57 protein-coding genes (2 of these 57 running past the window's edge) are annotated in these 55,374 nt (G+C 64.5%); 31 read left to right on the forward strand and 26 right to left on the reverse strand.

Annotated features, from left to right (window positions below; translation table 11 throughout):
- Positions 1-1,125: the 3' portion of a glucan ABC transporter ATP-binding protein/ permease gene (locus OGR47_RS16655; protein WP_165056183.1), read on the forward strand. The gene continues 693 nt to the left of window position 1, outside the view; the window shows 1,125 of its 1,818 coding nt (coding positions 694-1,818); the start codon falls outside the window, past its left edge; its stop codon occupies positions 1,123-1,125.
- Between the two features lie 224 nt (positions 1,126-1,349).
- Here the strand turns inward: OGR47_RS16655 and OGR47_RS16660 are convergent, their stop codons facing one another.
- The 3 genes from OGR47_RS16660 to rpsF all read right to left on the reverse strand — a co-directional run bounded on the left by OGR47_RS16660 (position 1,350) and on the right by rpsF (position 4,356).
- Positions 1,350-3,359, reverse strand: coding sequence for a methanol/ethanol family PQQ-dependent dehydrogenase (locus OGR47_RS16660; RefSeq protein WP_216697929.1), 2,010 nt, complete (start codon positions 3,357-3,359; stop codon positions 1,350-1,352).
- A gap of 332 nt (positions 3,360-3,691) precedes the next feature.
- On the reverse strand, positions 3,692-3,928 hold the full coding sequence (gene rpsR / locus OGR47_RS16665; RefSeq protein WP_016917696.1) for a 30S ribosomal protein S18: 237 nt from the start codon (positions 3,926-3,928) through the stop codon (positions 3,692-3,694).
- Positions 3,925-4,356 (reverse strand): 30S ribosomal protein S6, encoded by a 432-nt coding sequence (rpsF, locus tag OGR47_RS16670; RefSeq protein ID WP_165052371.1) that lies wholly within the window; start codon positions 4,354-4,356, stop codon positions 3,925-3,927. Before rpsF ends, rpsR begins: the two co-directional genes overlap by 4 nt.
- 413 nt (positions 4,357-4,769) lie before the next feature.
- Between rpsF and OGR47_RS16675 the strand changes: the two genes are divergently transcribed.
- From OGR47_RS16675 to panB, 3 genes are all read left to right on the forward strand, one after another.
- Positions 4,770-5,588: a hypothetical protein gene (locus OGR47_RS16675; RefSeq protein WP_165052369.1), complete on the forward strand. Its 819-nt coding sequence runs from the start codon at positions 4,770-4,772 to the stop codon at positions 5,586-5,588.
- A gap of 72 nt (positions 5,589-5,660) precedes the next feature.
- Positions 5,661-5,798, forward strand: a complete 138-nt coding sequence (locus OGR47_RS16680) for a hypothetical protein (protein ID WP_165052367.1) — start codon at positions 5,661-5,663, stop codon at positions 5,796-5,798.
- 75 nt (positions 5,799-5,873) lie between these two features.
- Positions 5,874-6,695: a 3-methyl-2-oxobutanoate hydroxymethyltransferase gene (panB, locus tag OGR47_RS16685; RefSeq protein WP_165052364.1), complete on the forward strand. Its 822-nt coding sequence runs from the start codon at positions 5,874-5,876 to the stop codon at positions 6,693-6,695.
- A gap of 12 nt (positions 6,696-6,707) precedes the next feature.
- Here panB and OGR47_RS16690 read toward each other — a convergent pair whose 3' ends face one another.
- A complete protein-coding gene (locus OGR47_RS16690) occupies positions 6,708-8,063 on the reverse strand; it encodes a UDP-N-acetylglucosamine-peptide N-acetylglucosaminyltransferase (RefSeq protein WP_246729696.1) in 1,356 nt (451 codons plus the stop codon).
- Positions 8,064-8,253: 190 nt separating this feature from the next.
- Between OGR47_RS16690 and hemH the strand changes: the two genes are divergently transcribed.
- From hemH to bioB, 5 genes are all read left to right on the forward strand, one after another.
- Positions 8,254-9,255 carry a ferrochelatase gene (hemH, locus tag OGR47_RS16695; protein WP_165052362.1) on the forward strand — a complete coding sequence of 334 codons (1,002 nt, stop codon included), beginning with the start codon at positions 8,254-8,256 and terminating at the stop codon, positions 9,253-9,255.
- 41 nt (positions 9,256-9,296) lie between these two features.
- The gene (locus tag OGR47_RS16700; RefSeq protein ID WP_165052359.1) at positions 9,297-9,617 is read left to right on the forward strand and encodes a hypothetical protein; all 321 of its coding nucleotides are present in this window, start codon (positions 9,297-9,299) and stop codon (positions 9,615-9,617) included.
- Between the two features lie 78 nt (positions 9,618-9,695).
- The gene (locus tag OGR47_RS16705) at positions 9,696-10,595 is read left to right on the forward strand and encodes a retropepsin-like aspartic protease (RefSeq protein WP_165052357.1); all 900 of its coding nucleotides are present in this window, start codon (positions 9,696-9,698) and stop codon (positions 10,593-10,595) included.
- Positions 10,596-10,932: 337 nt separating this feature from the next.
- On the forward strand, positions 10,933-11,424 hold the full coding sequence (locus tag OGR47_RS16710) for a PTS sugar transporter subunit IIA (RefSeq protein ID WP_165052355.1): 492 nt from the start codon (positions 10,933-10,935) through the stop codon (positions 11,422-11,424).
- The gene (bioB, locus tag OGR47_RS16715) at positions 11,421-12,386 is read left to right on the forward strand and encodes a biotin synthase BioB (protein WP_165052352.1); all 966 of its coding nucleotides are present in this window, start codon (positions 11,421-11,423) and stop codon (positions 12,384-12,386) included. The genes OGR47_RS16710 and bioB overlap by 4 nt, the downstream gene beginning before the upstream one ends.
- Here bioB and OGR47_RS16720 read toward each other — a convergent pair.
- Positions 12,364-12,765, reverse strand: a complete 402-nt coding sequence (locus tag OGR47_RS16720) for a hypothetical protein (RefSeq protein ID WP_165052350.1) — start codon at positions 12,763-12,765, stop codon at positions 12,364-12,366. The genes bioB and OGR47_RS16720 overlap by 23 nt on opposite strands.
- A gap of 140 nt (positions 12,766-12,905) precedes the next feature.
- Between OGR47_RS16720 and OGR47_RS16725 the strand changes: the two genes are divergently transcribed.
- Positions 12,906-13,748: a shikimate dehydrogenase gene (locus tag OGR47_RS16725; protein WP_165052348.1), complete on the forward strand. Its 843-nt coding sequence runs from the start codon at positions 12,906-12,908 to the stop codon at positions 13,746-13,748.
- Positions 13,749-13,848: 100 nt separating this feature from the next.
- Here the strand turns inward: OGR47_RS16725 and OGR47_RS16730 are convergent, their stop codons facing one another.
- Together OGR47_RS16730 and OGR47_RS16735 are read right to left on the reverse strand one after the other, a co-directional pair.
- Positions 13,849-14,337, reverse strand: coding sequence for a phasin family protein (locus tag OGR47_RS16730; RefSeq protein WP_165052346.1), 489 nt, complete (start codon positions 14,335-14,337; stop codon positions 13,849-13,851).
- Positions 14,338-14,370: 33 nt separating this feature from the next.
- Positions 14,371-14,730: a phasin gene (locus tag OGR47_RS16735; protein ID WP_165052344.1), complete on the reverse strand. Its 360-nt coding sequence runs from the start codon at positions 14,728-14,730 to the stop codon at positions 14,371-14,373.
- Between the two features lie 332 nt (positions 14,731-15,062).
- Between OGR47_RS16735 and OGR47_RS16740 the strand changes: the two genes are divergently transcribed.
- From OGR47_RS16740 to OGR47_RS16755, 4 genes are all read left to right on the forward strand, one after another.
- Positions 15,063-17,780, forward strand: a complete 2,718-nt coding sequence (locus OGR47_RS16740) for a sensor histidine kinase (protein WP_165052341.1) — start codon at positions 15,063-15,065, stop codon at positions 17,778-17,780.
- A gap of 93 nt (positions 17,781-17,873) precedes the next feature.
- Complete coding sequence (locus OGR47_RS16745) at positions 17,874-18,212, forward strand: hypothetical protein (RefSeq protein WP_165052339.1); 339 nt, start codon at positions 17,874-17,876, stop codon at positions 18,210-18,212.
- A gap of 190 nt (positions 18,213-18,402) precedes the next feature.
- On the forward strand, positions 18,403-18,726 hold the full coding sequence (locus OGR47_RS16750) for a cupredoxin domain-containing protein (RefSeq protein ID WP_165052337.1): 324 nt from the start codon (positions 18,403-18,405) through the stop codon (positions 18,724-18,726).
- Complete coding sequence (locus OGR47_RS16755) at positions 18,726-19,556, forward strand: FTR1 family iron permease (RefSeq protein WP_165052335.1); 831 nt, start codon at positions 18,726-18,728, stop codon at positions 19,554-19,556. The genes OGR47_RS16750 and OGR47_RS16755 overlap by 1 nt, the downstream gene beginning before the upstream one ends.
- Before the next feature lie 250 nt (positions 19,557-19,806).
- Here the strand turns inward: OGR47_RS16755 and OGR47_RS16760 are convergent, their stop codons facing one another.
- The 3 genes from OGR47_RS16760 to OGR47_RS16770 all read right to left on the reverse strand — a co-directional run bounded on the left by OGR47_RS16760 (position 19,807) and on the right by OGR47_RS16770 (position 22,668).
- Complete coding sequence (locus tag OGR47_RS16760; RefSeq protein WP_165052333.1) at positions 19,807-20,232, reverse strand: Hsp20 family protein; 426 nt, start codon at positions 20,230-20,232, stop codon at positions 19,807-19,809.
- 169 nt (positions 20,233-20,401) lie between these two features.
- Positions 20,402-20,806 carry a hypothetical protein gene (locus OGR47_RS16765; RefSeq protein ID WP_165052330.1) on the reverse strand — a complete coding sequence of 135 codons (405 nt, stop codon included), beginning with the start codon at positions 20,804-20,806 and terminating at the stop codon, positions 20,402-20,404.
- Positions 20,803-22,668 carry a methylmalonyl-CoA mutase subunit beta gene (locus OGR47_RS16770; RefSeq protein WP_165052328.1) on the reverse strand — a complete coding sequence of 622 codons (1,866 nt, stop codon included), beginning with the start codon at positions 22,666-22,668 and terminating at the stop codon, positions 20,803-20,805. Before OGR47_RS16770 ends, OGR47_RS16765 begins: the two co-directional genes overlap by 4 nt.
- A 254-nt stretch (positions 22,669-22,922) precedes the next feature.
- Here OGR47_RS16770 and OGR47_RS16775 point away from each other — a divergent pair, with 254 nt between their 5' ends.
- The 10 genes from OGR47_RS16775 to OGR47_RS16820 all read left to right on the forward strand — a co-directional run bounded on the left by OGR47_RS16775 (position 22,923) and on the right by OGR47_RS16820 (position 30,784).
- Positions 22,923-23,198, forward strand: coding sequence for an acyl carrier protein (locus OGR47_RS16775; protein ID WP_165052326.1), 276 nt, complete (start codon positions 22,923-22,925; stop codon positions 23,196-23,198).
- Positions 23,199-24,437 (forward strand): beta-ketoacyl-[acyl-carrier-protein] synthase family protein, encoded by a 1,239-nt coding sequence (locus tag OGR47_RS16780; RefSeq protein WP_165052323.1) that lies wholly within the window; start codon positions 23,199-23,201, stop codon positions 24,435-24,437.
- A complete protein-coding gene (locus OGR47_RS16785; RefSeq protein WP_165052320.1) occupies positions 24,427-24,822 on the forward strand; it encodes a hypothetical protein in 396 nt (131 codons plus the stop codon). The genes OGR47_RS16780 and OGR47_RS16785 overlap by 11 nt, the downstream gene beginning before the upstream one ends.
- Positions 24,819-25,232, forward strand: coding sequence for a MaoC family dehydratase (locus OGR47_RS16790; RefSeq protein ID WP_165052317.1), 414 nt, complete (start codon positions 24,819-24,821; stop codon positions 25,230-25,232). The genes OGR47_RS16785 and OGR47_RS16790 overlap by 4 nt, the downstream gene beginning before the upstream one ends.
- A gap of 139 nt (positions 25,233-25,371) precedes the next feature.
- Positions 25,372-26,166: an SDR family NAD(P)-dependent oxidoreductase gene (locus tag OGR47_RS16795; RefSeq protein ID WP_165052314.1), complete on the forward strand. Its 795-nt coding sequence runs from the start codon at positions 25,372-25,374 to the stop codon at positions 26,164-26,166.
- Positions 26,163-27,314, forward strand: coding sequence for a glycosyltransferase (locus tag OGR47_RS16800; protein ID WP_165052312.1), 1,152 nt, complete (start codon positions 26,163-26,165; stop codon positions 27,312-27,314). Before OGR47_RS16795 ends, OGR47_RS16800 begins: the two co-directional genes overlap by 4 nt.
- A 4-nt stretch (positions 27,315-27,318) precedes the next feature.
- Positions 27,319-28,623, forward strand: a complete 1,305-nt coding sequence (locus OGR47_RS16805) for a glycosyltransferase family 2 protein (RefSeq protein ID WP_165052310.1) — start codon at positions 27,319-27,321, stop codon at positions 28,621-28,623.
- Positions 28,624-28,708: 85 nt separating this feature from the next.
- Complete coding sequence (locus OGR47_RS16810; protein WP_165052308.1) at positions 28,709-29,152, forward strand: hypothetical protein; 444 nt, start codon at positions 28,709-28,711, stop codon at positions 29,150-29,152.
- A 144-nt stretch (positions 29,153-29,296) separates the two neighbouring features.
- Entirely contained in the window at positions 29,297-29,764 is a 468-nt protein-coding gene (locus OGR47_RS16815; protein ID WP_165052306.1) for a DUF2852 domain-containing protein, read from the forward strand.
- A gap of 135 nt (positions 29,765-29,899) precedes the next feature.
- Entirely contained in the window at positions 29,900-30,784 is an 885-nt protein-coding gene (locus OGR47_RS16820; protein ID WP_165052303.1) for an extensin family protein, read from the forward strand.
- 3 nt (positions 30,785-30,787) lie between these two features.
- Here the strand turns inward: OGR47_RS16820 and OGR47_RS16825 are convergent, their stop codons facing one another.
- Genes OGR47_RS16825 through OGR47_RS16835 form a run of 3 tightly spaced genes read right to left on the reverse strand, consistent with a single transcriptional unit; the run spans position 30,788 to position 32,960 of the window.
- Positions 30,788-31,189, reverse strand: a complete 402-nt coding sequence (locus OGR47_RS16825; RefSeq protein WP_165052301.1) for a DUF6460 domain-containing protein — start codon at positions 31,187-31,189, stop codon at positions 30,788-30,790.
- A 19-nt stretch (positions 31,190-31,208) separates the two neighbouring features.
- Entirely contained in the window at positions 31,209-31,652 is a 444-nt protein-coding gene (locus OGR47_RS16830) for a hypothetical protein (RefSeq protein ID WP_165052299.1), read from the reverse strand.
- A 45-nt stretch (positions 31,653-31,697) separates the two neighbouring features.
- Positions 31,698-32,960 (reverse strand): NAD(P)/FAD-dependent oxidoreductase, encoded by a 1,263-nt coding sequence (locus tag OGR47_RS16835; RefSeq protein ID WP_165052297.1) that lies wholly within the window; start codon positions 32,958-32,960, stop codon positions 31,698-31,700.
- Between the two features lie 311 nt (positions 32,961-33,271).
- On the opposite strand from OGR47_RS16835, the gene recA reads away from it, so the two are divergent.
- From recA to OGR47_RS16850, 3 genes are all read left to right on the forward strand, one after another.
- Entirely contained in the window at positions 33,272-34,339 is a 1,068-nt protein-coding gene (gene recA / locus OGR47_RS16840) for a recombinase RecA (protein WP_165052294.1), read from the forward strand.
- 219 nt (positions 34,340-34,558) lie between these two features.
- Positions 34,559-37,228 (forward strand): alanine--tRNA ligase, encoded by a 2,670-nt coding sequence (gene alaS / locus OGR47_RS16845; protein ID WP_165052292.1) that lies wholly within the window; start codon positions 34,559-34,561, stop codon positions 37,226-37,228.
- Positions 37,225-38,484, forward strand: coding sequence for a cyclic nucleotide-gated ion channel (locus OGR47_RS16850; RefSeq protein ID WP_165052289.1), 1,260 nt, complete (start codon positions 37,225-37,227; stop codon positions 38,482-38,484). The genes alaS and OGR47_RS16850 overlap by 4 nt, the downstream gene beginning before the upstream one ends.
- On the opposite strand, the gene OGR47_RS16855 is transcribed toward OGR47_RS16850, so the two are convergent.
- From OGR47_RS16855 to OGR47_RS16875, 5 genes are all read right to left on the reverse strand, one after another.
- Positions 38,474-38,875 (reverse strand): F0F1 ATP synthase subunit epsilon, encoded by a 402-nt coding sequence (locus tag OGR47_RS16855; protein ID WP_165052287.1) that lies wholly within the window; start codon positions 38,873-38,875, stop codon positions 38,474-38,476. The two genes, OGR47_RS16850 and OGR47_RS16855, sit on opposite strands and share 11 nt — an antisense overlap.
- 116 nt (positions 38,876-38,991) lie before the next feature.
- On the reverse strand, positions 38,992-40,428 hold the full coding sequence (gene atpD, locus OGR47_RS16860; RefSeq protein ID WP_165052285.1) for a F0F1 ATP synthase subunit beta: 1,437 nt from the start codon (positions 40,426-40,428) through the stop codon (positions 38,992-38,994).
- 25 nt (positions 40,429-40,453) lie between these two features.
- Positions 40,454-41,335, reverse strand: coding sequence for a F0F1 ATP synthase subunit gamma (locus tag OGR47_RS16865; RefSeq protein ID WP_165052283.1), 882 nt, complete (start codon positions 41,333-41,335; stop codon positions 40,454-40,456).
- A 66-nt stretch (positions 41,336-41,401) separates the two neighbouring features.
- Positions 41,402-42,931 carry a F0F1 ATP synthase subunit alpha gene (gene atpA / locus OGR47_RS16870; protein WP_165052280.1) on the reverse strand — a complete coding sequence of 510 codons (1,530 nt, stop codon included), beginning with the start codon at positions 42,929-42,931 and terminating at the stop codon, positions 41,402-41,404.
- Positions 42,931-43,494 carry a F0F1 ATP synthase subunit delta gene (locus OGR47_RS16875; RefSeq protein WP_165052278.1) on the reverse strand — a complete coding sequence of 188 codons (564 nt, stop codon included), beginning with the start codon at positions 43,492-43,494 and terminating at the stop codon, positions 42,931-42,933. Before OGR47_RS16875 ends, atpA begins: the two co-directional genes overlap by 1 nt.
- Before the next feature lie 526 nt (positions 43,495-44,020).
- Here OGR47_RS16875 and OGR47_RS16880 point away from each other — a divergent pair.
- On the forward strand, positions 44,021-44,905 hold the full coding sequence (locus OGR47_RS16880; protein ID WP_165052403.1) for an S-methyl-5'-thioadenosine phosphorylase: 885 nt from the start codon (positions 44,021-44,023) through the stop codon (positions 44,903-44,905).
- Here OGR47_RS16880 and OGR47_RS16885 read toward each other — a convergent pair.
- The gene (locus OGR47_RS16885; RefSeq protein WP_206527445.1) at positions 44,899-45,324 is read right to left on the reverse strand and encodes a hypothetical protein; all 426 of its coding nucleotides are present in this window, start codon (positions 45,322-45,324) and stop codon (positions 44,899-44,901) included. The two genes, OGR47_RS16880 and OGR47_RS16885, sit on opposite strands and share 7 nt — an antisense overlap.
- Positions 45,325-45,431: 107 nt before the next feature.
- Here OGR47_RS16885 and OGR47_RS16890 point away from each other — a divergent pair, with 107 nt between their 5' ends.
- Together OGR47_RS16890 and OGR47_RS16895 are read left to right on the forward strand one after the other, a co-directional pair.
- Positions 45,432-45,959 (forward strand): adenine phosphoribosyltransferase, encoded by a 528-nt coding sequence (locus tag OGR47_RS16890; RefSeq protein ID WP_165052276.1) that lies wholly within the window; start codon positions 45,432-45,434, stop codon positions 45,957-45,959.
- Positions 45,960-46,009: 50 nt separating this feature from the next.
- Positions 46,010-47,533 (forward strand): L,D-transpeptidase family protein, encoded by a 1,524-nt coding sequence (locus OGR47_RS16895; protein ID WP_165052275.1) that lies wholly within the window; start codon positions 46,010-46,012, stop codon positions 47,531-47,533.
- Between the two features lie 178 nt (positions 47,534-47,711).
- Here the strand turns inward: OGR47_RS16895 and OGR47_RS16900 are convergent, their stop codons facing one another.
- The 4 genes from OGR47_RS16900 to OGR47_RS16915 form a co-directional block, all read right to left on the reverse strand.
- Positions 47,712-48,122: a hypothetical protein gene (locus OGR47_RS16900; protein ID WP_165052274.1), complete on the reverse strand. Its 411-nt coding sequence runs from the start codon at positions 48,120-48,122 to the stop codon at positions 47,712-47,714.
- Positions 48,123-48,395: 273 nt separating this feature from the next.
- Positions 48,396-48,710 (reverse strand): hypothetical protein, encoded by a 315-nt coding sequence (locus OGR47_RS16905; RefSeq protein WP_165052272.1) that lies wholly within the window; start codon positions 48,708-48,710, stop codon positions 48,396-48,398.
- A gap of 69 nt (positions 48,711-48,779) precedes the next feature.
- Positions 48,780-50,375, reverse strand: coding sequence for a flavin monoamine oxidase family protein (locus OGR47_RS16910; RefSeq protein ID WP_165052270.1), 1,596 nt, complete (start codon positions 50,373-50,375; stop codon positions 48,780-48,782).
- A gap of 537 nt (positions 50,376-50,912) precedes the next feature.
- Positions 50,913-51,539, reverse strand: a complete 627-nt coding sequence (locus OGR47_RS16915; RefSeq protein WP_165052268.1) for an FMN-dependent NADH-azoreductase — start codon at positions 51,537-51,539, stop codon at positions 50,913-50,915.
- A 208-nt stretch (positions 51,540-51,747) separates the two neighbouring features.
- Between OGR47_RS16915 and OGR47_RS16920 the strand changes: the two genes are divergently transcribed.
- Positions 51,748-52,140, forward strand: coding sequence for a winged helix-turn-helix transcriptional regulator (locus tag OGR47_RS16920; protein WP_371824433.1), 393 nt, complete (start codon positions 51,748-51,750; stop codon positions 52,138-52,140).
- Between the two features lie 164 nt (positions 52,141-52,304).
- Here the strand turns inward: OGR47_RS16920 and OGR47_RS16925 are convergent, their stop codons facing one another.
- The 3 genes in view from OGR47_RS16925 to glyA are tightly spaced (at most 6 nt apart) and all read right to left on the reverse strand, a layout consistent with a single transcriptional unit that may run on beyond the window.
- On the reverse strand, positions 52,305-53,795 hold the full coding sequence (locus OGR47_RS16925) for an AAA family ATPase (RefSeq protein ID WP_165052264.1): 1,491 nt from the start codon (positions 53,793-53,795) through the stop codon (positions 52,305-52,307).
- Entirely contained in the window at positions 53,792-54,973 is a 1,182-nt protein-coding gene (locus OGR47_RS16930; protein WP_165052262.1) for a GNAT family N-acetyltransferase, read from the reverse strand. The genes OGR47_RS16925 and OGR47_RS16930 overlap by 4 nt, the downstream gene beginning before the upstream one ends.
- A 6-nt stretch (positions 54,974-54,979) precedes the next feature.
- A protein-coding gene (glyA, locus tag OGR47_RS16935; protein WP_165052260.1) for a serine hydroxymethyltransferase crosses the window boundary here: on the reverse strand, positions 54,980-55,374 show its 3' end. 865 nt of this gene lie beyond the right edge of the window; only the last 395 of its 1,260 coding nucleotides appear in the window; its start codon lies beyond the right edge, outside the window — the gene reads right to left on this strand; it ends in the stop codon at positions 54,980-54,982.

The following is a 55,374-nucleotide window of genomic DNA, read 5'->3' on the forward strand; positions in this document are numbered from 1 at the left end:
CGCATCGTCGACGACCTCCTGGCCGCACAGATGCCGGTGCTCTCCTGGTGGGCGCTCATCGCGGCGGCGAGCCGGGCCTCGGCGACTCTCACGATCCTCTCGATCTTCCTGCTCGGCACATGGCTTCATCTGCGTGGCATGGCGACGATCGGCGAGATCGTAACCTTTACGAATTTCGCAACCATGCTGATCGGACGGCTCGAGCAGGTCGTCGGCTTCGTCAACATCCTCCTTCAGCAATCGGCCAAGATCGGCGAATTTTTCGAGGTCCTGGATACGCAGCCCTCGGTCGCTGATCGGCCGGGCGCGCGCGACGCCGGGCGGCTCTCGGGCGCCGTCGCTTTCGAGAAGGTGACCTTCTCCTATGATGGCCGCCGCAAGGCGGTGAAGAACGTCACCTTTTCCGTCAAGCCCGGACAGACGATTGCGCTCGTGGGCTCGACGGGGTCGGGCAAGTCGACGACGCTCGGACTCCTGCATCGCGTCTTCGATCCCGAAGAGGGCGCGGTGAAGATCGACGGCGTCGACATCAAGGAGTTCACGCTGCTCTCGCTGCGGCGCAACATCGGCGTGGTCTTTCAGGAGCCGATGCTGTTCGCCCGAACAATCGAGGAAAATCTGCGCATCGGCGATCCCGACGCAACCAACGCCGAGATTGCGCGGGCGTTGGAGTTGGCGCAGGCGTCGGAGTTTGTCTCTCGCCAGAGCGACGGGCGCGACACCCGCATCGGCGAACGCGGCCGCACGCTTTCTGGCGGCGAGCGCCAGCGCCTCTCGATTGCCCGCGCGCTGTTGAAGAACCCGCCGATCCTCGTCTTCGACGAGGCGACAGCGGCGCTCGACGCCACGACCGAGCGTCAGATTCAGAAGGCGCTGGAGGCCGCGACCAGAGGGCGCACAACCTTCGTCATCGCCCATCGCCTCGCCACCGTGCGCAACGCCGACCACATTCTGGTTTTCGACCAGGGCGAGATTGTCGAGAGCGGCTCCTTCGAGACGCTCGTGGCCAAGGGCGGCCGTTTCGAGGCGCTGGCGGCGGCGCAGTTCATGACCGAGCCGACGCAGCCGGCGTCGGGGTTGGAAGGGCTGCACGAGCCGACGGCGCCGCAGGTCCGGGCAGGCTAGCGCTCGCCAACGCCCCCGTCATTGCGAGGAGCGGAGCGACGAAGCAATCCAGAGCCGCCACTGCTGCCTCTGGATTGCTTCGCTTCGCTCGCAATGACGGCCGTGGGGGCGTGCCCGCGACCATTTGCCCAGCCGATGCGCCGCTTGATCCATAGCTCGCAAAAAAAGCGCCCGGCGAGATTTCGCCGGGCGCCAGTCTTCGAGTGCTAGACCTTACACTCTGCTTAGTTGGGCAGGGCGAAGACGGTCAGGACGCCGCCGAGGGCGGTATAATTGGCGAGCGAGGCGTAGTTGCCCACCGCGCCGAGACCTTCGTTCGACTTCGACAGACCGGCCGCGAGGCCGATGCCAGCCCAGCCGCCGACGCCCGACAGAACCGCCACATACTGCTTGCCGGCCGATTCATAGGTCATCACATTGCCGATGATGCCCGACGGGGTCTTATACTTGTAGAGCTCCTTGCCGGTCTTCGTGTCGACCGCCTTCAGATAGCCCTCCAGCGTGCCGTAGAAGGTCACGCCGCCGTCCGTCGACACAGCGCCCGACCAGGCCGAGAACTGCTCCTTGTTCGACCAGACGATCTTACCCGTCCGCGCGTCCCAGGCGATGAAGTTGCCGGTGTGGTTCGTGCCGTCGCCCAGCACCTTGCCCGCCGGGAACATTTCCAGCGTCGCGCCGACATAGGGCTGGCCCGCCGTGTAGGACACGCGGAACGGCTCATAGTCCATGCAGACGTGGTTCGTCGGAACCATGAACAGGCCCGTCGCCGGATCGAAAGAAGCCGGCTGTTCGTCCTTCGAGCCGAGAGCGGCCGGGCAGACGTTCTGGGTGTTCGTGTCCTCGCCATTGTGCTGCGTCGAATATTTGTCGACGACCAGCGGACGGCCATAGGTCTTGGACGACTTGTCCATGTCGACCTTCGTCGCCCAGTTCACCGCCGGATCATACTTCTCGGCGACGAGCAGGTCGCCGTTGGTGCGATCGAGCGTATAGGCGAAGCCGTTACGGTCGAAGTGGACGAGCGTCTTGACCTTCTTGCCGCCGATGTCCTGGTCGGCCAGGATCATCTCGTTGATGCCGTCATAGTCCCACTCGTCGTGGGGGGTCATCTGGTAGAGCCACTTCGTCTTGCCGGTGTCGAGGTCGCGCGCCCAGATGGTCATCGACCAGCGGTTGTCGCCCGGACGCTGGTTCGGGTTCCAGGTCGAGGGGTTGCCGGAGCCGTAGTAGACGAGGTTCAGCTCGGGGTCGTAGCTATACCAGCCCCAGGTGGTGCCGCCGCCCGTCTGCCATTGATCGCCCTGCCAGGTGCTGATGCCGGAGTCCTTCTCGACCGGCTGGCCGAGATGGGTGGTCTTGCCCGGCTCGATCAGCGTATCGGCGTCGGGACCCATGGAGTAGCCGCGCCACACCTGCTTGCCGGTCTTGATGTCGTAAGCGGTGATATGGCCGCGCACGCCGAACTCGCCGCCGGCGATGCCGACGAACACCTTGTCCTTGAAGACATGCGGCGCGGCGGTCGAGGTCTGGCCCTTCGACGGATCGCCGTTCTTCACCGACCAGACGACCTTGCCGGTCTTGGCGTCGAGCGCGACGAGCGTGGTGTCGGCCTGAGCGAGGAAAATCTTGCCGTCGCCGTAAGCGACGCCGCGGTTGACCGTGTCGCAGCACATGACCGGAACGACCGACGGATCCTGCTTGGGCTCATATTTCCAGAGGATCTGGTGAGCCGGATCCTTGGCGTCGAGCGCATAGACGATATTGGGGAACGGCGTATGCAGATACATCACGTCGGTCGTGATGGTCTTGCCGGAGCTGTCGGTGACCGACACATTGTTGAGGACGATCGGCGCGCCTTCGTGGCCGCGCAGAACGCCCGTCGAAAACTGCCAGGCCGGCTGGAGCTTGCCGACGTTTTCGCCCGTGATCTGCTTGAGGCCCGAATGGCGGAGATTGGCGTAGTCGCCGGTCGGAGAGACCCACTGCTTGGGGTCCTTGGACAGCTTCAGCAACTCGTCATTCGCCAGCGCTGCGCTCGGCGTAGCGGCGGCTTCGGCTTTCACAGCCGCGGGAGCCTCGGCCTTCGGAGCGGCGGGCGCTTCCGCTTGCGGCGCGGCTTTCGTGCCGTATTTCCCCGTCTCCTCGGGCGTCAGCTTCCAGGTTTGGGCATGCAGCTGCCCCGATGTAAGTAGCGCAATAATGCCTACAGAAGCTGTTCTCAGCAGCTTATGCATTCGCTTTCCTCCCGAGGAATCGTTTTTACGGCCGTAGAATAGGACCGCCGCACTCTTAGTGTATTTCGACAAAGACGACCAGAGCAGAGAAGCGCCCGGCAGGCAGGCAGGGCGCCCGAAAAAAATGGCCTCTGAGGCGGGATCCTCAAAGGCCAGAGATATTCTCATGCATTAAGCACATTCTCGATCCCACACGGACTCGCTTGCGTCAAGGGACGCTCGATCCTTTCGTGCGCTACCCACAAGGAGCGCGGCGTTCGGGAGGACGCCCGGCGCATAAAAAAACCGCGCCCTCTCGGGCGCGGCTCGCTATTCGACCAAAAGCCGAAATCTCAGCGGATCACGTAAGGCAGCAGGCCCAGGAAGCGGGCGCGCTTGATGGCCTGGGCCAGTTCGCGCTGCTTCTTGGCGGAGACCGCCGTGATGCGCGACGGCACGATCTTGCCGCGCTCGGAGATGTAACGTGACAGCAGGCGCGTGTCCTTATAGTCGATCTTCGGCGCGTTGGCGCCGGAGAAGGGGCAGGACTTGCGGCGGCGGAAGAAGGGACGACGGGGCGCGGTGCTCATTCGGTCTCTCCTTCAACTCGGCCTTCCTCACGGCGCGGACGGCGCTCGCCACGATCGCCACGCGGGGCGCCGCCGGGGCCGCGGCGCTCGCCGCGGTCGTCGTCGTCACGCTTGCGCAGCTGCGCGGACGGGCCTTCCTCGAGGGTCTCGACGCGCAGCGTCAGGACGCGAAGGATGTCTTCGTTGATGCTCTGCTGGCGCTCCAGCTCGGCGATGGCTGCCGGCGGGGCGTCGATGTTCATGAGCGTGAAATGCGCCTTGCGGTTCTTCTTGATCCGATAAGCGAGCGACTTGACGCCCCAATATTCGGTCTTGCCGACCGTGCCGCCAAGCGACGTGACGACATTTTTGAACTGCCCGGTCAGAGCCTCCACCTGCTGGGGAGAAATATCCTGACGGGCGAGATAGACATGCTCGTAAAGAGCCATGTGTTTCGCCTTTCCGTTGCCGCGAGCCGCTCCGGCGCCAAGCCCTTCGAGCGCTTCTTGGGGGCGTCGCCCCTGGGAAAGGCTCGAGAGGAAGTGAGTTCGAAGGCGGAGACACGGGAAGACGGAGAGAACCCCTCGCCCCTTTTTCCGCGCATATTCCTTGTCTTGAAAGCCGCTTCGCAGTTTTCAGGAATATGCGCTTCCAGCATATTCTCTTTCCGAAAACCGCTTGGCGCTTTTCGGGAATATGCGCCAGGGCGCTTCCGTTCAGCCCCCGGCCGGGAACGTCGCGATCCGCGCCTTATACGCAGGTTTCGCCAAGATGCAAGAGCGCCTGCGACGAAGGCGCCCGTTGACGACCAAACGCCTGGGTTGCACCTTTATCTTCCCACGCCCTCACAGGGAGAGGGAACATGCGCAACAGGCTGAATAAGAGCATTTTCAGCGTATTTTTCTTTTTGGCGCTCATCGCCCTTTCGGGCTCCGCTCGCGCCCAGACCTATGGCAGCGGCCTCATCCCCGCGAGTTCCGTGACCTTCGTCAATCGCAGCGCCAATCCACGCTATGTCGCATTCACGGTTCAGTCCGGAAATCCCGGGCCGGCCGTCTGGTCGTCGGGCTGCGAGCGCTTCAACGACCAAGTCTATCTGGCGCCCGGCCAGCTCTGCACGGCCTCCGTGCCGAGCAGCGCAGGCCCCTCGCGTTTTTGCGCGCGGGAAAATCCCTTGCCGCCCGGCAAGGCGCCCAACTGCTTTGCCGCGCAGGCCGAAAATCTGACAATCATCGGCACGAATTTCACGAGCGGCGGGGGCTGCAACCGGGCCGGCGACCCGCATGTGGTCGATGTCGTGCAGAAAAGCTGCGTCTGGTACGAGATCGATATCGTCCCGGAAAGCTGCACCAATTGCGCTTGGTACGGCGATAATTGCAAAAACAGCGGCGGCGTCTCCTATAACGCGCCCGTGCAGCTCTCCTGCTCAGGGGCGCCGACATTCACCTGCCGCGGTCCGGTGGGCCCTCTCGGCGTCTACGGCGCGAAATATCCGCAGAATTGCGGCACGCCCTTCAACCAGCCGAGCTGCATCGGCGGCCTCAACGGCGCCTGCCTGCAAGCCTATTTCTTCCCGATGTCGACCTCAGGCGCCTGCAAATATCCCACCGACAAACCTCAGCCGAACGCCCAATGCCCGGAAGGCCAGACGCTTTTCGTGACGTTCCTCGACGGTCTGTGACCCCTGCCCCATCCTTGTCGGCGCCGGCGCGCGAGGCTATGGTCCGCGCGCAACGACAGGGGAGCGAGCGGCATGACAGGCAAAACGGCGTTGGTTTTGGCTCTCTTCGGCCTCTCGCTCGCGCTTTCGGCCTGCGACAAATGCGGCGGCTTTCAGGAAATCCGCGTGCCGAGCCTCCCCCACGCCTGCCGAGACGCCGCCGCGCGCTAAGACCGCATAAACCCAAAAGCGCAGGGCGTTTGGGGTGAGCTTAAGCGCAAGAGATGCGCCAGCCGGAGGCCATGCTTGTCGAAAGCCGATCTCTTTCTCGAAAAGAAACGCCGCGGCGAAAAGCTCGTCGTCGTCACCGCCTATGACGCGCCGACGGCGCGCATCGAGGCGGAAGCGGGCGTCGACATTATCCTCGTCGGCGACAGCGTGGGCGTGAACATCCTCGGCTATGCGCATGAGCGCGAGGTCACGCTCGCGGATATGGCGCATCACATTGCCGCGGTGCGGCGCGGCGCGCCTCAAATCTATGTCATCGGCGATCTGCCTTACGCCACCTATGACACGCCAGAAATGGCGCTCGCGAGCGCGCGCGTGCTGCACGATGCTGGCGCCGATTGCGTGAAATTCGAAGGCGCGCAGCCTGATGTCGTCGCGGCGCTGACGGCGGCGGGTTTCGACGTCTGCGGGCATCTCGGCCTCGAATCCCAGCATCAGGAGATCAAGCGCCGGCAGGGCAAGACCGCCGAGGCCGCTGTCAAGCTCTATGACGATGCGCGCGCCGGCGACGCGGCTGGACAGAAATTCTTGGTGCTGGAGCTGGTGCCGAGCGAGCTTGCGGGAAGCATCACGCGCTCTGTCACCGCCGCGACGATCGGCATCGGCGCAGGGCCGGAGACGGATGGGCAGGTGCTCGTCGTCAATGACCTCGCGGGCGTGACCACGCGTGATTTCAAGCACAATCGCCGCTATGGCGAGGTCGGCGCTGCGCTGCGCGCGGCCGTCGCCGCCTATGCGCGGGATGTGCGCTCGGGCGACTTTCCTGGTTCCGAGCACGCCTTCCAGATGCCCGCCGATGAACGCGTGGCCTTCGAAAAACGGCTACGGGAGCGTTGCTGAAAGCTGGGCCATCTAGGCGATGTCGATGATCCCCGGGGCCACGCCGGATATCTTTCGTCTCCACATTTCTGAGTAAAGCGCCTCGATGCCGCGCGTATAAGAGCCGACGTCGAAGAGCGCCGTTGTGAGACGGTTTTCCGCCAGCTTCGACTTCAACCGGGCAAGGAGCGGCGGGTCGTTGGCGAGGGTTCGCGCAATTTCGACGTAGTCCTCGAAATCAGACGCGATCAGCTCGTGCAGCCCGACGGCGCTGAGAATGCTGCCCGCGACGCGCGAGGCGAAAGTTTCGCCGGGGCATGTGACGACCGGCGCCCCTGACCAAAGAGCGTCGCTCGCCGTCGTATGGGCGCCGAAAGGACTCGTGTCCAGGACAAGGTCGGCGAGCTGCAGGCGGGCCAGATGGTCGCTTTGGCTAAGATGCTCGGCAAAAATCAAGCGCGCCGCGTCAATCCCCCTTTGGCGCATCTCGTTACGCAGATTCCCTTCGGCGGCCTCCGCCCGCAGCAGCCACAGCACGCTGCCCGGCGCATCGTCGAGGAGCCGCGCCCAGAGATCGAAGATGAAGGGCGTCAGCTTATAGGCCTGGTTGAAGCAGCAGAAAACAAAACCCTGCTCGGGGAGCCCGGCGGCGGCCCGCGTCGGCGCGAGCCCGAGTGGCGCGCGCCCGCGCGGCTGGTAGCATTGCGGCATATAGGCGAAGGCTTCGGCGTAATCGGCCGACGCCGCCAACGGCGTCACAAAACGGTCCGTGATGATGTAATCACAGACGCCCTCTCCCATCGTTCCCGGATAGCCAAGATAATTCACTTGCACGGGAGCGGGCCGGAGCATGGTCACACCGGTGCGCGCGCCGCTCGTGAAGCCCTTGAGGTCGACCAGCATGTCGACGCCGTCTGCGTGAATACTTCGCGCGGCGTCGGCGTCGCTCGCCGCCGAAATATCCCGGAAGCCGTCGAAGGCCGCCGTCAGACGCCGCCGCATGCTCCCGCCATCCGCGCGACCGTAGCTGTAGCCGCGAATATCGAAGCGCGCCCGATCGTGGGCCTCGAGCGTCTCGATCAAAAGATGCGCGGTGGCGTGGTCGTGAAAATCGCTGGAAAGATAGCCGATCGTGATTTTTTCGCGGCCCCCCAAATCGAAACGCAGATCCAGACGGCCGCGCTCGATAGCGGCCGCCACCCGTCTTTCCGCGGTCCAACGCTCGGAACAGGCGCGCTGCTCGCGAGCGGTGACGCCCGGCTCCGAGAGAAGAAGAAAGGGAGGGACAAGGCCGTCATCAGGGGCAGCCATCATTGCGCGCATTTTCGGCGCAGCGCCGGCAAAGTCCCCCCATTCGCACATGGCGCGGGCGCGGTGGATGGACCTCATGGCGCCCTTTCGCGGGGAGGAAGCCGAGAACGTCGGGAATGCGACGCAGGGCCCTTACTCCCAGCGAAACTCATGCCGCTATGCGCGCGCGCTGGCGAAGGCGCGGGATTTTCCGCCCCGGCAAAATTCTATATCTAGGCCTTGGTGGCCCTCGCGCCGGTAACGGCGTCCCTCGAATAGCAGGCGAAACATGACCTCTTTGGAGACGCCCGTCGGCCTCCTCATCGTCAATCTCGGCACGCCGGACGCGCCCGACGTCGCCTCCGTGCGGCGCTATCTCGCGCAATTTCTCTCCGATCCCCGCGTGGTCGAACTGCCGCGCTTTTTGTGGCTACCCATCCTGTACGGGATCGTGCTCAACACGCGGCCGAAGAAATCCGCCCACGCCTATGAGACGATCTGGAATCATGACATCGGCGAAGGCCCGCTGAAAACGATCACCCGCCTCCAGGCGGAAAAGCTTGCGGCACTTGGGCTCTCCGGCAAGGCGCCTGTCATCGTGGATTACGCCTTGCGCTACGGCGCGCCGTCGATCGCCACGCAGATCAACGCGCTGATGGCCAAAGGCTGCGCGCGCATCGTTCTTTTGCCGCTCTATCCGCAATACGCCGCCTCGACCAACGCTTCGGTCGCCGACGCCGCCTTCGCCGCCTTGAAGCGCCTGCGCCGCCAGCCGGCGCTGCGCATCGGCGCGCCCTATTACGACGACCCCGCCTATATCGAGGCGCTTGCAGCGCGCATCACGCGCGACCTCTCCGCGCTCGATTTCGAGCCCGAAATAATCGTCGCCTCCTTCCACGGCTTGCCGCAGGCGCAGATCGATCGCGGCGACCCTTACCGTGCGCATTGCGAGGAAACGTGGCGTTTGCTGCGCGCTAAGCTCGGCATGGGGGAAGAGAAGCTGCGCCTCTCCTTCCAATCGCGCTTCGGGCCGGCAAAATGGATCGGCCCCTATACGAGCGAGGTCGTCGAAGAACTCGCGCGCTCGGGCGTCAGGCGCATAGCCATTGTCGCGCCGGGCTTTTCGGCCGATTGCCTGGAGACGATCGAGGAGCTCGGCGTCCAAATTCGCGATCTTTTCCTGGAAAAAGGCGGCGAGAAATTCGCGCGGCTCTCCTGCCTCAACGACAGCGTGGAAGGCATGGCGCTGATCGAAACACTGGCCAAGCGCGAGCTCGCGGGCTGGATTTGAGCCTTCTTGCTGGCGCCGCAATTTTCAGGTCCGATATGCTCATGTCTCTGCCTCGTTTCCTTGCCGTCGCCGCCGCCCTCGCCGTCGCCAGCCCCGCGGCAGCGCAAGAGGGAGCCATCGCGACCGGCGGCCAGGCGATCGGCGCGCTCTTCGAGTCGCTCGGCCTGCGCAAGCCGCCGCCCCCCACCCCGGATTTCGTGCGCCAATCGCGTCCCGAGAAAATGGATTACGCGCCGCTCACGCCGACGCCTGAAAAAGACGGCAAGCAGCGCGCCGCGCAAATGCAGGCGGCAGGCTCCGCGCTGGACCGCTCCGCCGCCGAGGCCCGCCGCCGCGCCGCGCGGGTGAAAGTCCCGAACTAATCTCGGCAGGAGGCGCTCGCAAGGAGGCGCTCGGGAAGCCGCTTGATATTGTCGCCCTAAAAGGGGCCTTATCGGCGCATGAGATATCTTCGCCTCATCGCCCTCGCCCTGTTCGCCACGCCGCTTTGGGCGGAAGGCGCCTGCGCCCAGACCAGCCGCTCCGTCGTTGCTATGACCTTGACGCAAAGCGATTACGGCGGCGGGCGCATCTATCTCCCGATGCGCTTCGGCAATGTCATGGGGACCATACGGCTCGACACCGGCGCCTCGACGACGCGCCTGCGGCTCGCGCCCTGGAACAAGGACTTGCCCGCCTTGTCGCAAAGCCTCTCGGCCGGAGCCACCGGGCAGACGACGCTTTGCGAGGATGTCGAAGCCAAGAATGTCGCGTTGAAGGCCGAGCAGGGCAACGACATCGCGCGAGGGGCGTATGAGGTCTCGCGCTGCGCCGCGAATGACGGCGACGATCTCCTTGGCCTCGATTTCTTCAGGAAGGCGCGTTTCTCGCTCGATTTCCAGCGCAAGGAGATGGTCTTTTTCGGCGAGCCGCTCGCAAGCGGTCACGCCAAGCCGCTGCGGCTCATCGGCCCCGACAAGCGCCTCGTCGGCATAGAGCTGCGCGCGGGCAATGCTGCAACCGTCGGGCTTCTCGACACCGGCGCCGAAATCTGCGCCGTCGATCTCGCCTTCATGAAAAAGAACCGCAAGCTTTTCACGCCCGCGAAGGACAAAGCCAAAGCGAGCGAAGTGGGCGGCAGAAAGTTTTCGTCCCGTCTTTACAAGATCAAGACGCTCGATCTCGGCGACGGGCGGGTGGCGCGTGATCTCTACGCGCTCGTCTATGATTTCGGCCCGCTGCGCGAGGCGCTGGGCCGCGAGACGTCCTTTATCCTCGGCTACAATCTCATCGACCAGTTTACGTGGGAGCTGGATTTCCGCGCGCCCGAGAAGCCGATGTGGGACGCGAAGGGACAATAATACGAGATTCGCTTAATTGGGTTCTGTGTCATTCCCGACGCTCGCGCAGCGAGCGATCGGGAATCCAGAGCAAAACCAGCGCTCTTGTGGCTCTGGATTCCCGGTCGGGCTTTCAGCCCGCCGGGAATGACAAGCGCCCGATGCGAGCTGATCAACCGGAAACGGCATAAGGCGTCAGCTTCGAAAGGAAGCATCGCACAGCTCAAGAACGACGCCGGCAAAGCAAGCCGATGAAAGCGCGCCAGCCCTTGTTCCAGCCGTCAGCCGCCCTTATAGACCACGGGCGGCCAGAATATCGTCAATCGCCCGCCGTCTGCCGGGCCCCAACGGTCATGCCATGCTCGACACTGTGGAAATTGCCCTCTTCGCGGGGCTCGGAGTTCTCTTCGCCATCGGCCTCGGCGTTCTCGCCCGCTGGTCGAAGACGCGACCGGCCCTCCTCGCCGCCTATGCGCTCATCGCCATTTCTTTCTTTTACGTCGGTTTCGCGATCCGCGCGGAGAACTCCGACACTTGGACCGGCTTCGAGATGACCGCCGTCGCCTTCTTCGGCACGCTCGCCGGTCTGTCGATCATCGGCTCGCCGTGGTTCGTGACCGTGGGCTTTGCGCTGCACGCCGCCTGGACGCTTTATGAGCATTACTTCGGCTCGGGCTCGGCTTTCGCGCCGGCGCCTTTCGTTGTGGCCAACGCCGGCTTCGACGTCGTCGCAGCGCTCTATCTGGCCTTCATGACCCTCAAGGCCAAAGTCGCCAAGGAGCCGGAGTCCGCCGCGCCCGAGCGCAAGCTCGCCGCCCGCTCGCAAAACCGCAAGGGAGCCGCTAAGTGAACGCCGTGGGGCCTGCTGATTTCGACATCCGCCACGACTGGACCATCGACGAGATCGTCGCGATCCATAATCTGCCGCTGCTCGATCTGATCGCCCAGGCCAACGCGGTCCATCGTCGCTACCACGACGTCAACGACATTCAGAAGTCGGCGCTGCTGTCGATCAAGACCGGCGGCTGCCCGGAAGATTGCTCCTATTGCCCGCAATCGGCGCATCACCGCGAAGTGAAGCTCGACCGTGTCGATCTCCTCTCGACGGACGACGTGCTCGCCGCAGCGAAGTCGGCCAAGGAGGCCGGCGCCGACCGCTTCTGCATGGGCGCCGCCTGGCGCTCGGCGCCCAAGGACAAGCGCTTCGACGCGGTGGTCGACATGGTGCGCGGCGTGCAGGAGCTCGGCATGGAGGCATGCGTCACGCTCGGCATGATCGACGCGCCCCAGGCGCAGCGCCTCGTCGAGGCGGGGCTCACGGCCTACAATCACAATCTCGACACCGGGCCCGAATTCTACGGCGACATCATCACCACCCGCACCTATCAGGACCGCCTCGATACGCTGAAGGCGGTGCGCGGCGCCGGGCTGGAGATGTGCTGCGGCGGCATCATCGGCATGGGCGAGAGCGTGCGCGACCGCGCCGGCATGCTGCAGGTGCTCGCGGGCTTTGATCCGCATCCCGAAAGCGTGCCGATCAATACGCTCGTCGCCGTCGAGGGCACGCCACTCGCCGAGCGCGACAAGGTCGACCCGCTGGATCTCGTGCGCATGATCGCGACGACGCGGATCGTCATGCCCAAAGCCCGCGTGCGTCTGTCGGCGGGCCGCTCTTTCCTCACCCGCGAGGCGCAGATCCTCTGCCTGGTGGCGGGCGCCAATTCGATCTTCTACGGCGAGAAGCTGCTGACGACCGGCAACAAGGACGTGAACGAGGACGACGCGCTCTTTAGCGCTCTCGCGCCACGCTGAAATCGAGCTTGCGCCCCGCCGGCTCGCGGCGGGGGAAATTATTGGGGTCCAATCCCGCAATTTCCGCCGCGTTGAGAAAGAGAGGCTCGAGCAGATCGCGCTCGGCCTCTTCCAATAGGCCGCCGCCAGTCTCCTGGTCGATCCTTTCGAGGTCGTCGAAGAGGCTCGCGAGCGCCTTCACGATTTTTTCCTCCTCCGCCGCCGCAGGAAGCGCCTTCAGCGCCTGGAAATACGCCCGGATGCGCGCGTCGATTCGATCGGTCGCCTCTCGCGTCGCTCCTGCAACTGCGCTCTCGCGGCAGCGCTCCCAATGCGCGGTGATGGATGGTTCCGCATCTTCCAAAAGTGCGCTTAGCCGTCTGTTCCTTGTAAAAGTCATCTAGCCTTCCCTGCCGGCGCCCGGGCGCCCGCTCGAACGTCAATGGTTCGCATAATTCAGGATCGGCAGAAAGCGCGCTTGACTGGCAGGCCCTAACGGGGGATTCGATCGCTCCCGTTTCGGGCCGCTCGGGAGAAGAAATGTCGAACCATCACCGCTTCATTCTCGCGGGCGTCATGGGCTGGCCCATAGGCCATTCGCGCAGCCCCAAGATCCACAATCATTGGTTCGCGCAATATGGCGTCGAGGGCGCTTATGTCCCCCTGAAGGTGGAGCCGGCCAGGCTCGAGACAGCGCTGCGCGCGCTGCCGGCGCTGGGGTTTTCGGGCTGCAATCTCACGATCCCGCATAAGGAAGCTGCGCTGGCCGTCCTCGATCGGGTCGAGGCGACTGCAGCGCGCATCGGCGCGGTCAACTGCGTGGTGGTGGAGCCCGACGGCGCGCTCACCGGCAAGAATTACGACGGCTATGGCTTCGTCGCGTCGCTTTATGAAGCCGCGCCGATGTGGCAAGCCGCGAGCGGGCCCTCCATTGTCATCGGCGCGGGCGGCGCCGCAAGAGCGATCGTCTCGGGGCTGATCGACGCGGGCGCGAGCGAAATCCGCCTCTTCAATCGCACGCGGGCGCGCGCGGAGAAAATCGCCGCGGACTTTGGCGCGCCCGTTGCGGCCTATCCCTGGGAGGAACGCCATGAGGCGCTTGCGGGCGCCGGGCTCCTCGTCAACGCCACGAGCCAGGGCATGATCGGCCAGGAGCCGCTCGACCTTTCGCTTGGCGCTCTGCCCACGACCGCGCTGGTCGCAGATATCGTCTACGCCCCGCTGGAGACGCCGCTGCTCGCCGCCGCGCGACGCATGGGCGCGACGCCGGTCGACGGCCTCGGCATGTTGCTGCATCAGGCGCGACCGGCCTTCCGCGATTGGACCGGAACCATGCCGAACGTCACGCCGGCGCTGCGCGCCCTCATCGCCGCGACGCTGTAGAATAAGCCCGTCATTGCGAGCGAAGCGAAGCAATCCAGGGCGGCGGTAGCGCTGGATTGCTTCGTCGCTCCGCTCCTCGCAATGACGAGGTAACGCTGCCTTAAGCGGCCTTTTTCGAAGCGTCGCAAAGCGGCGCAGCAGTCAGGGTCGTCAAGCCTCTCGCAAATTCCATCAGCTCCGTGGACTGGCGGATGAAGGCCTCGAAGCGCTCGCTCGCGAAGCGCGTCTGGAGGTCGACGACCTCCTCGAAGCTTTTCGCCTTGGCGATTCCTTCGGCTAACCCAAGGAAAGCGGCCGCGTTTTCCGACCAGAGCTCCAAGGATCTTTTCGACCAAAGGGCCGTGTCGAACTCGAAGGAGGCAGAGAAGCTTTCTTGCGCCGGCTCGATCGCCTCCTCGATGACGGCGAGGGGCGCGACGACGGCGCTCGCGACGCCCTCGTTCAACGGCGCCGGAGCCGCGGCTTCGTCAGCGTGAGCGTCGAGCGTCGCCGGCACAGGCGCCGGGGCCGGCGCGGGGACCTCGGCAGGGGTTTCCTGCCCAGCGCCGGGGGTGCCGCTGTGCTGATCAGCTTTGCCTTGCTTCGCCATGATACCGCTCCTTCGAGTGTTCGAACCGATGGGTCAGGACTTGAGCGTCGTGGACCGTTGAATGGCGGCGCCCAGTTCCTTCGTCTGCTCCTGGATCGTCGCAAGCTGCGATTTCACATATTCCGCCTGGAGCTGGAAAACCTCCTGCGGATCCTTCGCCTTCACGAGCTTCTGCGCGAGGTCGAAGGCGGCGTTGACGTTAGCTTCCGCAAAAGACAGCGCCTTGACGCCGACGTCCTTGGCGCCCGGCGGCACGATCGGCAGTTCGTTCGTCGAGCTCAGCGCCTTATGGGCCGCGCCGGCGAACCCCTCGAAGGCCTTACGCGCCTGTTCGACGCTCTTCTCCGCGAAATCACGAACTTCATTTGGAACCTGATAGATCGGGTCAACCATGGACATCTCCCTTTTGGAACGCCGCGCGGAGCTTTTCCGCGTTCGCGGCGCTTGTCGCCTATCGGCTGTAACGTCGATTGGTAACGAAACAATGCCCGAAACTTTGCTGCAACGCAAACAAAATTGTGCGTCGCACAATGCTCCACGTTCTACACAAGGCTTTGCACAGAAATGCGCTGGAATTCGGGTGAATTCCAATAGACGCGGCCCTCGCCGTACGATTAAGTTTGCGTTAACGCCCGAGCCTGGGCGCCCCTTTGAAAGGGATTAAGTCAATCCCCGGGGCGCTACGGCGGCGAGGCGGCGTCTCCGTCGCAAGGGCGGTTTGTGTCATGAGCGTTTCGCAGGTCGAGGTCGAAGGGGGCAGTTTTGCCGCCAGCCGCATCGCGGCCGATCCTGCATTTTCGGCGCTCGACGCTTCGGGGGCGCCAATTGTTGCGGCTTGCGGCGATCCGTTAGAAATCATTCATCTAAACGATTCCGCCCGCGCGGTTTTCGGCGCGGATGCCGACGCCGTGGCCAAGCGCCTCTTTTTCAGCGACGCCCCCGGCGCGAAGCGACTTGTCGAGCTGGTGGAATCGGTCCGGCACGGCGCCGCGCTGCGGCTCGAGCGCCTGCATTTTGACCTCGCGGATGCGCCTCAAACCATCACCATCCTCTGCCGCAAATTGGCGGAGGGTGACGCGCGCGCCTGTTTCGTCATTGCAGCGCTGGGCGTGCGCCCGGCGACGGCGAAAGCGACTCGGGAGCGGTCCGAGCCGGACGCCACGACCGAAACTGCGGCGATCGCGCAGGCTGCGAAGTCTGTCGACGCGCCACCTCCCGTTGCGCGACAGGATCAAGCCGCGACGCGGGAAATGCTTGTGGCCCGACATGGGCCCCGCGCCCGCTTCCTCTGGAAAACCGACGCCGCCGGCCGTTTCACCGATGTGACGCAGACGCTCGCTGACGTCGTGGGCGTCGAGAACGCCGACATATTGGGCCGCGCCGTCGAGGAGATTGCGGCCGATTTCTCCCTCGGCCCGGCGCTCGCGACGGCGATCGCCACTCGGAAAAGCTGGGGCGGCGTAGACGTAAATTGGCCGCTCGACGGGTGCTCGGCGCACGCGCCCGCGACGCTTGGCGCGCTGCCGATTATGGACGCCGATCGCCGTTTCGCGGGCTTTCAGGGCTATGGCGTCTTGCATCTTACCCGCGCCTTCGTCTCGGAGCCTCCCATGGAGAAAGAGGAGAGCCCCGCCGCGCCCCCTGAGCCTTTGCCGCCCCCGGCGCTCGAGGCTTACCCCGCGGCGAATGTCGTTCCTTTGCGCCCCGTAGCCCCTCGGCAAGAACCGGAGCACCGGGTTTCGCCCGTCTCGGAGAAAGACGCGCTGACGTCTTCCGAACGCATGAATTTCGAGGAGATTGCCCGCGCCTTGCGCGCTGGCGATCTTCCCCTGATGAACTCGGGCGAAGAAGCGTCCGCAGAGGGCACGGAAGCTATGGACGCGCCGTCCGCCGACTCCGGACTCGACGCCATTGCGGCGGAGCTTCAGCGGATCGAGAAAAGCGCGTCGGAACCCGCTCCCGCTCAACCTTCTGTTGATCAGGCGCCCGCGCTGCCGGCGGCGGATGTTCTCGATTGCCTGCCTGTGGGCGTGTTGATTGCGCGGGGGGCGCAGACGCTTTTCGCCAACCGCACGCTGCTCGACTATCTGGGCTACAAGGACGCTGCGGCTTTCGAAGCCGACGGCGGGCTCGCGCGCATGTTTTTCGGCCGGCCTCCGGCCAATCCCGGCGCGCGCGCCGCCGCCGTGCAGTCGAGCGAGGGAGAAACCCTCGACGTCGACGTGCACCTCCAATCCGTCGAGTGGGACGGCGCGCCGGCGACGCTCGTCACCCTGCGCCGCAATCGCAACCGCCTGCCTGGCCCCGAGGAAAGCGCATTGGGGCTTGCGCGCGAGCGTGAAGAAAAGCTTGCCCGCCTGCAGACGGACAACAGCCAGTTGCGCGCCATTCTCGAGGCGAGCGGCGTCGCGGTCGCCGTCCTGGGCGATGACGCCCGCATCGAGAACGCCACGGGCGGTTTCGCGACGCATTTCAACACCGAGAACCGCGCCTTGGAAGGCCTGCCCCTGGCCTCGCTGTTTGCGCTGGAAGAGACGCGGGCGCTCGCGGCAAGGCTGATTCGCGCCACCGAGACCGGCGAAACGCTGCGCCTGACGGCGCGGGTCGGCGCCAAGAGCTTCGAGGCGTCCTGCCGCCGTCTCGGCCCGGCGCGCAAGCTTTGCTTCACCCTGCGGGAGCCTAGCTCACAGATCCGCAATATCGAGCTGGAAGCCGCCCGCGACGCGGCGGAACAGGCGAGCGCGGCGAAATCCGATTTCCTCGCGCGCGTCAGCCATGAAATCCGCACGCCGCTCAACGCCATCATCGGATTCGCCGAAGTGATGATGGAAGAACGCTTCGGCCCGATCGGCTCGGTGCGATACAAGGAATATCTCAAAGACGTGCACGCCTCGGGCGCGCATGTGCTCTCGCTCGTCAACGACCTCCTCGACCTCTCCAAGATCGAGGCCGGCAAGATGGAGCTCGAATTCGACCGAGTGGACGCCAACGCCGTTATCTCGGAATGCGCCTCCATCATGCAGACGCAGGCCAATCAGGCGCGCGTCGTCATGCGCCTCTCGCTTGCGCCGCGGCTGCCGCCGATCCGCGCCGACAGGCGCTCTCTCAAGCAGATCCTGCTGAATCTTCTGTCCAATGCGATGAAGTTCAATGAAGCGGGCGGCCAGGTGATCGTCTCTTCCGCGCTCACCGACGCCGGCTATGTCGTCATCCGTGTCAAAGACACCGGCATCGGCATGTCGGACGACGAAGTGCAGATCGCGCTCGAGCCTTTCAAGCAGATCTTGACCGCCCCTAAGAGGCCGGGGACCGGACTCGGCCTGCCGCTCACCAAGGCGCTGATCGAAGCGAACAACGCCTCCTTCACCATCCAGAGCCGCAAGAACGAAGGCACGCTGATCGAGGTCGCCTTCCCGCCCCCGCAGGTGCTCGCGGCGGAGTGAGAAGCCGCAAGAGGGCGCCGCAGCCATTGCCGAGCGCTGGGTCGGGGCTTTAAAGACTTGGCGCGCAAAACCTATCCGATTCGGAGGAGAGACATGCGCCTTTCGGCTTTCCTTGCCGCCGGCCTGACAGCAACGGCTTTGGCCGGTTGCAACGCCCCACGCCAGAGTCAGCCCGTCATCGACCCACCGCGGCAGAACGTCACGCCTTCGACCTTTCAGGTGCCGGAAGGCTCAGGCTGCTCCGGCGCCGTGTCGCGCTACAAGGCGGTGATCGACAACGATCTCTCCATGGGCCACGTCAATCAGGGCGTCTATGGCCAGATCCAGGGAGAAATCTCCGAAGCCGCCGCCGCCTGTTCGTCCGGACAAGACGCCAAGGCGATCTCGCTCGTGCGCGCCTCCAAGGCCCGCCATGGCTATCCTGGCGGATAAATAATTGAAAAACATATAGTTTTACATTATGCTGCGCCAGCCGCGGCAAGATGCGTGAGAAAAGCGACAGTAGCGCGTAAGAAAAACGTCAACTCAGTAGTCTGGAAAAAATCCAGACTATCCCCTTTGACGGCCGCGCTGCTGGTCCCTACGTTGCTTGTGGTAAGTATTCGGCCAGGAAGCGACGCACATGAACAGGATAGCGACGGCGTTTTTGATTTTCATCACGGGTTTTGCGGGCGCGGCTTCCGCCGAGACCTATACGCTCACGATCAAGGACCATAAGTTCGATCCTGCCGAGCTGAAAATCCCCGCCGACAAGCCCGCGACGCTCGTCGTCAAAAACCTCGATGGCACGCCGGAGGAATTCGAGTCGAAGCCGCTGCGCATCGAGAAGGTCGTTCCGGCCAACAGCGAGGCGACCTTCCAGATCCGGGCGCTGAAAGCCGGCCGCTATAAATTCTTCGGCGAATTCCACGAGGACACCGCCAAGGGCGAGGTGGTTGTCGAATAATGCTCGGCGCGCTCATCATCGTCTTTCGCGAGGCCATCGAAGCGGGCCTCATCATCGGCATCGTCGCGGCGGTGACGCAGGGCGTCGACGGCTCGCGGCGGTTCATCGCAGGCGGAGCCGGCGCGGGCGTATTGGGCGCCCTGATTGTCGCCGTCTTTGCCGAACAGCTGTCGCGCGCTTTTGAGGGCAGCGGGCAGGAATTGTTCAACGCCGGCGTGCTGATCCTCGCGGTGGCGATGCTCGCCTGGCACAATGTCTGGATGGCCAAGCACGGCAAGGAGCTGGCGCAGGAGCTCTCCGCCGTCGGCAAGGCGGTGGCGCGGGGCGACCGCACGCTGTTCGCGCTCGCGACCGTCGTCGGCCTCGCCGTGCTGCGCGAGGGTTCGGAGGTCGCGCTCTTCCTCTATGGCGTGCTCGCCTCGGGCGAATCGGGCACGAGCGTGCTGATCGGCGGCCTCGGCGGCCTGGCGCTCGGCGCCTTGACCAGCTTCGCGACCTTCTTTGGCCTCGTCTCCATTCCGCCCAAAAAGCTCTTCGCTGTGACGACCGCGATGATCACGCTGCTCGCCGCCGGCCTCGCCGCTCAGGCGGTGGCCTTTCTCCAGCAATCGGGGACGATCACGGCGCTCACCGATACGGTGTGGGACACCTCCTGGATTCTCTCCGACAAAAGCATCCCCGGCCGCGTGCTGCATACGCTCATCGGCTATGCCGATCAGCCGTCGCAAATGCAGGTGGTCGTCTATGTGCTGACGATCGTGGCGATCATGGCGGCGACAAAGCTGACCACGATGGGCGCGCAGCCGCCCACGCCTGCGCCAGCGGAGTGATTGAGTGTTTCTTGGTGATGGGGTGACGATCTCGCGTCGTTAGCCCCAATACCTCCCCTTTACGGGGAGGTCGGCGGCCAAAGGCCGCCGGGTGGGGCTCGCGCCGCTACGACGTTGGTGGGGCTTTACCCCACTCGACCCCGCTTCGCGGGATCACCCTCCCCGTAAAGGGGAGGGATGGGCTCACGCTCGAGACTGTCGCGGACGAACAGTCCTGCGAGGCAGAGAGGCCCCGCGACAAAAGCGAACCTCAATCCCGCGCGGTAATATCAATCTTCTTGATCACCCGCGCCGGCTCCGGCCGCACGAGATCGACCGACAAAAGCCCGTTCACCAGATCGGCGCCGAGCACCTGCATGCCGTCGGCGAGCAGGAAAGCGCGCTGGAATTGCCGGGCGGCGATGCCGCGATGCAGAAAGTGGCGCTCGCGGTCGTCGACCTGACGACCGCGGATGACAAGCTGGTTTTCCTCAAGCGAAACATCGAGCTGGTCGCGGGTGAAGCCCGCCACGGCCAAGGTGATGCGCAGCCGCTCAGGCTCATTTTCGCTGCGCGGGATGCGCTCGATATTATAGGGAGGATAGCCGTCCGTGCCGCTCCGGGCGACGCGATCGAGCGCCCGTTCGATTTCGTCGAAGCCGAGCAGAAACGGCGAGTTGAGCGGCGGACGCGACATATGCGGAAGCCCTTCTGGCGCCTCGATATTGCGGAACCCGAACGGCGTCCCGCGCGGCCCAATTTATGGCCGAGCGGCGCGGCGCGATCAAGAGCGGGCTAAACCCAAAAGGCGCCGCGCCCCGGCCACTGGCGCGAGGTTCTTCGCAAGCCCAAGCGTCGATCAGGAACTACTGCTGCTCGCCGCGCCACGCGCCGCCGCACATATCGGTCGACGACGACCAGGCGCCCGAGGCCTTGCCGCCTCTCACCAATCCGTGAAAGCGGGCGACATGCTCGCCCTGCCCGGTGAAGCGCGCGACGATGTTCCCGTCCTCGTCGACATAGCCCCAGGCCGAGACGCTGGCCCCGGACGCGCTCGCAACCTTGTTGTCTGCAACTGTGAGGCTCGTCGGGATCAGCGCCGGGCAGTCGCCGACGCGCGTCGTTGCCTCGATGGCCCAGGAGCCGTTGGGATCGCGGGGGCTCGCCGCCGCCGCGATTTTCTGCTCCCCCTCCTTGCGGTGCTTATAGGACTTCGCCACCGCGCCGCTCGCCACGAGCGACGCCGCCACCGCAATAGCCCAAAACCTCATTTAGCCTCCTCGAGCGCCCGCTGCAGAACGTCATACATGTCGCAGCCGACATAGATGAACTCTGTGACGCCCGAATTGCGAAGCTTTTGCTCCATCTCGCCGGGCCGTCCGGCGGAATAGAGCTTGGCGCCCGCCGCCTTCAGGGCGGTGGCGGCCGGCTCGGCGGCGTCTGCGTAAATCTTGTCGGACGAGCACAGGCAAGCGAGTTTTGCGCCAGACGCGCGGAAGGCGTCGACCACACCGGCCGCCGATTCCGTCTCCGGGCCAAAAACCGCTTCAATGCCGCCGGCTTCGAAGAAATTCTTGGCGTAATTCGCGCGCGCCGTGAAGGCCGCGACCGAGCCGAGATTGGCCAGGAAGACCTTCGGACGGCTGCCTGTCTTTTCAGCAAAAGCATCAGAATTATCGCGCAGCCGCTCGAAGGGCTCGGCAAGGCGATGCGGGGCGAGCGGGGCGCTCTTCAGCGCCCCGGCCGGCGCATCGGCGCCGAGCCGCGAGGCGTCGTAAGGCGCGGCGATGTCGAGCGCCTTCTCGTGAATATCCGGGAATTCGTTGGCGCCGATCACCTTCTCGCGGGAACGTGCGACTTTCTTGGCGCGCTCGCCTGCCGTCGCGGCGACGCGGCCCTGGAAGGCGCCCTTCTCCAGCGCCGCGGCGAGGCCGCCCTCGGCCTCGATCTCCTGGAAAGCCGCCCAGGCGCGTTCGCAGATCTCCTGCGTCAGCGCCTCGAAGCCGCCGGCGCCGCTCGTCGGATCGTCGACGACGTCGATATGGGACTCGTCCTGCAGCACGAGCTGGGTGTCGCGGGCGAGGCGGCGCGCGAAACCATCCGCCGCGCCGAAGGCCTGGGTGAAAGGCAGGACGGTGATCGTGTCGGCGCCGCCGATCGCGGCGGAGAAGGTCGCGAGCGTGCCGCGCAGAATGTTATTCCACGGGTCGCGGCGCGACATCATGCGCCAGGCGGTCTCCGCGAAAATCAGGACGGGTTTCGGCGCGAGGCCGCAGGCTTCCTCGATCCGCGCCCAGAGACGGCGCGCGGCGCGGAATTTCGCGACGCCCAGGAATTCGTCGGCGTCGGCGGCAAAGCGCAGGGCGATCAGCGAACGGGCAGTCTCGATGTCGAGGCCGTTGTCGGTGAGCGCCCGCAGATAGGCGACGCCGGCCGAGAGCGCGAAAGCCAGCTCCTGCGTTTCAGAACCGCCCGCCGCATGGATCGCGCGGGCGTCGGCGACGACGGCGCCATTGGCGAAGCCGGCCTTGGCAATGGTCTTGGCGGCTTCGGCGAAGGTCTTGGCGCCCTCGCGCCACGGAGCCGGCGCAAAGCCGTGCAGCGCCTGCAGCCCCAAGGGATCGAGGCCGAAGGAGATGCGGGTGATCGACGGCTCGATATGATGGCTGTCGACATAACGCATGACCGCGCCCACCGCGTTCGGCGCGCGGGGCGAGGCCTCGATGAGGACGGGGACGCCATAGTCGAGGCGGATATTGGCGAGCAGATGCGCGATCGTCTCGTCGCTGTCATTGGTCAGACCCGCGCCATAGGCGCCTTGCGAGCCGGCGAAGACGATATGCAGGCCATCGGCGCCGCCTTCGAGATCTTCGAGAGCGAATTTATTCGCCGCGTCGGCGTCGGCGAGATCGACGCGCCCGAGGATCGACCAGCGGCCGGGCGTCCTGCGCAGCGCGCGCGGGCTCTGCGTCGTCGCGCGGGCGTAGAGCGGCGCAATGGCGACGCCGTCATAAGTCTTGGAAATAAGGGAATCGAAGGAGCCGCCTTTCAGCGCCTTATCGACGAGTCTGCGCCACTGCTCCTCGTTCGGCTGTGGAAAAACCCCGGCGATGGCTGTCTCATTGGCGCTCATTTTGGTCTTGACCCCTCTGTTTTGGGGCCTTTTGCCATGAAGAGCGGTCTTGGGGAAGCGGGCCCGTTGCTCGGTCAGGTTGGGCCGGGCTTTATTTTCGCGTCCAAAACCCTTAACCAAGGTCGCGCTGCTCGGAAATCGGGCGGCGAAAGACCGGCGCGCGGCCTTGACCCGCCTTCGCCGCAGCGGGCGCGGCGGGCGCCTTGCGAAGGCCGCTTTCTCGCGGATCGACAGACCCTTAACGGAGGGATTTCGTGGCAGACACTCCTCAGGACATTGCCAAGCTCAAGGAAGAAATCATCGAGGTGATCGCTTCCGAGGGCATGGTCGACCGCACCAAGGTGACGCCGGATGCGACCATCGAGAGTCTCGACCTCAAATCGGTCGACATCGTGATGATCCTCACGGCGCTGGAAGAGAAATTCAACGTCTATATCCCCATGGACGGCTCGCTGCAGGAAGCCAAGACGGTCGAGGCCCTCATCGGCGCGATCGCCGAGCACATCCAGAAAGAGCGCGAGACCCAGTAAATGGCGGCTTCGCGAAGGGGAGAGGCAGGGCGCCGCGTCGTCGTCTCCGGCATGGGCGTGGTTTGCGCCTCCGGCGTCGGCGCGCGCAAGCTGTGGGAGGCAGCGCGCGACGGCGTCGCCCAGATTCGCGAGCTCAAGACCGAGCGTCCCTATGACGGGCGCATCAAGATCGCCGCGCAAGTGCCGGATTTCGACCCGGCCGCCTATATCGAGGCGAACGTCCTCCCCTTCTGCGATCCCTTCACGCAATTCGCTGTCGTCGCCGCCGACGAAGCGATGGCGCAGGCGGGCTTCGGCCGCAAGGATATCGCCGGGCCACGCACGGCCGTGATCATGGGCTCCGGCATCGGCGGCATGACCACGATCGAGGACGGCATCTACAAATATTACGTCGAGCACACGCGGCCCGAGACATTGAGCGTGCCCAAGCTCATCCCGAGCGCCATGCCGACGACGCTTAGCGCCCGCTTCTCGGCGCTGGGGCCGACTTTTGCGGTCGGCAGCGCCTGTTCTTCGGCAAGCCAGTCCATCGGTCTCGGCCTGCAGATGATCCGCTCCGGCATGGTGGACAAGGCGATTGTCGGCGGCGCCGAAGCCTGCGTCATCAACGCCACCATCCGCGCCTGGGAAGGCCTGCGGGTGATGACGCCGAATTTCTGCCGCCCCTTCTCCATGGGCCGCAACGGCATGTCGCTCGGCGAAGGAGCCGCCGTCTTTATTCTGGAGACGGCAGAGTCGGCGCGCGCGCGCGGGCACGAGCCGCTGTGCGAGCTTACGGGCTATGGCACGACGAGCGACGCCAAGGACCCTGTGCGGCCGGATCTCGACGGCGCCGCCAACTGCATCGCCGCGGCGCTGGAAGACGCGGGGCTGGCGCCGCGCGACATTCACTACATCAACGCGCATGGCACGGCGACGCACGCCAATGACATCACCGAGTCGGAAGCGATCCTGCGCGTTTTCGGCGACGATTATGGGCGCGAGGTTCCCGTATCCTCCACCAAGCCCATTCACGGCCATGCGCTTGGCGCGGGCGGCGGGCTCGAGCTGGCGATCACGATCGAAGCGCTGCGCGAGCAGATCGCGCCGCCGACGATTAACTTCCTCGAATTCGACGCGCGCTGCCCGATCGACGCCGTGCCCAATGTCGCGCGCCTGCACAAGATCGACGCGGCGATGTCAAATTCGTTCGCCTTTGGTGGAATCAACGCCGTGCTGATCGTGCGCCATGCAGCCTGACGCTACGGCGATCCTCGGGCCGTTCCGCCTGTGCGTCGATCCCGAGCGCGCCGAGGCCTATGCGCGTGAGACCGGCGGCGACGGCAAGATCGTGCCGCTGTCCTTTCCGGCGGTCTGGCTGATGGAGCCCACGCTGTTCGCGCCGGTGCGCGAGATTTGCGCGGCGCTCGACGTGGTGCCGGTTCACGAGTCGCAGAGCTTCGCCTATGAAACGCCGCTCGCGATGGGCGCGCGCTATGATGTGAGCGTGTCGCTGCGACGCGAGGAAACGCCGTCGCGCCTGATCATCGACGCGACAATTTTTGCGCTGGACGGCGCAAAGATTGGAAAGAGCGAGACCATGCTTCGCCTCGTGTCGCGCGCAGGATTGGGAGCGGGATCATGAGCCCTGCCATCGCCGTCGGCGACAAATTGCCGGAAGTGATCATCGGCCCTTTCGACGCTGACGCGCTGTCGCGCTATGCGCAAATTTCCGGGGATGACAATCCGCTCCATCTCGACGACGCCATCGCCGCCAAAATCGGCCTTGCGGCGCCGCCCGTGCACGGCATGAAGCTGCTTGCCGCCTTCGAGCCCATGCTCGCCAATTGGCGCGACGATCTCATGCTCGTCGGCCTTTCGGCGAAATTCATCCAGCCGGTGTTGCGCGGCGAAGCCGTGACGCTCTCGGGCCGCGTGCTGCGCGCGTCGGAGAATGAAATCTTCGTCCGCCTCTTCGCCCATGGCGCCGCGCGCGCGCCGGGAATTATCGGCGAGGCGACGCTGCGCCCTGTCGACAGGACCTCGCTGATATGAAGTTCTCACCTTACCGTCATTGCGAGCGGAGCGAAGCAATCCAGAGCCGCGCCGGCTGCTCTGGATTGCTTCGTCGGCTTCGCCTCCTCGCAATGACGCGCGTTGGCGTCTCAGGTGAGCATGAGATGGGAGCGGGTTTGTGACTCAGCGCCTCCTCATCACCGGCGCTTCCTCCGGCATCGGCCGGGCGCTCGCCATCGCCTATGCCAAGGACGGCGCGAGCCTCTACCTACTCGGTCGCGACGACGCGCGCTTGCAAGCGACGGCGGAAGCCTGTCGCGCGGCGGGCGCCTCAGAGGTCGAGACCCGCGTGGCGGACGTGCGTGACCGCGAAGCCATGGCGCGCATCGTTGAAGCCGCCCATGCCGCGCGGCCAATCGACATTCTTGTCGCCAACGCCGGGATCGCCACCGGGCTTTCTCCCGGACAAATTCTCGAGACGCCGGAAGCCGTGCGCGCCACTTTGGCGATCAATGTCGCGGGCGTCTTCAACACGGTGGAGCCCGCCATTCCGCCCATGGCCGGCCGCAAGCAGGGCCAGATCGCCATCGTCGGCTCCATGGCCGGCGTGCGGAGCCTGCCCTATTCGCCCGCCTATTGCGCCGCAAAGGCCAGCGTCCATATGTGGGCCGATTGTCTGCGCGGCCAGCTCGCGCCCCATGGCGTCAAGGTGAGCCTCGTCGTGCCGGGCTTCGTGAAGACGCCCATGTCGGCACGCACCAAATCCTGGCAGCCCAGCGCCATCTCCGACGCGCGCGCGGCCGAGATCATCAAGCGTGGTCTGGAGCGGCGCCGGCCCGTCATCGCCTTCCCGCAATATATGTATTACGCCTTGCGCTTCTTTTCCTTTCTGCCACCCTCGCTTGTCGACGGCGTGATGCGGCGTTTCCATGTCGTCGTGCCGGAATCCCCAGAGCGCGGCGAGGGCATGTGAATCTTGGCGTCTCTCTGAGCTGGATTGCCGCCGTCTATTGGGTCGCCGCCACCGCGCTCCTGGTCCTCTCGGTCGTCGCAACGATCCTGCAGCCGTATATTGTGGGTCGCCGCGCGCGCCGGCGCGACCAGCCGCCGGTCTCGATCGTCCTGCCGTTGAAGCTTCTGGAGGACGGCTTCGAGCGCACGCAGGAATCCGCCTTCGCGCAGCACTATCCGCGGTTCGACGTCACCGCGTCTGCTGTCGAAACCGACTCGCCCGCGGTGCGAAAAATCCGCGAGATATTTGGCCGCCACGCCGAAACGCCCACGCGCCTGCTCGCATCGACGGCGCGTTTTGCGGCGAGCCCCAAGGTCGACAATCTCTACGCGCCTTTCATGCAGGCAGAAAACGACGTGATCTTCATGAAGGACGCCAATGTCCTTTTGGAGCCGGACGCCCTCGCCGAGCATATGCGCCAGCTTGGCGACGATATCGGGCTGGTCTGCGCCATTCCCTATTGCGCTAGGCTCGAAAACTTCCCCGCCCATGTCGAGGCGGCGGTTATCAACGGCCCGCATGCGCGCATGCTGTTCCTCGCCTCTTGTCTGGGTCAGGGACATGGGGTGGGAAAGATCATGCTCTTCCGCCGCTCGGATTTCCTCCAGGCCGGCGGCTTCGAGGCCATCTCCCATACGGTCGGTGAAGACAATGCGCTGGCAAAGGCCATGCGCCGAATCGGCCAACGTCCTGTTTTCTCTCATCGCCCGGTGCGGCAGGAACTCGGCGCGCGTTGCTTTTACGATGTTTATCAACGGCAATTGCGCTGGAGCGTCACCCGCCGCAACGATGAGCTGATCTCCTTCCTGCTGGAGCCGATCTGCCAAGCTTTTCCGTCACTTGTAGCAGGATGGCTGGCGGCGCCGCTTCTCGGCGTGGCGCCGCTCTGGGGCGTCGCCGGGACCGCGGCGCTCTGGTTCACGCTGGAAACATTGCTTTCCTTGGCGAAAGGATGGCAATTATCCTGGACGGCGCCCGCGGTTTTCATTGTCCGCGAGGCGGTCATGCTCGCAGTCTGGGTGAACGCCTGGATGACCAATCGGGTGGTCTGGGCCAACGGCAAAGTCCACGCGCGCACGGCGGCGCGGCCCGCGCCTGAAGAAGGATAACCCTTTGCTTATCGGACTCGTCACCTTCCTCGTCGACGCCGTCGCCTATCTCTGCGCCGCCATCCTGGTCGCCATCGGGCTCGGCTATCTCGTCGTTATCGGGCGTTTCCTCTACGACTGGCTACGCGGCGCGCGCGATCCGGAAGCGCCGGCGACGCCGGACGCCGATCTGCCGCATGTGCTGCTGCAAATCCCGGTCTTCAACGAGCCCCTGGTCACCGAGCAATCGCTGCGCTGCGTCGCCCAGCTCGACTGGCCGAAGGACAAGCTTCGCATTCAGCTTCTCGACGACTCGACCGACGAAACGACCGCGCGCGCCGAACGCGTGGCGCAGGAGCTGCGCGCCCAGGGCGCGATCATCGACCATGTGCGCCGCACGGATCGCTCGGGCTTCAAGGCCGGCGCCTGCGCCCATGGCCTCACGCTGACGAACGAGCCCTTCATCGCCATGCTGGACGCCGATTTTCGGCCGCCGGCAAATTGGCTCAAGCGCACCGTGCCGTTGTTTCTGACGGACGATCGCGCCGGCTTCGTGCAGTCGCGCTGCGAGTTCCAGAACTTTGAGACGAATTGGCTCACCCGCGCCCAGGGGCTCGTGCAGGATGGCCATTACATGGTCGAGCAGCGCTCGCGCGCCTTGGCCGGCTGGCTCTTCCAGTTCAACGGCACGGGCGGCATCTGGCGCCGCGCCACGGTCGAAGACGCCGGCGGCTGGTCGGATTACTCGCTTTGCGAAGACCTCGACCTCACAGTTCGCGCGGAACTGCGCGGCTGGCATGGGCTCTTTGTCTCCGAGCCGCCGATCCCCGGCCAGGTGCCGGACGGCATCCGCGATTTCCGCCGCCAGCAGCGGCGCTGGTCCAATGGCTTCGTGCAAGTCGCGCAGAAGACGATCGTGCCGATCTGGGAAGCCCCCTGGCCGCTCGTCAAGCGCGTGATGGCCATTTCGCTGATCGCCCATCAGGTCTTCTTTCCGGCGGCGGCGATCGGCGTGATTTCATTCGTGTTCGGCGCGCTGCTGCATGGATCGCTAGCGCCCTATTCCGGGCTGCTGGAGCTGATCCTGGTCATGACGGCAATGGTGGCGCTCGGCATCACCATGCCCCCCTACCTCGCCTTGAAGCGAGGCACGGTCGTGGATTTCGCCAAGACAGTCGGCTCGCTCCCGCCGCTGTTCATCTATCTGGCCTTCGCCAATGGCGCGAAGATCCTGCAGACGCTGCGCGGCCGCAAATCGACCTTCAAACGCACGCCCAAGCAGGAGACCGCAGCGGTCGAAACCGCGCCGGCGGAGGCGGAGGCTGAATAAAGAAGCGCTCTCGCGCCGGTAATTCTTTCCGAGTGACCCTGGCGCGTCCGGCGATCTAAAGCCGCCGCGCCCTACTTTTCGGCCCATGACCGAGAATAAGCGTTCCTATCATATGGTCCCGGGCTCTCTTGGACTCAGGCGCGATTTCCGCATCACGGTCGGATTGCGAGAAGGCTGGGATCCGGAGGGGCGGGTCTATGATGTCTCCGAAGCCGTCCGCACAGCGCGCAGTTGGATGCGGCGGCGCGTCGAGGCGGGCAAGCCCGCGCTCTCTGGCATGTTCACCCGCGCCGAGGTGACCTACGCCTGGCCGAAAGAAGACGGCACCGCCGGCTCCGATCGAGAGCCCGTCGCGATCTTCACCGGCGAAGCTGTGCACGCCTATCTCGGTCACCTGCCCGATGACGACATAGAAGCCATGCTCAACGAGCTCGCCACCGAACTTGGACACGCCCTCGGGCAGGAACGCATTTACGTCGCCTTCTGCAGCCGAACATGGATTTTGAGCTGCGAGCCCGACGCCGCTTGAAAGAGAGCCACGGCGTCCCGATATCCGGCGGGGCGCGGCCCGTGAGCCCGCCAGGCTTCCGTCTTCTTGCGGGACTAGATGTTAATGTGTATAACATTCACATCGCCGCCGGGAGACCGGAGCCGCCATCAACTGGAGCCAAACATGAGCTGCGATCGTGATTCCCGCATGTACTCCTCCGCCTGGGGGCGTCACGGAGGATGCGCGCATTGGAGGCCGTTCGAAATCGCGGCCATCGTCATCGGCTTTATGATCTTCTGGCCGATCGGTCTCGCCCTGCTGTTCCTAAAGCTATGGGGCAAGAGCTTCGGCTATGAGGGCGACCTCTTCTCCTTCGCGGCCGAGCAGGGCGCGAAAGTGCGCAGCGCCTTCGGCGATGTCTCCAAGGAGGCCTCGCGCGGCTGGGCCGGGCCCTCCTTCATGCGTTCGACGGGCAATGTCGCCTTCGACGAATGGCGCGAGGGCGAACTCGCCCGTCTCGAAGAGGAGCGCCGCAAGCTCGCCGAGGCCGAGCGCGAATTTTCGGAACATATCTCCGAACTGCGCCGCGCCCGCGACCGCGATGAATTCGAAAGCTTCATGCGCGCCCGGAACAAGGGAAGCGCGCAGTAAATAAACTAAAAACTGCGGCCGGCGGAAACGCCGGCCGCAGCCGTCTGGGGCAGCCGCGCCACACGCCTGGAATATCGCGCTGTTAACTAAACTTTTCGACGCCCGGTTAACGAAGACTTCGTAACCCTAGGCGGCATGCTCCGCCGCGCCACACTCCTCCTGCTTCTGGTCGCCGCAACGCTTGGCGGTTGCTCCGGGCCGTTCAGACCGCAGCGGCCGGCCTGGCGCACGCACGCTGAAAACGCCTGCATCGCGCAGCGCCGCGTGCAACCGACAGAATTCATCGCTCTGGCCAATGAGCTCGAAGGCCCCGGCATTTGCGGGCTCACCAGGCCGTTCAAAGTGACCGCCCTGCAGGGCGGCGCCGTCTCCTTTAATTCCACGGCGACGCTCGACTGCCCCATGGTGGCGGAGCTCGAATCCTGGGTCGCCGACACGGTGCAGCCTGCCGCGCAGGCGCGCTTCGGCCAGCGCGTCGTGCGCATCGACTCCATGGGCTCCTACGCCTGCCGCGGCATGAACAATCAGAGCGGCGCGCAGCTTTCCGAACATTCCTTCGGCAATGCGCTCGATATCGGCGGCTTCGTGCTCGAGGACGGCCGTAAGATCACGCTGGTGAGCGATTGGTGGCGCGGCGAGGAGCAGACGCGCGCCTTCCTGATGGACGTGCATCGCGGCTCCTGCGCGCATTTTTCGACCGTGCTGTCGCCGGGTTCGAACGCCTTCCACTACAACCATATTCACGTCGATCTGGCGCAGCACGGGCGCTCCCGCACGATCTGCAAGCCCGCGCCTCAGGAGACACTGCCGCCGCCGGACCAATCGCCGCTCGTCGCCATGCGGAACGCAAGTCCCATGGCCGGCGAGGAGACGGACAATGACACGACCGGTCGCCCGCCCGCCGCAGCCTTCGAAGGCGGCGACAGCCTCGGGCCCATCAACGCGCCGGACACGCCGCTGCCGCCGCGGCGCTACGATCCGGACGAAGCCGATCTGACCTCGACAATAAGAAGAAGGTGAGGATTACCGACGCCCGCCTGTATTCATCAGCCTCAACACCAACCACGCCGGCACCACAAACACGGCGCCCGCCAGCACATAGCTGAAAAGCTCCTTCACCGCCCCCAAGCCCAACGACGAGATGCGGTCGATAAAAGCCTGCACGCCGTGCAGAATGTCGATCGGCCGCAACTCCAGCCACATCAGCAAGGCGCCGACGACGAGCGAGATGAAGAAAAGCCGCACCGCCACATTGAGGGGCGAGCCGCCAAGGAAATTTTCGAGCCCGTTATTCGACGCCATGTGCAAGGGTTCCGTAGTGCGTTTCGCTTCGGCCGCGCCGGGGAGGATCAAATATTCGCGCTCGAGGCGCGGCGGTTTCTTATCGAGATGGGGCCAATTGGAGAAGGGGCTCTCATCGGTCATCGGCGCACGGCTCCTGCGCTCATAGCGCGCCTCCCGTCTGCGTTTCCTCCTTGAAGAGACGCATTATGCGTCTCAGGAACCGCTCCGTAAAGGAGAGCGCCTTTTCGAATTCTTGTTCGTCGGGAAGCGTCGATGGTTTGCGCGGCGCGGCGCTGGCGGACTTCAGCTGCGCATTTTCGGCGCGCAGCCGCTCGATCTCGGCTTCCAAAGCCGCACGCTCGTCGGCGCCCAGCCGGCAGACGGAAACGCCTTCCTTCACCGAGCAAAAGGAAACCGCGCCGGTGTCTTTGTTCATGCGCAGAAACCCGCCATCGGCGGGCTGGAGCGTGAAGCGATCTTTCTCCGGCGCGATAATGACCGGCGTGTCTTCGGCCCGCGCCGCGAACGGCGCAAGCGCCAAAACCAGAAGCGCCGATCGCAAGACGACGTTGGACGTGACGACGGCTGGGAAGCGAGAAACCATGGCCCGCAGATGGGAAGCGGCAAGGCCCGCGTCAATAAGCCGGACTCACCGCGTAATCAGCCGCGAGCCCCGGTGGTAGGTGAAATAGGCGGCGATCCAGCTGATCGCGACAAAAAGCCGGCTACGCAGATTGATCAAGAAATACACTTGGGCGACGCTCCAGAAGAGCCAGCCGACAAAACCCGTCAGCTCGAGCCGCCCGAGCTTCACGATCGCCGACTTGCGCCCGATGGTGGCGAGGTTCCCATGGTCCCGGTAGTGAAGCGGCTTTCGCGGCTTTTGCCCGCGCAGCCGCCGACGGATGGCGCGGCCCGCGTACCAGCCCATCTGCTTGGCAGAGGCTGCGAGCGCAGGGACGGGCTTCCCATCCGCGCCGATCACCAGCGCCTGATCGCCCGCCACATAGACATCCGGCAGCTCTGGAGCGGTAAGCTCGGGCCCCACTGCGATGCGGCCGGCGCGATCGCCGGGAACGCCAAGCCAATCCGCCGCCGGCGAGGCCCGCACGCCCGCCGCCCAAAGGATCGCGCCGGCCGGTATGTCCTTGCCGCCGGCGACAACCTTCTTCTCGTAGACCTCCTCGACCGCCAACCCTGTGCGCACCTCGACGCCCATGCGCTGCAGCGCGCGTCGGGCGTAGTCGGAGAGCTGCTCGGGAAAGGTCGAAAGAATTCTTGGGCCCGCCTCCAGCAAGAGAATGCGCGCGGCGCGTGGATTGGCGCGGCGGAATTCAGGCGGCAGGGCTCCGCGCGCTAGCTCGGCGATGGCGCCGGTCAGCTCCACCCCCGTCGGCCCGCCGCCGACGATGACGAAGGTGAGCAGACGGGCCCGCTCTTCCTCGTCGCCGCTCGCCTCCGCCTGTTCGAATGCCAGCAGCGGGCGGCGGCGGATCAGCGTTGCGTCGTCTATGGATTTTAGCCCCGGCGCGGCCTTGGCCCAATTTTCGTGGCCGAAATAGGAATGAGCGGCCCCGGTCGCGATGACAAGGAAGTCATAGGGGATCTCACCCCGATGCGTCTTGACGACCTTGCGCGCCGCATCGACGCCGTCGACGGCGAGCATAAGCACGGTCACGTCGGCGCGCCCGCGCATCACATAGCGAATCGGCCATGCGACATCCGAGGCGGCGAGGGCGGCGGTCGCGACCTGATGTAGAAGCGGCTGAAAACAGTGATGATTTTCTTTGTCGAGGAGCAGGATTCGCGCGCCGCTCCCGTTGAGAGCCAGCGCCGCCGAGAGACCTGCAAAGCCCCCGCCGATGATGATCACGCGTGGAGGGCCGCTTTGTTGCGCGCATGGCTCTGGCATGAGGCGTTCCCAAAATGCGATCCCCGTCAACTAGCCCTTCAGAAGCCGTCGAAAAGAACGAATGCGTTGTTCTCCGGCCGTTCGGGGAAATGACAACAAGCGGTCCGTCCGAACGGAGAGTTGATCCCCCAAACGCGCCGGCCCCGACTGCAAATTGGCCGAGACCATCTCAGGAGGACCGCCCCGAGCTTCGGAGCCCAATTTTAGGCGCGAACAAAAAATGAACTTGGCTTCGAGAACAAATCATGCACAATTGTGTCAGAGTTGTTGTTGCCCCCGCCATTGAAATCATGCCAGAAGGGATTTCAGCCGTGAGCCAAGCCAATCTCCGCCTCGTGGAAGGATCGTCCGTGGACAAGACCAAGGCGCTGGACGCCGCCCTGTCGCAGATCGAACGCGCCTTCGGCAAGGGCTCGATCATGCGGCTCGGCAAAAATCAAAAAGCCGTCGAAATCGAGACCATTTCCACCGGCTCGCTCGGCCTCGATATCGCGCTTGGCGTCGGGGGCCTGCCGCGCGGTCGCGTCGTCGAGATTTACGGCCCCGAATCCTCGGGCAAGACCACGCTGACCCTGCATGTCATCGCCGAGGCGCAGAAGATTGGCGGCGTCTGCGCTTTCGTCGACGCCGAACATGCGCTCGACCCGGTCTACGCCCGCAAGCTCGGGGTCAATCTGGACGAGCTGCTGATTTCTCAGCCCGACACCGGCGAGCAGGCGCTGGAAATCACCGACACGCTGGTGCGCTCGGGCGCGGTCGACGTGCTCGTCATCGATTCGGTCGCCGCCTTGACGCCGCGCGCCGAGATCGAAGGCGAAATGGGCGAGGTGCAGCCCGGTCTCCAGGCCCGTTTGATGAGTCAAGCGCTGCGCAAGCTGACCGCCTCCATCTCGCGCTCCAATACGCTCGTCATCTTCATCAACCAGATTCGCATGAAGATCGGCGTCATGTATGGCTCGCCGGAAACGACGACGGGCGGCAATGCGCTGAAATTCTACGCTTCGGTCCGTCTGGACATCCGCCGCGTCGGCGCGATCAAGGAACGCGACGAGACGATCGGCAACCAGACTCGCGTCAAGGTGGTCAAGAACAAGGTCGCCCCGCCTTTCAAGCAGGTGGAATTCGACATCATGTATGGCGAAGGCGTCTCGAAGGTCGGCGAGCTCATCGATCTCGGCGTGAAGGCCGGCGTTGTCGACAAATCAGGCGCCTGGTTCTCCTACGACAGCCAGCGGCTCGGCCAGGGCCGCGAGAACGCCAAAGGCTTTCTGCGGCAGAACCCCGAGGCCGCTCAGCGCATCGAGCAGGCGATCCGCGAGAACTCGGGCCTTATTGCCGAGAAAATTCTGGATGCCGCCGACGCTGACGACAAGGAATAGGCGGAAGGATCCTTCCCGCACGGATCTCCCGCTTTTCAAAGGCCCGCCCCGCGGGCCTTTTTCATTGCCGAAAAGCTTGCGGACTGGCATATCGCCCCGCGACAGACATGCGCTCGTAAAATCGAGATGGCCCCGACGCGCCGGACGCGCTTTCGTTCGGCTTACCTATTCACCATATGATCGGGAGGGTTTCCCGGTCGCGCCCGAGAGAGACGCATAATGAGCAGCGTCAACCAGATACGCTCCACCTTCCTCGATTACTACGTCCGCAACGGCCATGAGAAGGTCGCGTCCTCTCCCCTCGTTCCGCATAACGATCCCACGCTGATGTTCACCAATGCGGGGATGGTGCAATTCAAAAACGTCTTCACCGGCGTCGAGAAACGCCATCAGGCGCGCGCGACCTCCTCGCAGAAATGCGTGCGCGCCGGCGGCAAGCACAATGACCTCGACAATGTCGGCTACACGGCGCGCCACCACACCTTCTTTGAGATGCTGGGGAATTTCTCCTTCGGCGATTATTTCAAGGAAGGCGCAATCGAGCTCGCCTGGGGTCTGATCAGCCGCGAGTTCCAACTTCCAATCGACCGTCTCCTCGTCACCGTCTACCACGATGACGACGAGGCTTACGGGCTCTGGAAGAAGATCGCCGGCTTCCACGACAGCCGGATCATCCGCATTTCCAGCTCCGACAATTTCTGGAGCATGGGCGACACGGGTCCCTGCGGGCCTTGCTCGGAAATCTTCTACGATCAAGGCGAAGCCTTGGCTGGTGGTCCCCCGGGCAGCCCCGATGAGGACGGCGACCGCTTTCTGGAATTCTGGAACCTGGTCTTCATGCAATACGACCAGGTCGCGCCGGGCCAACGCGCGCCCCTCCCCCGTCCGTCGATCGACACAGGCATGGGCCTCGAGCGCATTGCCGCCCTGCTCCAGGGCGTCACCTCGAATTACGAGATCGATCTCTTCCGCGCCTTGACGGGCGCCGTCGCAGACTTCACCAACGTGCCGGTCAACGGCCCGCACGCGGCGAGCCACCGCGTGATCGCAGACCATCTGCGCGCCTCCTCCTTCCTCGTCGCCGACGGCGTAACGCCTTCGAATGAAGGGCGCGGCTATGTCCTGCGGCGGATCATGCGCCGCGCCATGCGCCATGCGCAGCTGCTCGGGGCGCAAGACCCGCTGATGTGGCGCCTCGTGCCGACGCTCGTCGCGGAAATGGGCCAGGCATATCCCGAGCTCTTGCGCGCCCAGGCGCTGATTGTCGATACGCTCAAAACCGAAGAAACGCGCTTCCGCGCCACGCTTACGCGCGGTCTCGCAATTCTCGACGAAGAGACCGCCGGGCTGACCGAGGGCGCGAAATTTTCAGGCGAAACCGCCTTCAAGCTCTACGACACATATGGCTTCCCGCTCGACCTCACCGAGGACGCGCTGCGCCCGCGCGGCATCGCCGTCGACAAGGACGGCTTCGACGCCGCTATGGGCCGCCAGCGTGCGGAAGCCCGCAAGGCCTGGGCCGGCTCCGGCGATACAGCTACCGAAACGCTTTGGTTCGCCCTGAAGGAACGCATCGGGGCCACGGAATTCCTCGGCTATGACGCCGAAAAGAGCGAAGGCGTCGTCACCGCGCTCGTCCACGACGGCGGCGAGGCCTTCATTCTCAAAGAGGGCCAGCGTGGATCAGTGATCCTCAACCAAACGCCCTTCTATGGCGAGTCGGGCGGCCAGGTCGGCGACGTCGGCGTCATCCGCGGCAAAGGCCTGCGCTTCCGCGTCGAGAATACTTTGAAAAAACTCGGCGACCTCATCGTGCATGACGGCGTTGTCGAGGAGGGCGAAATCGTTCCGGGGCTCGCTTTGGAGCTCGATGTCGATCACGAGCGCCGCAAGGCGACGCGCGCCAATCATTCCGCGACGCATATTCTTCATGAGGCGCTTCGCCAGGTTCTCGGCGATCATGTCGCCCAGAAGGGATCGCTGGTCGCGCCCGAACGTCTGCGCTTTGACTTCACCCATCCAAAGCCGCTCACGGACGAAGAGCTTTCGAGGGTCGAAGCCTTGGCTAATGAAATCGTCCAGGACAACGCCCCGGTCGACACCCGCGTCATGGCGCAGGACGAAGCCATTGAATCTGGCGCCCGGGCGCTGTTCGGCGAGAAATATGGCGACGAAGTGCGGGTCGTGAGCATGGGCCGGCCCGACCCCGGCGTACATCACGCTTTCTCCGTGGAGCTCTGCGGCGGCACGCATGTGTCGCGCACAGGCGACATCGGATTGATCTCGATTGTCGGCGAGAGCGCCGTCGCCTCCGGCGTGAGGCGCATCGAGGCGCGCACGGCCGAAGGCGCGCGGACCCTTCTCGTCTCCCAGGCGCGCGCCCTTCAGGATATTGCCACGTTGATTCGCGCTCCCCTCGACGAAGCGCCCAACCGCCTTGCCCTGCTGCTTGAAGACCGCAAGCGCCTCGAACGCGAGCTCGGTGACGCCAAACGCAAACTCGCCCTCGGCGGTGGCGGCGGCCCCGCCGCCGGCCCTGAGGCGCGCGAGATCGGCGGGGTCAAACTACTGATCCGGGCTGTCGAAGGGATCGACGCCAAGGACCTCAAATCGCTTGTCGACGACGCCAAGAAAAACATCGGCTCCGGCGTCGTCGCCTTCGCCAGCGCCTCGCCCGACGGGAAAGCCGGCATTGTCGTTGGCGTCACCGACGATCTCGCGCAAAAATACAGCGCCGTGGAATTCGTTCGGGCGGCTGCTGTCGCGCTTGGCGGCAAAGGCGGCGGCGGCAGATCGGATCTCGCCCAGGCCGGGGGGCCCAACGCCGCCGCGATCGACCAGGCGCTCGCCTGCGTCGAGGAGGCGCTCCGCACGAAGGCCGCGGAATGACCGCGCACGAGCCGCGCGGTTGGTATCACCGCCTGCGCAGACGCGTGCACCATATTCTCGACGGCGGCGTCAATGATCGCGCGACGCGCATCGTGCATCGCGCCTTCATCGCCCTCGTCGCTTTATCTGTTCTATCCGTCGTTCTGGAATCGGTGCCCGAATATGATCGGCGTTTCCGCCAGCTCTTCCTTACGGTAGAGCTTGTCGCAGTTGGCATTTTCACTGTCGAATATCTGCTTCGGCTCTGGTCCGCGCCCGAGCATACGCCTTATTCCGACCGGACGGCGACGAGCGCGCGGCTGGCGTTCATCGTCTCCGGCTCGGCGATTATCGATCTTCTGACGGTATTGCCTTTTTACCTTTCCTACTTTTTCTCAGCGGATCTGCGCGTTCTTCTGCTGCTGCGCCTTTTGCGGTTTTTCAAGCTCGCACGCTATTCGGCGGGTATGCGAACCCTCATCGCGGTGATGGAAGCCGAGCGCAAAGCGCTCCTTGCAACAGGCATATTGCTGTTCGGCGCGGTTCTCTTTTCAGCCGCGGCAATCCATCTCGCCGAGCACGAAGCGCAGCCCAAGAGTTTCGGTTCCATTCCGGCCGCCATGTGGTGGGCCATCGTCACGATCACGACGGTCGGATATGGCGACGTCAGCCCCATCACGCTCACTGGACGCATTATCGCTTCGATCACCATGGTGACCGGCTATGTGATGCTGGGTCTTCCAGTCGGCATCGTCGCGACGGCTTTCGCAGAGGAAATTCACCGGCGGGAATTTGTCGTCACCTGGAGCATGGTGGCGAGCGTGCCGCTGTTTCGGACGCTCGACGCCAGCGCGATCGCGGAGATCATGCGTTATCTGAGCGCGCAATCGGTTCCGGCCGGCACATTGATCGTTCGGCGCGGGGAAATCGCGCAGTCCATGTATTTCATCGCTGAAGGAGAGGTCGAGGTCGAGTTGCCAACGAAGGTGGTTCGTCTTGGCGTCGGGCAATTTTTCGGTGAAAGAGCTATTCTTTATCAGACGCCGCGCACCGCAAACGTGCGCGCGACAGAGCCGACGAAGCTGCTCATTCTACAGGCTTATGATCTGCAGACGCTGATCGCCCGCACGCCTTTGATCGGGGAGTGCATAAGAGAAGTCGCCGCGGCTCGATCAGTGCTTGCGCCTGAAGAGCCACACGGCGACATTATCGAAGCAGAACTGGAAGAGCATCCCGCTCCCGCGGACGGACCCGCGGGGGCCGAGTTTACGCCGTAAGGGCGGCGCGCATTTCCTCGAGCTGCGCAAGCTTCTCGCTCGCAGCCAGACGCGCGGCGTCGGTTTTGGCGTCGGAGAAGTCTTCCTTGGCGTTTTTGATGTCGGCGTCGAGCTTACCCGCCTCGATGTCCGACAGAGGAAGAGCGAGTTCAGCGAGGATGGTGAAGCCGGCAGCATTCACATCCGCGAAACCGCCGCGAACGAAAAGCTTCTCGACTTTCCCGTCGCCGCCCGCGACCGTCACGACGCCGGCCTTCAGCGTCGTCATCACCGGCGCGTGATCCTTGAGGACCGTGAACTGGCCCTCGGCGCCCGGCGCAACCACGCTTTCGACGTCGCCCGAAAACAGGAGCTTCTCGGGAGAAACAAGTTCGAAGTGGAAAGCGGCCATGTCATTCTCCGGCGACGCTGATCGTCATAAGCGAATGGCCGGTCTTAGCCCGGCCATCAATTGTTGGGATCGGGCGCGGGACGGCCGCAGGCCGCCCCTCCCGGATTGCTGAAAGCTTACGCAGCTTCCTTGGCGAGCTTGGCGGCCTTTTCGATCGCTTCTTCGATGGAGCCGACCATGTAGAAAGCGGCCTCGGGGAGGTGATCATATTCGCCTTCGACGAGGCCCTTGAAGCCCTTGATCGTGTCGGCGAGGGCGACGAGCTTGCCGGGCGAGCCGGTGAAGACTTCGGCGACGTGGAAGGGCTGCGACAGGAAGCGTTCGATCTTGCGGGCGCGGGCGACGACCAGCTTATCTTCTTCGGAAAGCTCATCCATGCCCAGGATCGCGATGATGTCCTGCAGCGACTTGTAGCGCTGAAGGGTCGACTGCACCTTACGAGCCACGTCATAGTGCTCCTCGCCGACGATCGCCGGAGAAAGCATGCGCGAGGTCGAGTCGAGCGGATCGACGGCCGGATAAATGCCCTTTTCCGCGATCGAACGCGACAGAACGGTCGTCGCGTCCAAGTGGGCGAAGGAGGTGGCCGGCGCCGGGTCGGTCAAGTCGTCGGCCGGCACGTAAATGGCCTGCACCGAGGTGATCGAGCCCTTGGTGGTGGTGGTGATGCGCTCTTGCAGGGCGCCCATGTCGGTCGCCAGCGTCGGCTGATAGCCCACCGCCGAGGGGATGCGGCCGAGAAGCGCGGACACTTCCGAGCCCGCCTGGGTGAAGCGGAAGATGTTGTCGACGAAGAAGAGCACGTCCTGGCCCTTGTCGCGGAAATCTTCGGCGACGGTGAGGCCGGTCAGAGCGACGCGGGCGCGGGCGCCCGGCGGCTCATTCATCTGGCCATAGACCAGGGCGCATTTGGAGCCGGCGGTGGAGCCGTTGACAGGCTTCTTGTTGACGTTGCCCTCGATCATTTCGTGATAGAGGTCGTTGCCTTCGCGGGTGCGCTCGCCGACGCCGGCGAACACCGAATAACCGCCGTGCGCCTTGGCGACGTTGTTGATGAGCTCCATGATGAGCACGGTCTTGCCGACGCCCGCGCCGCCGAACAGGCCGATCTTGCCGCCCTTGGCGTAGGGCGCGAGAAGGTCGACGACCTTGATGCCCGTCTCGAGGATCTGCGCTTCCGTGGCCTGCTCCGAATAGGACGGGGCCGGCTGGTGGATGGCGCGCGTTCCGCTCGACTTCACCGGACCAGCTTCGTCGACGGGCTCGCCGATGACGTTGATGATGCGGCCGAGCAGCTCTTCGCCAACCGGAACAGTGATCGGCGCGCCGGTATCCGCGACTTCCTGGCCGCGGGTCAGACCCTCGGAGGTGTCCATGGCGATGGTGCGCACGGAGTTCTCGCCGAGGTGCTGAGCGACTTCAAGAACGAGGCGCTGGCCCTGGTTGGTGGTCTCGAGCGCGTTGAGAATCTCGGGCAGGTGGCCGTCGAACTTCACGTCGACGACGGCGCCGATGACTTGGGTGATGCGGCCCGTGGGCTTGTTGGCGGCCATTTTTCGTCCTCGTCTATTTTAGCGATCAGAGCGCTTCGGCGCCCGAGATGATTTCGATGAGTTCTTTGGTGATCATCGCCTGGCGCGACCGGTTGTAGAGGGTCGTCTGCTTTTTGATCATGTCGCCGGCGTTGCGCGTGGCGTTATCCATCGCGCTCATGCGCGCGCCCTGTTCGGAGGCGGCGTTTTCGAGCAGCGCGCGGAAAACCTGGACCGAGATGTTGCGCGGCAGGAGTTCGGAAAGGATTTCGTCCTGACCGGGCTCATATTCATAGGACGGCTGCGGACCCTCGAGGACCGGCGCGTTCTCATTCGCGGCGATCTGCGCCGGAATGAGGCGCTGCGCCGTCGGAAGCTGCGCGATCACCGACTTGAACTTCGAGAAGAACAAGGTGGCGACGTCGAATTCGCCCGCCTCGAACATGGCGATGATCTTCTTGCCGATCTCGTCCGCGTTTTCGAAGCCGATGGTCTTGAGGCCGCGCAGCTCGATGAGCTCCACAATGTCTTTCTCGAACTGGCGGCGAAGCTGGTCGTAGCCCTTCTTGCCGACGCAGAGAATCTTGACCGTCTTGCCCTGCCCCTGCAAGCGCAGGATATGCTCGCGGGCGAGGCGCACGATCGAGGAATTGAACGCGCCGCAAAGGCCGCGCTCGGCAGTGGCGACGACGAGGAGATGCACGTCATCCTTGCCATTGCCGGCGAGAAGCTGCGGACCGCCGGTGGAGACGCCGGCGGCGAGATTGGCGAGCACGGATTCCATGCGCTCGGCGTAGGGACGCGCGGCCTCGGCCGCCGTCTGCGCGCGGCGCAGCTTGGCCGCCGCGACCATCTGCATGGCCTTGGTGATCTTCTGCGTCGCCTTGACGGAAGAAATCCGGTTTCGAAGATCCTTCAACGAGGGCATTGGCGTGCTTCTTGTCTCGAGGGCGCCGCGCGCCCGCTACCGGGCGCGCGATCCGTCATTGTCGGCTCAGGCGAAGGACTTCGCGAAAGTCTCGACGACGCTCTTGAGCTTCGCCGCGGAGTCGTCGGAGAGGTCCTTCGACGACCGGATGGCGTCGAGAAGGTCGGCGTGCTGCGAGCGGAGCACGGCGAGCAGGCCGTCCTCGAAGGCGCGCACGCGATTGACCGGCAGCGGATCGAGATAGCCGTTGACGCCGGCGTAGATCACGCAGGTCTGCTCTTCCATCTTCAGCGGCGAGAACTGCGGCTGCTTGAGGAGCTCGGTGAGACGGGCCCCGCGGTTCAGAAGACGCTGGGTCACCGCGTCGAGATCCGAGCCGAACTGCGCGAAGGCGGCCATTTCGCGATACTGCGCGAGCTCGCCCTTGATCTTGCCGGCGACTTTCTTCGTCGCCTTGGTCTGCGCGGACGAGCCGACGCGCGACACGGAGAGGCCGACGTTCACCGCCGGGCGAATGCCCTGGTAGAACAGGTCCGTCTCAAGGAAGATCTGACCGTCGGTGATCGAGATCACGTTGGTCGGAATGTAGGCCGACACGTCGTTGGCCTGCGTCTCGATGACCGGCAGAGCCGTCAGCGAACCGGCGCCGCGATCGTCGTTGAGCTTGGCGGCGCGCTCCAGGAGGCGCGAGTGCAGATAGAAGACGTCGCCCGGATAGGCTTCGCGTCCCGGCGGACGGCGAAGCAGCAGCGACATCTGGCGGTAAGCGACGGCCTGCTTGGAAAGGTCGTCATAGATGATGACCGCATGCATGCCGTTGTCGCGGAAGAATTCGCCCATGGCGCAGCCTGCGAAGGGCGCCAGGAACTGCATCGGGGCCGGGTCCGAAGCGGTGGCCGCGACGACGATCGAATATTCCAGCGCGCCGCGCTCTTCGAGCACCTTCACGAATTGCGCGACGGTCGAGCGCTTCTGGCCGATGGCGACGTAGACGCAGTAGAGCTTCGCCTTCTCGTCGTCGCCGTCGTTGAGCGACTTCTGGTTCAGGATCGTGTCGAGCGCGATCGCGGTCTTGCCGGTCTGACGGTCGCCGATGATCAGCTCGCGCTGGCCGCGGCCGATCGGGATCAGAGCGTCGACGGCCTTGAGGCCGGTCGCCATCGGCTCGTGCACCGACTTGCGCGGAATGATGCCGGGGGCCTTCACGTCGACGCGGGCGCGGCGCGTGGCGTTGATCGGGCCCTTGCCGTCGATCGGATTGCCGAGGGCGTCGACGACGCGGCCGAGCAGCTCCTTGCCAACCGGAACGTCGACGATCGCGCCGGTGCGCTTGACCGTCTGGCCTTCCTTAATGTCGCGGTCGGAACCGAAGATAACGATGCCGACGTTGTCGCTTTCGAGGTTGAGGGCCATGCCGCGCACGCCGTTCTCGAACTCGACCGTCTCGCCGGCCTGCACATTGTCGAGGCCGTAGACGCGGGCGATGCCGTCGCCGACCGACAGAACCTGGCCGACCTCTGTGACCTCGGCCTCATTGCCGAAGTTGGCGATCTCGTTTTTCAGGATCGCGGAAATTTCTGCGGCGCGGATATCCATCAGCCGACCTCTTTCATGCGTGTGCGGATTGAGTTGAGCTTGGTGCGAACGGAAGCGTCGACCATGCGCGAACCGAGTTTGACGACGATGCCGCCGATGATCGACGGATCGGTCTTGACGTTGAGGCTGACCGACTTGCCGCCGGTGACGCCGGCGAGCGCCTGGCGCAGCGCCGTTTCATGATCCGGCTTGAGCGGGGCGGCGACGATCACGTCGGCGCGGACCAGACCACGGGCCTTGTCGTGAAGGCTCTGATAGGCGGCGATCATGTCCTGGAGAACGAAGAGGCGGCGCTTGGAGGCCACCAAGCGGATGAAATTGCCGGCGATGCCGGAAATGCCCGCTTTCTTGAGGATTGCGTCGAGCGCCTTGACCTGCTCCTGCGCGGAGAAGACGGGGCTTCTCACCAGACGCTTGAGGTCGGCGCTTTCATTGATGAGCCCCTGGAACGCGGCGAGCGCCGTAGCGACCTCGTCCGTGGCGCTCTTTTCCGACGCCAGTTCGTAAAGGGCGGAGGCGTAACGTCCTGCGACGCCGGAAAGCGAAACTCCGTCTTGAGCCACTTGGATCGCTCGTCAAATTCGCATCGCTCGAAACGACGCCCACGCGAAAATGCGTTCGCGCCTTTGGCGGTCGGCTTCGTAGCGACGGATGCTGCAGGGGCAAGGAACTAAGAGCGGCAACGCCCCAGTCCCAAGGCGATGGGTCCCTAACACAGTGAATTTTGCGGCGCAACCCTGTCCGGCGCCCAGATTTCGCTCGCGCCTTCGCGCTAGGCATGACGCGAACCGCCGAGACTGCGCCGCCGGGTCGTGAGGGAGCGTGGGATTCATGCGGAGTTGGCGTGAATTCTCACGCCGAAAACTTCCGGCCTCCCGCCGGCGGAAGGCAGTGGCTCGCGAGAAAAATCTGCCTCAATTTTAGCCTTCCAGATTGTCGCAGCAAGACGAGCCTATCGGCCGATCAAGAACAGTGACGCGTCGCACAATCAAAACTCATCGGGCTTTGCTTGCAGCTTGCCGGCGGATAAGTTGCGCCTGCCCGTTCCTGCGGGATCGGTGCGATTTTTTGGAATTCTGGGGGATGCGCATGGCGCGCGCGGTGGTCGGAATTATCGGCGGATCCGGGGTTTATGATTTGCCGGGCGAGCAGAAGGTCAGGCGCGAGCGCGTCGCCAGCCCCTGGGGCGAGCCCTCGGACGAACTCGTCTTCGGCGAGGTCGGCGGCACACAGGCCGTCTTTTTGCCGCGACATGGACGCGGACATCGGCTGTCGCCGTCGACGATCAACTACCGCGCCAATATCGATGCGATGAAGCGCGTCGGCGTCACCGACATTATTTCAGTCTCAGCCTGCGGATCGTTCAAGTCGCAGTTTTTCCCCGGACTGTTCGTGCTGGTCGACCAGTTCGTCGATCGCACCTTTGCGCGTCAGTCGTCGTTCTTCGGCGACGGCTGCGTAGCGCATGTGTCGATGGCGCACCCGGTCGCCCCGAAATTATCCGCCCGCATTGCAAAGGCGGCGCGCGACGAAGCGATCGAGATCGCCGTCGGCGGCACATATGTCTGCATGGAAGGCCCGCAATTTTCGAGCTACGCCGAATCGCTTCATTACAAGGCGTCGGGTTTCGATCTCATCGGCATGACCGCCATGCCCGAGGCCAAGCTCGCGCGCGAGGCCGAGATTTCCTACGCCACTATCGCCATGGTGACGGATTTCGATTGCTGGCATCCCGAGCACGACCATGTGGACGTCGCCTCGGTGATCGCGATCGTGCGCGAGAACTCGGCCAAAGCCGCCCGGCTCGTCGCGCGCGTGCTGAAAGATTTCCCGCGCGAGCACGAAGCCTGCCCCGTGGGCTCCGATCGCGCGCTCGATAACGCCATTCTCACGGCGCCCGAGGCGCGCGACCCTGAATTGCTGAAGAAGCTCGACGCTGTGATGTCGCGGCTGAACGGCGCGGCCGCTCAGTAATACCACTGGCCGTTTCGCCATTCGCCCTGGATGCGCTTGGGCGGCGCCATTGGCTTGGCCGGTAGGTTGCCGCCGTTGGGATTGTAATCCCCGATATAGCTGCAGCCGATGCAGCCGTAACCGTTCCCATTAGCGCCATTGGCTCCCTGGCCGCCGGCGCCGGCGCCGTAGCCGCCGCCTGCGCCATAACCACCGCCTGGGTAGCCCCCGTAACCACCGCCATAGCCTCCGTAACCGGGGCCCGGGGGCATGGGCTGGGCCGGGACGCCCGGCTGACCGGGCGCCGGCATGCGAGGGCCGTAGCCGCCCATCATGCCCGCCTGAGGAGCCGGGGGCGGAACAACATGGTAGTTCTGGGCCTGCGCGGCGCCGGAGAGGCTCAGGGCAAGCGCGAAGGCAAGACGGAATAGGGCGTGCATGAGCGAAATCCTTGGAGGGAACGCAGGTTGAGTGTAAAGAGCTTGGCTGCGCGCGCCAGCGCCAAATCAGCCTATGGTTGAGTGTTTTCTAAAAGCCAGGAAAGCCTATGTCGCTTCGCGCCGCCATCCGCACCATTCCGGACTTCCCCAAGACAGGCATTCTCTTCCGCGACATCACCACGCTGCTCGGCGACGCCAAGGCGTTTCGCAAGGCGGTCGACGAGCTCGTCCAGCCCTGGGCCGGGACGAAGATCGACAAGGTCGCTGGGATAGAGGCACGGGGCTTTATCCTCGGCGGGGCGGTCGCGCATCAGCTCTCCGCCGGCTTTGTGCCGATCCGCAAGAAGGGCAAGCTGCCACATACGACCGTCTCCATGTCCTACGCGCTGGAATATGGGACTGATGAGATTGAAGTGCATGTAGACGCCGTCGCGCAAGGCGAGCGGGTCATATTGGTAGACGATCTGATTGCGACCGGCGGGACGGCGGAAGGCGCGGTCCGGCTTCTGCAGAAATTGGGCGCGGAAGTCATGGCGGCCTGTTTCGTCATCGACCTCCCCGATCTCGGCGGCGCGAACAAGATCGAAGCGCTGGGCGTCCCGGTTCGCACGCTGGTCGCCTTCGACGGGCATTGACGCGGGTCTGCCGGGCTTTCCCGCGCCGCTAGGGTTAGACTGCTGTCTTTATGAAGCTTCGTTCGACCCATCTGTTGTTTGCCGCCGTCGTCCTCGCCGCGATCGCCGCGGGGACCGGGGCCCTTTATTTTCTCCCGAGCCTCGGCGAGCGGGACGGAACGGCGTCAAAGAATGCGCCGCGCGTCGGCGCGACACATATTGCCGGCGGAAGCATCATGCCCGGCCTCAGACGGGCGATCGTGCCACAAGCTGAAGCGCCGACGATCGCGACGCCTGCGCCGGCGGAACCGACGCTATCAGAGAGCCCCCCGCCTGCCCTGATCGCTGCCGCGCCGCCGCCGGCCTCTCCAGCCGCCGAGGCGCCGCCCGCGGCAGATGATCTGCAGGGGTCAGGCGTCGAAGGGCTGGTCTCCTTCCCGCCCTTGGCGCCAAGACCTCCGGCCCGGCCTGCCGATCTGCAAGGCGCGCAAATCGAGGCGCCTTTGCCGCCGATACGGCCAGCCGATCTTGCGTCCCTGCAAGGTCCGTCGGAGCCGCCGGCGGCCCCTGCCGGCCAGCCCCAACCCGCCCAACCGCAAGCCATTCCGCCCCGAGCCGCTCTGCCTCAAGCCGCTCTGCCTCAAGCGGCTCAACCGCAAGCCGCCCCGTCGTGGTCCTTCCCACATTGGCCGCAGGCGGCGCAGCCTGCGCCCGAAACTCAGCAAGTCAGCGCCTCGCCGGCGCCCAATTATGTCGATGCGCCGCAGCCGCCCGTGCGTCCGGCCGACTTGACTGCCGCGCTCGCCCCCGGCAAGGCGACGACAGCCGCTTCCGCCGCGGCGGAGAGTTCCCAGACGCCGGCTCCGGCCGCCGCCCAGCAGACGGCGCGGCTAGAGGAGCCCGCGTTGCGGCCGGCGCCCGATGACGCATTTCAGGCGCCGCCTCCAAAATTCGGCATGGGCGACCCGGTCTTCGTGCGCATCTTCAAGCAGGAAGGCCAGCTCGAATTATGGCTGAAGAAGAACGGCCGCTATTCGCTCTATAGAAACTTCCCCATCTGCAAATGGTCAGGCCGTCTGGGGCCGAAGCTCAAGGAAGCCGATTATCAATCGCCCGAAGGCTTCTACAGCGTCTCCGCCAAGCAGCTTCACCCGCATTCCAACTACCACCGCGCCTTCAACGTCGGATATCCCAACGCCTTCGATCGCCAGAATGGCCGCACCGGCGGGCTCGTGATGGTGCATGGGGCGTGCAAGTCGGTCGGCTGTTTCGCCATGACCGACCAGGGCATTGAAGAGATTTACGGCTTCGTCGAAGCGGCGCTGCGGGCGGGGCAGAAGGAAGTTCCGGTCCATATCTTTCCGTTCCGCATGACCGAGGCGAATATCACGCGCGAAACCGGCAACAACGGCGGCTGGCTGTCCTTCGTCGGCAATGGCGGCAGCTATCGCCAATGGCTCGACTTCTGGAAGAATCTCAAGGAAGGCTACGACAGATTCGAACAAGCCGGCGAGCCGCCGGTGGCCTTCGCCTGCGGCGACCATTACGAGTTCGACGGCGGCTCCGCCTCCTGCCGGCGCGTCGCCGGCTGGTAGGGATCGAAATTATTTCCCTTTGAATAGCTCGCATGTGGACTTGTCATTCCCGGCGGGCTGAAAGCCCGACCGGGAATCCAGAGCCACAATAGCGCTGGTTTTGCTCTGGATTCCCGATCGCTCGCTGCGCGAGCGTCGGGAATGACAGCGAACCAATCAAGCGGATCTCGTATGAGCCTTAAAGCGATGCGGCGAGCTTGCGGGCAGTAGCGCGCAACTCATCGAGCGTGAGGAGCTTGTCCTGCTCCGGCTCGTGAATGACCGCGCCGAATTTATCCGCCAACGCCGCGCAGACCGCGACAGCGGCGAATTGTTCGCGCGGATCGCCGCCCCAGCGAAATTTCATGGCGACGTCGCGCCCGTTGAGCGCCGCCGAGAGGATGTCGGAAGGCGACTCCACTTCGTCGAAGCGCAGGTCGAAGCCGGCATCCTCGCCATCATAAGTGCAGGGCAGATAGCCTTTGGTCTCGAACGGCGCATAGGCATCGTCGAGCGTCAGCTTGAAGCCCAGCTCATTGAGCGCAGACTGCAGCGCTTTGCGCGCGGGAACCTCCGCGCGGTTGAGATACGCCGTTTGCGCGCGCGCCATTTTTGCCCTCATTTCATTGCCTGTTGAAAAACTCGCATTCGGTCCCTGTCATTCCCGGCGGGACCGTCATGGCGAGGAGCGGCAGCGACGAAGCAATCCAGGAGCGTCATCGCGACTCTGGATTGCGTCGCTCCGCTCGCAATGACGGAAGCAGAAAGCCCGACCGGGAATCCAGAGCGACAACGACAGCGCTGGTTTTTGCTCTGGATTCCCGATCGCTCGCTTCGCCAGCGTCGGGAATGAAAACAAACCAAGCGAGTGGCTCGATAACACTCACAGATCGACGAAGAGGAATTTATTGGCCTTGAGCGCCGGATAGTTTTCCCGCAGCGCCTTTGCGATTTTTCCGACGAGGTTTTTGTCTCCGGCGGCCGAGGGCCCGACGAAATCGGTGCCCGCCATCCATGTTTCGAGGAAACAATGCAGCGCAGCGTCGTAGTCGACGCCGGTCGGATTCGCGGTCTTGTCGGCAAGATCAGCGACGCCGTCGGCGCTGACCTCAAGGCGCCAGTCGCGATCGTCTGTCACCGAGCCGATCAACGACGCAATATCCGCGTCCGTCCAATCTTTTTTAAGGTCCACGGGCATGAGTGTCGGTCTCCAGACAATGTTCGATTGGCTAAGCAAAAAAGCACGCGGCGGGCCAAAGCGGCGACATCAGGCGTCGACCGGCGCGCGTTGCTTGGCGATCAGGCGGCTGTTGGCTTCGAGCGAAAACTCCCGCCACGCCGCGCCGATGTCGCGCAACGTCGCCGAGACATAGTCCTTCGTCGGCTTGTGCTCCTGAGGGAAATTCGACAGCGCGCAGGATGTGCGATTGAAGTCGATAATCGCGTCGAGCAGCGCCTGGATGAAACCGTCGAACGCCGCCTGCACTTTCGGCGTGAGATCGGAACGCCCGCGCTCGACGGCGACGACCGCGTGGTCGAACGGCAGCTCGTCGATCATCGACAGCGCGTCGGCGAAGGTCGCTTCCATGGCGCCCAGCATGGCGCGTTGCGTGAGCTGCTCGCGCTCACCGTGGGACAGCGCAAAATTGAGCCGCTGCCGATAGGCGGCGAAAGCCGGCGCGCGCCGCGACGCCACCCATTCGTGGAACAGCTCGAGGCAGCGCTCGTTGCGCTCGGCGGGCGATCCCGCGACATTCGATATCGTCATGCACGTCTCCTGTTGCGGCAAAATCTGCCGGGCGATCCGCAGGGCGGCGTTGATTGCGCCCTCGACATAGCCGCCGCCCTCTCGCGCCGTTTCCGAGCTTCCGAAAAAGAGCTTTCCGCCCCAGAGCGGCTGGCTGAAGGCGCGCGCGCCATAGTCGGGATGGGCGCCGTCTGCGGCGCGATCGGCTTGCGTGCAGGTGAAAGGTTCCGTCGCCCAGTCCTGTATCTTCAATTTACCCGCGTCGAGCGACGGGCCGAAGAGCTGGGCGAACTGGCTTTTCGCGAGCGTCGGCAGACCGTTGCGGAACGCGTCTCGCGTGTCGGGCGGAAGGGCGAAAAAGCCGCCGAGCGCGCCCCTCTCCTCTCCGGCGTCACAGGCGTCGAAGATTTCGCCCAGCACCGCTTGATCGTGAACCACGAAGGCGTTGCCGGAATGACCGAAGGACCGCCAGATCGGCGGTTCGGCAAGCCCGATCAATGCCTTGGCGCTCGCCGCCATCCATGTGGGCGTGTCCCGCATGGCCGCCGACATGAAGTCGGGCAGCGTCGGCGCGAAAGCGACGTCGCGATCGAGCAGGCGGGGCGGAACGGCGAGCGCAAGCTGACGGGCGGCAATCTTGATTTCGCCCTCTCCCGTCTCGAAGCAAAGCTCGACGGCGTCGCCACAATCGCGCGCCGCGCGAAGGACATGGCCGAGATGGAGAGTCTGCGGATCGAGATCGGCGGCGAGCGCCGCAACGAGCGCGGCCATGCCGCCCGTCAGCCGTTGCGCGCCGGCGTGAAGGCCCGGCGCCGACTGCACTGCGGGCGCCTTTTCGGGGTCCGTCATCAGCAGGGCTGTGCCGGGATCGTGCTGATCGAAAGGTTCGAGCCCCAATTCGCCGACGAGGCGGGTAATGGTGGGCTGTGTCTGCGGCCAGAACCAGGTGGGTCCGAGATCGAGGCGCAGGCCGCTTGTCGGGTTCTCGACAGTCAGAACGCGCCCGCCGAGCCGGTCGCGCGCCTCGAACAGCGCATAGGAAACGCCTTTCGCGGCAAGGCTGCGCGCCAGCGCGAGACCGCAGATTCCGCCCCCGACAATTGCGACATCCAGCATGGCGCGTGTTCCTTTGGGAGGTGAGGGAGCAAGCGGTGTGCCGGGGGCCAAGTTTGGGATAAGCCGGGCAGATTCTTATCGTGGCCCCGCCCCCTCCCTGTCCCTCCCCCGCGTCGCGGGAGAGGGGACGCTCGCGATCAGCGCTTTGGATGAAGGCCACAATCTGCTCCCTCTCCTGCGAAGCGGGGGAGGGTTGGGGAGGGGGCCATCCAGCGCCAACTTCCCCGCCGCCGATTCCCGACGCAGGGCGATACTGGAGGCCGGGACGCCCCGACCCCGTTCGGCCGAGGGTGTTTTCCCATTTCGGTAGTCATCCCGAGCGCGCGGCCGCAAATGCTATGCCCAGCCTTTTCGCGGAAACATCCGCCCTCCACGCATCGGGAGGAAGCCCGGCAAGCGGCGCAAAACCCACACGAGGCGAGGGTCGCCGCCTTGCGTTTAACCGGCCCCGCCGGCGCCGCCGATTCGACAGCGCCCCTGCAAGATGGCGAAGCGGGGGAAGCATAAGGCAGGTTTCGGGGGTGGGGATAAAATAAACTAAGCCGCGTCGCGGACGGCGGCGACGGCTTGTGCTTCCGCCGCTTCGATAGCCGCGCTTGCGGCGTCGGGACCAAGCGAAAGACCTTCGGCGCGCACGAAGGAGATGTCCGTCAGCCCGAGGAAACCCAGCACCGCTTCGAGATAGGTCTCTTGATAATCCCACGCCCTTCTCGGGCCCTCGGTGAAAACGCCGCCCCGCGCCGAAACGACGATGACCTTCTTGCCAGCGGGCGTCAGGCCCACAGGGCCGGCCTCCGTATATCGGAAGGTTCGTCCGGCGCGGACGATGTGGTCGATCCAGGCTTTTAGCGCCGACGGGATCCCGAGATTATACATCGGCGCGCCGATGACGATGGCGTCTGCGCCCAAGAATTCGTCGACTGCAATATCCGAGAGCTGGACCGCTTGCGAAAGCGCCGCGTCGCGCTCTTCGGGGGCAGTGAAAAACCCGCCGATGGTCGAGGCGTTCAGATGCGGCAAAGGGTTTTTCGACAGATCACGCTCGATCACCTTGGCTCCTGGCTGCTTGGCCACGAGCTCCGCGACGACCTTCGCGGTCAACTTGCGCGAAACAGAACCTTCTCCCAAGGGGCTGCTATCGACCCGCAAAATGGTGAACGACATGCGACATCTCCTATAGTTACAAAAACATACTATGATGATAAGCAGGAACTAGGTTTAAAAGAAGACGGAACATTCAAGTTAGAGAGTTACATGGAAGTAACCCATGGCGCGTTTCGCTGGCCGCGGCGCGCTTTGGCGACGCGCCGCATGGCTCTTTTATGGTTTCTTTCCGTGGCATAGGATCGCTCGGGCAACGCGGGGATGCGCCTTGAAGTCTCGAAAAAACGCCGGTCAGATCGACTTTATCTCCCATCGCGAGGCATGCCCTTTCGTGCGCGATGTGCTGACCCGCGTCGGCGACAAATGGAGCGTGCTGGTCATTATGCTTCTGGGCGACGGCACGAAGCGCTTCAGCGAGTTGAAGCGGATGATCGACGGCGTCTCGCAGAGGATGCTGACGCTCACATTGCGCGGACTCGAACGCGACGGACTGGTCTTTCGGAAGGTTTTCCCGACGGTCCCGCCGCGGGTCGAATATACGCTCACCCCGCTTGGCAAGACGCTTCTCAAAACCGTGACGTCACTGGCGATTTGGGGGATGGACAATCGCAAGGAGATCGAGCGCGCCCGTGACGAGTTCGATAATCGGGAGAGCTTTTGAGCGGCGCGCTGATCGAACCCCGAGGCGGCCTCGTCCTTCGAGACGCGAGCTTCACTCGCTCCTCAGGATGAGGCCTAAGTGTTTGGCGCAAAAGCCCCTCATGGTTGCAGAAGCCCTTCATGCTGAGGAGGCTGCGCAGCAGCCGTCTCGAAGCACGGAGGGCGTCAATGGCGCTTTGTCAGCGATGCCGTGATCTCTTCTACGACAAGCCGCCGCTCGCGCCCGCCATCGACGCGCAACCACGAGATCTCGCCGGTGTCCTTCGCCGTCTGCGCCTGCAGCACCGCGCGCGTTGCGTCGGAAACGTCATTGATCCGCTTGTCGACGCGCGACAGTCTTTGCGCTAGATCGACGTCGAGCCACACGCCCATGAAAGGAACGCCGGCCGCGCGCGCCGCGCTTTCGATTGCGGCGCGGTCCTGCGGCCGATCGAAAACGGCGTCGGCGACGACCGGCCAGCCAATCTTTGCGACCCGCTCCGCGGAGTCGAACAGCTCGGCGTAGACCTTCGCTGAAACCTCGCTTTTATAAGCTTCGGGCGGAAGCCGCTCGGTCACTTCAGCGCCGAAGAGGCGCTTGCGGAGACGGTCGCTGTTGAAAATGCGTGCGCCGGGCGCGGGCGTCAGGCGCGGGGCGAGCGCCGCTGCGACGCTTGATTTGCCGGAGCCGCTAAAGCCGCCGATCGCAACCACGCCCCCTTGCGCCGGCTGCAACATTTCGCGCGAGAGGTCGAAAAAGCCGCGCGCTGTGTCCCCATTGCCTTGCGACGCCTCGACATGGGCGCGGATCGTCGCGCGCAGCGACATGAAGAAGGGCAGCAGCGGCAGCCCGTCTTCCTCGGATTGCGCGCGCGCGTCGAGATAGCGGTTGAGCGTGAGATTGGAAAAATCGCAAAGCCCGACGCGCCACAGATCCATCAGCAGGAAGGCGAGATCATACAGGACGTCGATGGTCGAGATGTCGTCCGAAAATTCGAGGCAATCGAAAGGCGTCGGCTCGCCCTCGAAAAGGCAGATGTTGCGCAGATTGAGATCGCCGTGGCAGGGCCGCACCCTGTCCTGCGCGCGTCGCGCGTCGATCAATGTGACATTGGTCGCAAGCGCGTGGCGCAGATTGTCGAGATACGCCTCGATCTCGTCACTTGGCGCGGGCGCCGCCGCGCGCAGGCTCGCCTCCATACTGTCGATGATTTGGCGCATGGAGGCCGCTCCGCCGCGCGCGTGATCGGCGATCGCCGCGTCATGGGCTTTCGCGATGCGGCGCGCGAGCGTCTCGATCATCTCCTTCGTGAGCCGGCCCTCGCGCGCCATGCAATCGAACAAAGCGTCGTCGGGGAAGCGCCGCATTTCGACGACCGCGTCGAGAAAGGCGCCCTCCCCGTCGAGCGCCAGCCTTCCGTCGCTCTCCCGCGTGATCCGCCGCATGCCGAGATAAAGCGCGGGCGAGAAAGCCCGGTTGAGGGCGACTTCGCGCGTGCACATCTCGCCTCGCAGCGCCGGCGTCGAGAAATCGAGATAGGGCAGACGCACAGGGCGCTTGAGCTTGTAAACGCGATCGCGCCCGAGCAGCACGGTCGAAATATGCGTCGTCACGATCTTGGGCGCGCCGAGCAGGCCGGAAAGAAAGGCAATGATTTCCGCTTGCTCGTCGCTCACATCGTCTCCTTGCGAAACGGCAATTCCGCCTCCTGCGCCGCCATCATCTCGCCCAGCGCCGCGCGCTCCCGCTCGCAATAATCGGCGACGGCCGCCCGCAGCCCCGCGTCGGCGAAATCATGCGCCGACCATGTAACGACCGGACGATAGCCGCGCGCGATCTTGTGCTCGCCCTGCGCGCCGGCCTCGACCCGGGTGTAGCCATGCGCAATGGCGTAATCGATCGCCTGATAATAGCAGATCTCGAAATGCAGAAAGGGCCGCTCGATCAACGCGCCCCAGTTGCGGCCATAGATCACGTCGTCGCCCAGGAAGTTGATCGCGCCCGCGACATACTCCGCGCCATGCTTGGCCATCACCAGCAGAATGCGATCGGCCATAGCGGCGCCGATGAGATCGAAGAAAGCGCGCGTGAGATAGGGCCGGCCCCATTTGCGCGCGCCCGTATCCATGTAAAAGGCGAAGAAGGCGTCCCAATGCTCGGGGCGGATCTCCGCGCCCCTCAGACGCTCGATCGTGACATCGTCGCCAAGCGCCTCACGCCTTTCGCGCTTGATGCTTTTGCGTTTGCGCGACGACAGCGCGCCGAGGAAATCCTCGAAGCTCGAATACCCCTCATTGACGAAGTGAAACTGCTCGCCGGCGCGCAGAATGAAGCCTGCGTCGCCAAGCGCCTGCGCCTCCTCCGGCGTCGGAAAGGCCACGTGGAGCGAGGAGGCCTTGAGCGCCTGACGCAGCCCACGCAAGGCGCCGATCAGCGCGTCGCGCGCGCCTGCCGGCGCATCGCCGGCAACGAGCAGCCGCCGTCCCGTCGCGGGCGTGAAGGGCGCGGCGATCTGAAGCTTGGGATAATATTTGCCGCCCGCCCGCTCATAGGCCTGCGCCCAGCTCTGGTCGAAGACATATTCGCCGAGACTATGCGCCTTGAGATAGGCGGGCGCGCAGGCGACGAGGCGCCCGCTTTCGTCCTCGACCAGCGCATGCACCGGCGACCAACCCGTCCGCGCGCCGACCGAGCTAGATCGCTCCAGCGCGGAGAGGAAGGCGTGGGTGATAAAGGGATTGAAGCGCTCGCCATCGGCTTGCGTCAATGTCGGCGGATTGGCGCAGGCGTCCCAAGCCGACGCCTCCACCTTTTCGAGCGATTGAACGAAGCGCGCCGTGAATTTTGCAGCCATAAGCCGCTAGTAAATAGGAAAAGCCCGGCACAGCGCCAGCACTTCCTGGCGCGCCACGTCGATTGTACGAAGATCGGCCGGATTGCGTAAGACACGGGCAATCCACGCGCCGATGCGCTGGAATTCCGCAACCCCGAAGCCGCGCGTCGTCCCGGCGTTGCTCGAGAGCCGCAGGCCCGAGGGCGCCTCCGGCGGGCGCGGATCGAAGGGGATCATATTCTTGTTCACCGCGAGCCCCGCCTTCTCCAGCGCCTTGGCCGCGACGTCGCCGGTCACGCCCGTTGGCGAGAGATCGACGAGCATGAGCCCGGTATCGGTCCCGCCGGTCACGACGCGCAGGCCCGCGCCGACGAGCGCCGCGGCAAGCGCGCGGGCGTTTTCGAGCACGGCTTCATTATAGG

The organism is Methylocystis sp. MJC1 (assembly GCF_026427715.1).
Taxonomy (GTDB): Bacteria; Pseudomonadota; Alphaproteobacteria; order Rhizobiales; family Beijerinckiaceae; genus Methylocystis.

Coding starts and splice junctions, on each gene's coding strand:
- OGR47_RS16780 (WP_165052323.1), top strand. CDS start 23,199: ATGGCGGCTTCGCGAAGGGGAGAGGCAGGGCGCCGCGTCGTCGTCTCC.
- OGR47_RS16835 (WP_165052297.1), bottom strand. CDS start 32,960: ATGCCAGAGCCATGCGCGCAACAAAGCGGCCCTCCACGCGTGATCATC.
- OGR47_RS16865 (WP_165052283.1), bottom strand. CDS start 41,335: ATGCCCTCGTTGAAGGATCTTCGAAACCGGATTTCTTCCGTCAAGGCG.
- OGR47_RS16700 (WP_165052359.1), top strand. CDS start 9,297: ATGTCTCTGCCTCGTTTCCTTGCCGTCGCCGCCGCCCTCGCCGTCGCC.
- OGR47_RS16850 (WP_165052289.1), top strand. CDS start 37,225: ATGACCGCGCACGAGCCGCGCGGTTGGTATCACCGCCTGCGCAGACGC.
- atpA (WP_165052280.1), bottom strand. CDS start 42,931: ATGGATATCCGCGCCGCAGAAATTTCCGCGATCCTGAAAAACGAGATC.
- OGR47_RS16890 (WP_165052276.1), top strand. CDS start 45,432: ATGTCGCTTCGCGCCGCCATCCGCACCATTCCGGACTTCCCCAAGACA.
- OGR47_RS16740 (WP_165052341.1), top strand. CDS start 15,063: ATGAGCGTTTCGCAGGTCGAGGTCGAAGGGGGCAGTTTTGCCGCCAGC.
- OGR47_RS16880 (WP_165052403.1), top strand. CDS start 44,021: ATGGCGCGCGCGGTGGTCGGAATTATCGGCGGATCCGGGGTTTATGAT.
- OGR47_RS16820 (WP_165052303.1), top strand. CDS start 29,900: ATGCTCCGCCGCGCCACACTCCTCCTGCTTCTGGTCGCCGCAACGCTT.
- OGR47_RS16730 (WP_165052346.1), bottom strand. CDS start 14,337: ATGGCGAAGCAAGGCAAAGCTGATCAGCACAGCGGCACCCCCGGCGCT.
- OGR47_RS16755 (WP_165052335.1), top strand. CDS start 18,726: ATGCTCGGCGCGCTCATCATCGTCTTTCGCGAGGCCATCGAAGCGGGC.
- OGR47_RS16830 (WP_165052299.1), bottom strand. CDS start 31,652: ATGGTTTCTCGCTTCCCAGCCGTCGTCACGTCCAACGTCGTCTTGCGA.
- OGR47_RS16885 (WP_206527445.1), bottom strand. CDS start 45,324: ATGCACGCCCTATTCCGTCTTGCCTTCGCGCTTGCCCTGAGCCTCTCC.
- OGR47_RS16690 (WP_246729696.1), bottom strand. CDS start 8,063: ATGAGGTCCATCCACCGCGCCCGCGCCATGTGCGAATGGGGGGACTTT.
- OGR47_RS16930 (WP_165052262.1), bottom strand. CDS start 54,973: ATGGCTGCAAAATTCACGGCGCGCTTCGTTCAATCGCTCGAAAAGGTG.
- OGR47_RS16745 (WP_165052339.1), top strand. CDS start 17,874: ATGCGCCTTTCGGCTTTCCTTGCCGCCGGCCTGACAGCAACGGCTTTG.
- OGR47_RS16770 (WP_165052328.1), bottom strand. CDS start 22,668: ATGAGCGCCAATGAGACAGCCATCGCCGGGGTTTTTCCACAGCCGAAC.
- OGR47_RS16790 (WP_165052317.1), top strand. CDS start 24,819: ATGAGCCCTGCCATCGCCGTCGGCGACAAATTGCCGGAAGTGATCATC.
- OGR47_RS16705 (WP_165052357.1), top strand. CDS start 9,696: ATGAGATATCTTCGCCTCATCGCCCTCGCCCTGTTCGCCACGCCGCTT.
- OGR47_RS16900 (WP_165052274.1), bottom strand. CDS start 48,122: ATGGCGCGCGCGCAAACGGCGTATCTCAACCGCGCGGAGGTTCCCGCG.
- OGR47_RS16760 (WP_165052333.1), bottom strand. CDS start 20,232: ATGTCGCGTCCGCCGCTCAACTCGCCGTTTCTGCTCGGCTTCGACGAA.
- OGR47_RS16660 (WP_216697929.1), bottom strand. CDS start 3,359: ATGCATAAGCTGCTGAGAACAGCTTCTGTAGGCATTATTGCGCTACTT.
- OGR47_RS16905 (WP_165052272.1), bottom strand. CDS start 48,710: ATGCCCGTGGACCTTAAAAAAGATTGGACGGACGCGGATATTGCGTCG.
- OGR47_RS16810 (WP_165052308.1), top strand. CDS start 28,709: ATGACCGAGAATAAGCGTTCCTATCATATGGTCCCGGGCTCTCTTGGA.
- OGR47_RS16895 (WP_165052275.1), top strand. CDS start 46,010: ATGAAGCTTCGTTCGACCCATCTGTTGTTTGCCGCCGTCGTCCTCGCC.
- rpsR (WP_016917696.1), bottom strand. CDS start 3,928: ATGAGCACCGCGCCCCGTCGTCCCTTCTTCCGCCGCCGCAAGTCCTGC.
- OGR47_RS16750 (WP_165052337.1), top strand. CDS start 18,403: ATGAACAGGATAGCGACGGCGTTTTTGATTTTCATCACGGGTTTTGCG.
- OGR47_RS16720 (WP_165052350.1), bottom strand. CDS start 12,765: ATGACTTTTACAAGGAACAGACGGCTAAGCGCACTTTTGGAAGATGCG.
- OGR47_RS16785 (WP_165052320.1), top strand. CDS start 24,427: ATGCAGCCTGACGCTACGGCGATCCTCGGGCCGTTCCGCCTGTGCGTC.
- OGR47_RS16710 (WP_165052355.1), top strand. CDS start 10,933: ATGCTCGACACTGTGGAAATTGCCCTCTTCGCGGGGCTCGGAGTTCTC.
- atpD (WP_165052285.1), bottom strand. CDS start 40,428: ATGGCCGCCAACAAGCCCACGGGCCGCATCACCCAAGTCATCGGCGCC.
- OGR47_RS16725 (WP_165052348.1), top strand. CDS start 12,906: ATGTCGAACCATCACCGCTTCATTCTCGCGGGCGTCATGGGCTGGCCC.
- rpsF (WP_165052371.1), bottom strand. CDS start 4,356: ATGGCTCTTTACGAGCATGTCTATCTCGCCCGTCAGGATATTTCTCCC.
- OGR47_RS16910 (WP_165052270.1), bottom strand. CDS start 50,375: ATGCTGGATGTCGCAATTGTCGGGGGCGGAATCTGCGGTCTCGCGCTG.
- OGR47_RS16825 (WP_165052301.1), bottom strand. CDS start 31,189: ATGACCGATGAGAGCCCCTTCTCCAATTGGCCCCATCTCGATAAGAAA.
- OGR47_RS16735 (WP_165052344.1), bottom strand. CDS start 14,730: ATGGTTGACCCGATCTATCAGGTTCCAAATGAAGTTCGTGATTTCGCG.
- OGR47_RS16815 (WP_165052306.1), top strand. CDS start 29,297: ATGAGCTGCGATCGTGATTCCCGCATGTACTCCTCCGCCTGGGGGCGT.
- OGR47_RS16915 (WP_165052268.1), bottom strand. CDS start 51,539: ATGTCGTTCACCATTTTGCGGGTCGATAGCAGCCCCTTGGGAGAAGGT.
- alaS (WP_165052292.1), top strand. CDS start 34,559: ATGAGCAGCGTCAACCAGATACGCTCCACCTTCCTCGATTACTACGTC.
- OGR47_RS16765 (WP_165052330.1), bottom strand. CDS start 20,806: ATGAGGTTTTGGGCTATTGCGGTGGCGGCGTCGCTCGTGGCGAGCGGC.
- OGR47_RS16855 (WP_165052287.1), bottom strand. CDS start 38,875: ATGGCCGCTTTCCACTTCGAACTTGTTTCTCCCGAGAAGCTCCTGTTT.
- OGR47_RS16675 (WP_165052369.1), top strand. CDS start 4,770: ATGCGCAACAGGCTGAATAAGAGCATTTTCAGCGTATTTTTCTTTTTG.
- OGR47_RS16680 (WP_165052367.1), top strand. CDS start 5,661: ATGACAGGCAAAACGGCGTTGGTTTTGGCTCTCTTCGGCCTCTCGCTC.
- hemH (WP_165052362.1), top strand. CDS start 8,254: ATGACCTCTTTGGAGACGCCCGTCGGCCTCCTCATCGTCAATCTCGGC.